General features: G+C 40.9%; 58 protein-coding genes and 1 other RNA gene (2 of these 59 cut by a window edge). 30 read left to right on the plus strand and 29 right to left on the minus strand.

What is annotated here, in order from left to right:
- Together LZZ98_RS02010 and LZZ98_RS02015 are read left to right on the plus strand one after the other, a co-directional pair.
- A protein-coding gene (locus tag LZZ98_RS02010) for a Rieske (2Fe-2S) protein (protein ID WP_171262901.1) crosses the window boundary here: on the plus strand, window positions 1–268 show its 3' portion. It extends 44 nt beyond the left edge of the window; 268 of the gene's 312 nt are visible here — the last part of the coding sequence; its start codon lies off the left edge, out of view; the stop codon is at window positions 266–268.
- Between the two features lie 17 nt (window positions 269–285).
- Window positions 286–903: an OB-fold-containig protein gene (locus LZZ98_RS02015; RefSeq protein ID WP_237786430.1), complete on the plus strand. Its 618-nt coding sequence runs from the start codon at window positions 286–288 to the stop codon at window positions 901–903.
- Between the two features lie 96 nt (window positions 904–999).
- Here the strand turns inward: LZZ98_RS02015 and LZZ98_RS02020 are convergent, their stop codons facing one another.
- Entirely contained in the window at window positions 1,000–1,668 is a 669-nt protein-coding gene (locus tag LZZ98_RS02020) for a YidB family protein (RefSeq protein ID WP_237786431.1), read from the minus strand.
- Between the two features lie 108 nt (window positions 1,669–1,776).
- On the minus strand, window positions 1,777–2,247 hold the full coding sequence (locus LZZ98_RS02025) for a DUF6231 family protein (RefSeq protein WP_237786432.1): 471 nt from the start codon (window positions 2,245–2,247) through the stop codon (window positions 1,777–1,779).
- Window positions 2,248–2,281: 34 nt separating this feature from the next.
- Here LZZ98_RS02025 and LZZ98_RS02030 point away from each other — a divergent pair, with 34 nt between their 5' ends.
- Window positions 2,282–3,154, plus strand: a complete 873-nt coding sequence (locus LZZ98_RS02030) for a DUF2797 domain-containing protein (protein WP_237786433.1) — start codon at window positions 2,282–2,284, stop codon at window positions 3,152–3,154.
- Between the two features lie 57 nt (window positions 3,155–3,211).
- Here LZZ98_RS02030 and LZZ98_RS02035 read toward each other — a convergent pair whose 3' ends face one another.
- From LZZ98_RS02035 to LZZ98_RS02045, 3 genes are all read right to left on the minus strand, one after another.
- A complete protein-coding gene (locus LZZ98_RS02035; protein WP_237786434.1) occupies window positions 3,212–5,080 on the minus strand; it encodes a SurA N-terminal domain-containing protein in 1,869 nt (622 codons plus the stop codon).
- 131 nt (window positions 5,081–5,211) lie between these two features.
- The gene (locus LZZ98_RS02040; protein WP_004651791.1) at window positions 5,212–5,484 is read right to left on the minus strand and encodes an HU family DNA-binding protein; all 273 of its coding nucleotides are present in this window, start codon (window positions 5,482–5,484) and stop codon (window positions 5,212–5,214) included.
- Window positions 5,485–5,642: 158 nt separating this feature from the next.
- On the minus strand, window positions 5,643–6,110 hold the full coding sequence (locus tag LZZ98_RS02045; RefSeq protein WP_237786435.1) for a phasin family protein: 468 nt from the start codon (window positions 6,108–6,110) through the stop codon (window positions 5,643–5,645).
- 188 nt (window positions 6,111–6,298) lie between these two features.
- Between LZZ98_RS02045 and LZZ98_RS02050 the strand changes: the two genes are divergently transcribed.
- From LZZ98_RS02050 to fdx, 8 genes are all read left to right on the plus strand, one after another.
- The gene (locus LZZ98_RS02050; protein ID WP_237786436.1) at window positions 6,299–6,946 is read left to right on the plus strand and encodes a hypothetical protein; all 648 of its coding nucleotides are present in this window, start codon (window positions 6,299–6,301) and stop codon (window positions 6,944–6,946) included.
- 111 nt (window positions 6,947–7,057) lie between these two features.
- On the plus strand, window positions 7,058–7,531 hold the full coding sequence (locus LZZ98_RS02055; RefSeq protein WP_086174260.1) for an Rrf2 family transcriptional regulator: 474 nt from the start codon (window positions 7,058–7,060) through the stop codon (window positions 7,529–7,531).
- Window position 7,532: 1 nt separating this feature from the next.
- Window positions 7,533–8,750, plus strand: coding sequence for an IscS subfamily cysteine desulfurase (locus tag LZZ98_RS02060; RefSeq protein WP_237786437.1), 1,218 nt, complete (start codon window positions 7,533–7,535; stop codon window positions 8,748–8,750).
- 114 nt (window positions 8,751–8,864) lie between these two features.
- Window positions 8,865–9,251, plus strand: a complete 387-nt coding sequence (gene iscU, locus LZZ98_RS02065; RefSeq protein WP_086174262.1) for a Fe-S cluster assembly scaffold IscU — start codon at window positions 8,865–8,867, stop codon at window positions 9,249–9,251.
- 38 nt (window positions 9,252–9,289) lie between these two features.
- Window positions 9,290–9,610, plus strand: coding sequence for an iron-sulfur cluster assembly protein IscA (iscA, locus tag LZZ98_RS02070; protein WP_086196349.1), 321 nt, complete (start codon window positions 9,290–9,292; stop codon window positions 9,608–9,610).
- 107 nt (window positions 9,611–9,717) lie between these two features.
- Window positions 9,718–10,233, plus strand: a complete 516-nt coding sequence (gene hscB, locus LZZ98_RS02075; RefSeq protein ID WP_237786438.1) for a Fe-S protein assembly co-chaperone HscB — start codon at window positions 9,718–9,720, stop codon at window positions 10,231–10,233.
- A gap of 48 nt (window positions 10,234–10,281) precedes the next feature.
- On the plus strand, window positions 10,282–12,144 hold the full coding sequence (gene hscA / locus LZZ98_RS02080; RefSeq protein WP_237786439.1) for a Fe-S protein assembly chaperone HscA: 1,863 nt from the start codon (window positions 10,282–10,284) through the stop codon (window positions 12,142–12,144).
- A gap of 13 nt (window positions 12,145–12,157) precedes the next feature.
- On the plus strand, window positions 12,158–12,496 hold the full coding sequence (fdx, locus tag LZZ98_RS02085) for an ISC system 2Fe-2S type ferredoxin (RefSeq protein ID WP_237786440.1): 339 nt from the start codon (window positions 12,158–12,160) through the stop codon (window positions 12,494–12,496).
- Between the two features lie 71 nt (window positions 12,497–12,567).
- Here fdx and LZZ98_RS02090 read toward each other — a convergent pair whose 3' ends face one another.
- The 5 genes from LZZ98_RS02090 to aspA form a co-directional block, all read right to left on the minus strand.
- Entirely contained in the window at window positions 12,568–14,028 is a 1,461-nt protein-coding gene (locus tag LZZ98_RS02090; RefSeq protein ID WP_237786441.1) for an adenylate/guanylate cyclase domain-containing protein, read from the minus strand.
- 67 nt (window positions 14,029–14,095) lie between these two features.
- Complete coding sequence (locus tag LZZ98_RS02095; RefSeq protein WP_086174268.1) at window positions 14,096–14,530, minus strand: HIT domain-containing protein; 435 nt, start codon at window positions 14,528–14,530, stop codon at window positions 14,096–14,098.
- A gap of 233 nt (window positions 14,531–14,763) precedes the next feature.
- Entirely contained in the window at window positions 14,764–18,222 is a 3,459-nt protein-coding gene (gene mfd, locus LZZ98_RS02100; protein ID WP_237786442.1) for a transcription-repair coupling factor, read from the minus strand.
- Window positions 18,223–18,355: 133 nt separating this feature from the next.
- Window positions 18,356–18,727: a hypothetical protein gene (locus LZZ98_RS02105; protein WP_237786596.1), complete on the minus strand. Its 372-nt coding sequence runs from the start codon at window positions 18,725–18,727 to the stop codon at window positions 18,356–18,358.
- A 136-nt stretch (window positions 18,728–18,863) separates the two neighbouring features.
- Window positions 18,864–20,312: an aspartate ammonia-lyase gene (aspA, locus tag LZZ98_RS02110; RefSeq protein WP_237786443.1), complete on the minus strand. Its 1,449-nt coding sequence runs from the start codon at window positions 20,310–20,312 to the stop codon at window positions 18,864–18,866.
- 460 nt (window positions 20,313–20,772) lie between these two features.
- Between aspA and putP the strand changes: the two genes are divergently transcribed.
- Window positions 20,773–22,311 (plus strand): sodium/proline symporter PutP, encoded by a 1,539-nt coding sequence (gene putP / locus LZZ98_RS02115; protein ID WP_237786444.1) that lies wholly within the window; start codon window positions 20,773–20,775, stop codon window positions 22,309–22,311.
- Window positions 22,312–22,659: 348 nt separating this feature from the next.
- Here the strand turns inward: putP and LZZ98_RS02120 are convergent, their stop codons facing one another.
- Window positions 22,660–23,145 (minus strand): Lrp/AsnC ligand binding domain-containing protein, encoded by a 486-nt coding sequence (locus tag LZZ98_RS02120; RefSeq protein ID WP_092819505.1) that lies wholly within the window; start codon window positions 23,143–23,145, stop codon window positions 22,660–22,662.
- 127 nt (window positions 23,146–23,272) lie between these two features.
- On the opposite strand from LZZ98_RS02120, the gene putA reads away from it, so the two are divergent.
- The 4 genes from putA to LZZ98_RS02140 all read left to right on the plus strand — a co-directional run bounded on the left by putA (window position 23,273) and on the right by LZZ98_RS02140 (window position 30,450).
- Complete coding sequence (putA, locus tag LZZ98_RS02125) at window positions 23,273–27,034, plus strand: trifunctional transcriptional regulator/proline dehydrogenase/L-glutamate gamma-semialdehyde dehydrogenase (RefSeq protein WP_442862682.1); 3,762 nt, start codon at window positions 23,273–23,275, stop codon at window positions 27,032–27,034.
- 313 nt (window positions 27,035–27,347) lie between these two features.
- Window positions 27,348–28,430, plus strand: coding sequence for a tRNA (uridine(54)-C5)-methyltransferase TrmA (gene trmA, locus LZZ98_RS02130; RefSeq protein ID WP_237786446.1), 1,083 nt, complete (start codon window positions 27,348–27,350; stop codon window positions 28,428–28,430).
- A gap of 251 nt (window positions 28,431–28,681) precedes the next feature.
- Complete coding sequence (locus LZZ98_RS02135; protein WP_237786447.1) at window positions 28,682–28,912, plus strand: hypothetical protein; 231 nt, start codon at window positions 28,682–28,684, stop codon at window positions 28,910–28,912.
- Window positions 28,913–29,205: 293 nt separating this feature from the next.
- Entirely contained in the window at window positions 29,206–30,450 is a 1,245-nt protein-coding gene (locus tag LZZ98_RS02140; protein ID WP_237786448.1) for a transporter, read from the plus strand.
- Between the two features lie 33 nt (window positions 30,451–30,483).
- Here the strand turns inward: LZZ98_RS02140 and LZZ98_RS02145 are convergent, their stop codons facing one another.
- A complete protein-coding gene (locus tag LZZ98_RS02145) occupies window positions 30,484–31,257 on the minus strand; it encodes a phosphodiester glycosidase family protein (protein ID WP_237786449.1) in 774 nt (257 codons plus the stop codon).
- Between the two features lie 146 nt (window positions 31,258–31,403).
- On the opposite strand from LZZ98_RS02145, the gene LZZ98_RS02150 reads away from it, so the two are divergent.
- Window positions 31,404–31,940 (plus strand): lecithin retinol acyltransferase family protein, encoded by a 537-nt coding sequence (locus LZZ98_RS02150; RefSeq protein ID WP_237786450.1) that lies wholly within the window; start codon window positions 31,404–31,406, stop codon window positions 31,938–31,940.
- Window positions 31,941–32,031: 91 nt separating this feature from the next.
- Here the strand turns inward: LZZ98_RS02150 and LZZ98_RS02155 are convergent, their stop codons facing one another.
- The 3 genes from LZZ98_RS02155 to LZZ98_RS02165 all read right to left on the minus strand — a co-directional run bounded on the left by LZZ98_RS02155 (window position 32,032) and on the right by LZZ98_RS02165 (window position 35,364).
- Complete coding sequence (locus LZZ98_RS02155; protein ID WP_237786451.1) at window positions 32,032–32,478, minus strand: SRPBCC domain-containing protein; 447 nt, start codon at window positions 32,476–32,478, stop codon at window positions 32,032–32,034.
- A 119-nt stretch (window positions 32,479–32,597) separates the two neighbouring features.
- Window positions 32,598–33,509 (minus strand): bestrophin family protein, encoded by a 912-nt coding sequence (locus LZZ98_RS02160; RefSeq protein ID WP_237786452.1) that lies wholly within the window; start codon window positions 33,507–33,509, stop codon window positions 32,598–32,600.
- A gap of 130 nt (window positions 33,510–33,639) precedes the next feature.
- The gene (locus LZZ98_RS02165) at window positions 33,640–35,364 is read right to left on the minus strand and encodes a glutamine--tRNA ligase/YqeY domain fusion protein (RefSeq protein WP_237786453.1); all 1,725 of its coding nucleotides are present in this window, start codon (window positions 35,362–35,364) and stop codon (window positions 33,640–33,642) included.
- A 166-nt stretch (window positions 35,365–35,530) separates the two neighbouring features.
- On the opposite strand from LZZ98_RS02165, the gene LZZ98_RS02170 reads away from it, so the two are divergent.
- The 3 genes from LZZ98_RS02170 to LZZ98_RS02180 all read left to right on the plus strand — a co-directional run bounded on the left by LZZ98_RS02170 (window position 35,531) and on the right by LZZ98_RS02180 (window position 37,118).
- Window positions 35,531–36,040: a peptidylprolyl isomerase gene (locus LZZ98_RS02170; RefSeq protein WP_067665756.1), complete on the plus strand. Its 510-nt coding sequence runs from the start codon at window positions 35,531–35,533 to the stop codon at window positions 36,038–36,040.
- A gap of 118 nt (window positions 36,041–36,158) precedes the next feature.
- Entirely contained in the window at window positions 36,159–36,878 is a 720-nt protein-coding gene (locus tag LZZ98_RS02175; RefSeq protein ID WP_237786454.1) for a UDP-2,3-diacylglucosamine diphosphatase, read from the plus strand.
- Between the two features lie 66 nt (window positions 36,879–36,944).
- Window positions 36,945–37,118 carry a hypothetical protein gene (locus LZZ98_RS02180; protein ID WP_237786455.1) on the plus strand — a complete coding sequence of 58 codons (174 nt, stop codon included), beginning with the start codon at window positions 36,945–36,947 and terminating at the stop codon, window positions 37,116–37,118.
- Window positions 37,119–37,503: 385 nt separating this feature from the next.
- On the opposite strand, the gene hpaI is transcribed toward LZZ98_RS02180, so the two are convergent.
- The gene (hpaI, locus tag LZZ98_RS02185) at window positions 37,504–38,301 is read right to left on the minus strand and encodes a 4-hydroxy-2-oxoheptanedioate aldolase (RefSeq protein WP_237786456.1); all 798 of its coding nucleotides are present in this window, start codon (window positions 38,299–38,301) and stop codon (window positions 37,504–37,506) included.
- Window positions 38,302–38,552: 251 nt separating this feature from the next.
- On the opposite strand from hpaI, the gene nfsB reads away from it, so the two are divergent.
- Window positions 38,553–39,206 carry an oxygen-insensitive NAD(P)H nitroreductase gene (gene nfsB / locus LZZ98_RS02190; protein ID WP_237786457.1) on the plus strand — a complete coding sequence of 218 codons (654 nt, stop codon included), beginning with the start codon at window positions 38,553–38,555 and terminating at the stop codon, window positions 39,204–39,206.
- 523 nt (window positions 39,207–39,729) lie between these two features.
- Here the strand turns inward: nfsB and LZZ98_RS15555 are convergent.
- The 5 genes from LZZ98_RS15555 to LZZ98_RS02215 all read right to left on the minus strand — a co-directional run bounded on the left by LZZ98_RS15555 (window position 39,730) and on the right by LZZ98_RS02215 (window position 43,637).
- Entirely contained in the window at window positions 39,730–39,882 is a 153-nt protein-coding gene (locus LZZ98_RS15555) for a hypothetical protein (protein ID WP_330848185.1), read from the minus strand.
- A 21-nt stretch (window positions 39,883–39,903) separates the two neighbouring features.
- Complete coding sequence (locus tag LZZ98_RS02200; RefSeq protein WP_237786459.1) at window positions 39,904–40,770, minus strand: DMT family transporter; 867 nt, start codon at window positions 40,768–40,770, stop codon at window positions 39,904–39,906.
- A 95-nt stretch (window positions 40,771–40,865) separates the two neighbouring features.
- Window positions 40,866–41,903, minus strand: coding sequence for a class II fructose-bisphosphate aldolase (gene fba, locus LZZ98_RS02205; RefSeq protein ID WP_237786460.1), 1,038 nt, complete (start codon window positions 41,901–41,903; stop codon window positions 40,866–40,868).
- Between the two features lie 124 nt (window positions 41,904–42,027).
- Window positions 42,028–42,300 (minus strand): hypothetical protein, encoded by a 273-nt coding sequence (locus tag LZZ98_RS02210; RefSeq protein ID WP_237786461.1) that lies wholly within the window; start codon window positions 42,298–42,300, stop codon window positions 42,028–42,030.
- 149 nt (window positions 42,301–42,449) lie between these two features.
- The gene (locus tag LZZ98_RS02215) at window positions 42,450–43,637 is read right to left on the minus strand and encodes a phosphoglycerate kinase (RefSeq protein WP_237786462.1); all 1,188 of its coding nucleotides are present in this window, start codon (window positions 43,635–43,637) and stop codon (window positions 42,450–42,452) included.
- Window positions 43,638–43,778: 141 nt separating this feature from the next.
- Here LZZ98_RS02215 and LZZ98_RS02220 point away from each other — a divergent pair, with 141 nt between their 5' ends.
- The 3 genes from LZZ98_RS02220 to LZZ98_RS02230 all read left to right on the plus strand — a co-directional run bounded on the left by LZZ98_RS02220 (window position 43,779) and on the right by LZZ98_RS02230 (window position 46,174).
- Window positions 43,779–44,162, plus strand: coding sequence for a DUF2237 family protein (locus tag LZZ98_RS02220; protein ID WP_086174290.1), 384 nt, complete (start codon window positions 43,779–43,781; stop codon window positions 44,160–44,162).
- Window positions 44,162–44,755, plus strand: coding sequence for a Maf family protein (locus tag LZZ98_RS02225; protein ID WP_237786463.1), 594 nt, complete (start codon window positions 44,162–44,164; stop codon window positions 44,753–44,755). The genes LZZ98_RS02220 and LZZ98_RS02225 overlap by 1 nt, the downstream gene beginning before the upstream one ends.
- A 249-nt stretch (window positions 44,756–45,004) precedes the next feature.
- Window positions 45,005–46,174 (plus strand): ribosomal protein uL16 3-hydroxylase, encoded by a 1,170-nt coding sequence (locus LZZ98_RS02230; RefSeq protein WP_237786464.1) that lies wholly within the window; start codon window positions 45,005–45,007, stop codon window positions 46,172–46,174.
- 437 nt (window positions 46,175–46,611) lie between these two features.
- Here LZZ98_RS02230 and LZZ98_RS02235 read toward each other — a convergent pair whose 3' ends face one another.
- The 5 genes from LZZ98_RS02235 to LZZ98_RS02255 form a co-directional block, all read right to left on the minus strand.
- Window positions 46,612–48,513, minus strand: coding sequence for a sensor histidine kinase (locus LZZ98_RS02235; RefSeq protein ID WP_237786465.1), 1,902 nt, complete (start codon window positions 48,511–48,513; stop codon window positions 46,612–46,614).
- On the minus strand, window positions 48,510–49,193 hold the full coding sequence (locus tag LZZ98_RS02240) for a LuxR C-terminal-related transcriptional regulator (protein WP_237786466.1): 684 nt from the start codon (window positions 49,191–49,193) through the stop codon (window positions 48,510–48,512). Before LZZ98_RS02240 ends, LZZ98_RS02235 begins: the two co-directional genes overlap by 4 nt.
- A gap of 302 nt (window positions 49,194–49,495) precedes the next feature.
- The gene (locus LZZ98_RS02245) at window positions 49,496–50,275 is read right to left on the minus strand and encodes a glutathione S-transferase N-terminal domain-containing protein (protein WP_237786467.1); all 780 of its coding nucleotides are present in this window, start codon (window positions 50,273–50,275) and stop codon (window positions 49,496–49,498) included.
- Window positions 50,276–50,299: 24 nt separating this feature from the next.
- A complete protein-coding gene (rraA, locus tag LZZ98_RS02250; protein ID WP_237786468.1) occupies window positions 50,300–50,812 on the minus strand; it encodes a ribonuclease E activity regulator RraA in 513 nt (170 codons plus the stop codon).
- A 12-nt stretch (window positions 50,813–50,824) separates the two neighbouring features.
- A complete protein-coding gene (locus LZZ98_RS02255; RefSeq protein WP_237786469.1) occupies window positions 50,825–51,490 on the minus strand; it encodes a nucleoside-diphosphate sugar epimerase in 666 nt (221 codons plus the stop codon).
- 215 nt (window positions 51,491–51,705) lie between these two features.
- On the opposite strand from LZZ98_RS02255, the gene rpsT reads away from it, so the two are divergent.
- Window positions 51,706–51,972 (plus strand): 30S ribosomal protein S20, encoded by a 267-nt coding sequence (gene rpsT / locus LZZ98_RS02260; protein ID WP_067724582.1) that lies wholly within the window; start codon window positions 51,706–51,708, stop codon window positions 51,970–51,972.
- Between the two features lie 142 nt (window positions 51,973–52,114).
- Here rpsT and LZZ98_RS02265 read toward each other — a convergent pair whose 3' ends face one another.
- A complete protein-coding gene (locus LZZ98_RS02265; RefSeq protein ID WP_237786470.1) occupies window positions 52,115–52,858 on the minus strand; it encodes a histidine phosphatase family protein in 744 nt (247 codons plus the stop codon).
- A gap of 58 nt (window positions 52,859–52,916) precedes the next feature.
- Window positions 52,917–53,771, minus strand: a complete 855-nt coding sequence (locus LZZ98_RS02270) for a 3'(2'),5'-bisphosphate nucleotidase CysQ family protein (RefSeq protein ID WP_237786471.1) — start codon at window positions 53,769–53,771, stop codon at window positions 52,917–52,919.
- A 13-nt stretch (window positions 53,772–53,784) separates the two neighbouring features.
- Between LZZ98_RS02270 and LZZ98_RS02275 the strand changes: the two genes are divergently transcribed.
- The 4 genes from LZZ98_RS02275 to LZZ98_RS02290 all read left to right on the plus strand — a co-directional run bounded on the left by LZZ98_RS02275 (window position 53,785) and on the right by LZZ98_RS02290 (window position 56,772).
- Window positions 53,785–54,471, plus strand: coding sequence for an HAD-IA family hydrolase (locus tag LZZ98_RS02275; RefSeq protein ID WP_237786472.1), 687 nt, complete (start codon window positions 53,785–53,787; stop codon window positions 54,469–54,471).
- The gene (locus LZZ98_RS02280; protein ID WP_086174300.1) at window positions 54,464–54,904 is read left to right on the plus strand and encodes an RNA-binding S4 domain-containing protein; all 441 of its coding nucleotides are present in this window, start codon (window positions 54,464–54,466) and stop codon (window positions 54,902–54,904) included. Before LZZ98_RS02275 ends, LZZ98_RS02280 begins: the two co-directional genes overlap by 8 nt.
- A gap of 144 nt (window positions 54,905–55,048) precedes the next feature.
- The gene (gene recA / locus LZZ98_RS02285; protein WP_086174301.1) at window positions 55,049–56,092 is read left to right on the plus strand and encodes a recombinase RecA; all 1,044 of its coding nucleotides are present in this window, start codon (window positions 55,049–55,051) and stop codon (window positions 56,090–56,092) included.
- An 86-nt stretch (window positions 56,093–56,178) separates the two neighbouring features.
- A complete protein-coding gene (locus LZZ98_RS02290) occupies window positions 56,179–56,772 on the plus strand; it encodes a regulatory protein RecX (RefSeq protein ID WP_237786473.1) in 594 nt (197 codons plus the stop codon).
- 322 nt (window positions 56,773–57,094) lie between these two features.
- Here the strand turns inward: LZZ98_RS02290 and ffs are convergent.
- Window positions 57,095–57,191, minus strand: an RNA gene (gene ffs, locus LZZ98_RS02295) — signal recognition particle sRNA small type.
- A 305-nt stretch (window positions 57,192–57,496) separates the two neighbouring features.
- Here ffs and LZZ98_RS02300 point away from each other — a divergent pair.
- On the plus strand, window positions 57,497–57,671 hold the beginning of the coding sequence (locus LZZ98_RS02300) for a YbgF trimerization domain-containing protein (RefSeq protein ID WP_237786474.1). The gene runs 716 nt beyond the window's last position; the window shows 175 of its 891 coding nt (coding positions 1–175); its start codon is at window positions 57,497–57,499; the stop codon falls past the right edge of the window.

The following is a 57,671-nucleotide window of genomic DNA, read 5'->3' on the forward strand; positions in this document are numbered from 1 at the left end:
GCCGAATGGTGATACTATTTTCATTACTCAGCGTGATGGTTCATTTTATGCTTATCAGAATCTCTGCCCGCATTTACAAGTTGAACTGGAATTCCTGGAAAACCAGTTTCTAGACCGTGATCAGGAATATATTGAATGCTCTACCCATGGTGCATTGTTCCTGGTTGAAAGCGGTGAATGTATTTCTGGTCCATGCCAAGGGCAATCACTTGAAAAAGTTGAAATTACCGTGCATTCTGATGGTGGAATTTACCTGAAAGAAGAATAAACCCAATGGAATTTGCCATGCTTGAGTTTCTGCAAGACTATAACTTAATCCCGTTTCATTTAAGTTTATTGGCTTTAATTTTACTCAGCATGGTAGAAACCATTGGCTATTACTTCAATATTCGTCCGACTCAATTTCTAAAAGCACTTTCACCTAAAAAACTGACCGATTCACCGTTTCTCAATGTCAAATTTTCCAAGACACTGATTGTGGTGTTTCTACTGATGAACTTCAGTTTTTCAGGCTATTTTCTGCAACTTTGCGTATTTTCACAGCAGCAAAAATTCCTGCCTGCTTATTACCTGATTATCCCTGCACTGATCATTGCGGTGTTTTTCACTGTATTTATGATTCATTGTCTTGACCAGGTCATCAAGCCAACGCTTACCAAACAACAGGTCAGTCTGCTAGGACGTTTGGCGACCATTTCCAGCGGTAATGCCCGTCCGGGATTTTCCGCACAGGCACGGGTACGGGACAGTTTTGGACAACTACATTATGTACAGGTCGAGCCTGAATTTGGTGAACTGGAATTTCAATCGCAAATTATTTTAATTCGTTTAAAAAAATCGCACTATATTGCTAAAAAAATATCCAAATCAAATACCCTCTTTAGCATGGAAAATCATCAATAACATTTAAGTCGTTAAGATAGTGAGTCATCAAAATTAATTTCAGGTATAAAAAACCAGTCAAGTCAGCAACCCTACTGGTCTTAAAAAAACAAAATCTTAACGTTTAAGAAAGCCAGAAACCAAGTTCATGACTTGTTGAATATCTGCATTGGCTTCCTGTTTATTGGTCTGTTCACCTTGCGGGGTGAGTGAATCAATAATTTGCGGTAGCACTTTTGAAATTGCGCCATAAATATCCTGCGTAGACACCTGAGTTTCCTGCGCGACCTGCTCTACTTCTTGCTCATCAAATAGCCCTTGAACTTGCTGCTGATCTACACTGGCATTTTCACCCGGTCCTGTAGAGACCCAGTCATCCACCTGACTGTTTAGCCCCATACCTTTTAGTTTATCCAATGCCCCTTGTATGCCGCCCTGCTTCTGAATCCAGGCAAGTACCAAGGGAAGCACGGCTATTAATAAGGTTTTGGTATTACTTGATCCGACATTACTGCATTGCTGGGTTTGTTGCTGGTTCTGTTGACCACTTAAATGTCCTAGCACTGCTCCCAGAATTCCACCCAATCCGCCTTGTTGCCGCTGCTGGTTTTGCGTATTTTGTTGGCCTTGTTGATTGTTTTGTTGATTGTGCTGAGCATTATTACCACTCATTTGCCCAAATACCGAACCTAAAATATCACCTAAACCACCTTGCTGAGATTGTTGCTGCTTTCCGCCCAAAGCCTGTTTAGCGAATATTTCAACGATATTGCTCAGATTAGTCATTGCATTATCCTTTTATGAGCTTAATAAAAGAATACGACGCTTTTAAAGCAATCACTAAATATGAATTGTTAAGTTTTGAAATTGTATTTATTTATATAAATCAATAAATTACCAACGAAATTTATTCCAGTTTTCCGGGTTTGCCCAAAACTTGGAATTAAACCAGTCCGGTACATGTTTATAAGTTAAAATATTGAATTGCCACAAAGCAAAATCGCTATCATGTTGGGTTTTGTCAATCAGTTGAGTAAAGCCCAAAGAACGCAATAATTTCTCATCTTGCAATCGGCTAACTACTACAATCCGTTTTGCCATTAAATCACGCAGTTTCACCAACAGTTGCGACTTCTGCACATCAGAAAGTGCGACCAACTCTTGCGAGTCCATCACCACAAAACCCAGGTCATATCGCCGGGCAAAAGGCAGATTTAAAAACTCAGTTACGTTAAAATAGTGCCATTGAATTGATTGATTATTGTTGTATTGATCCAGATTTTGACCAATACATAATGCAGTTTGAATAGGCTGTTCTTTAGATAAATCGTCTAGCATAGAAGTGATGACATTCTGTTCAGCCATAACTGCATCCTTATTATTGAAGAGAGTATTCTGTATGGAACTACAAGGCATTTGCCATAAAATGCATGCAGGTCTTAAGGACCTTAGTGTAACTGATCAACATACACACAAGGCAAATGTTGAATATAAATTTATTCTAGATCGTTCAGAAGTTGACCTGCCATTCAATTTAGGCCAGGAAATCGAGATCGAATGGACAGGCAATATCTATTGCGTATCTTGTGGTAGCAAAACCAACAAATCTTTTTCACAGGGTCACTGCTTTAAATGTTTTAAAACCAAAGCATCTTGTGACATGTGTATTATGAAACCGGAAACCTGTCATTATCACCTCGGTACTTGCCGTGAAGACAGCTTTGCCCATGAGGTGTGCTTCCAGCCGCATATTGTCTATCTGGCCAATTCCAGTGCATTAAAAGTCGGAATTACCCGTATGGGACAAATGCCAACGCGTTGGCTGGATCAGGGGGCAACTCAAGCCTTACCGATTATGAAAGTTGGCTCCCGCCGTCTTTCAGGTCAACTGGAAATTATGTTTGGAACTCAAGTGGCCGATAAGACCGATTGGCGTAAACTGCTCAAAGGCGAAGCTGAACCGCTGAATTTGATTGAGGTGCGTGAACAGCTGATTGAAGAATTTGCACCGAAAATTCAGACCATACGTGATGAATTTAGCCAGAATCTGGAATTTAACGAAACCATTGAAGTGATGGAAGATGAGCTGCCACGTGAGTTTGTTTATCCGGTTGAACAATATCCAGAAAAAATCAAATCGCATAATCTCGACAAAACTCCTACTATTCGCGGCAAGTTACAAGGCATTAAAGGACAGTATCTGATTTTAGATACAGGTGTCATTAATATCCGCAAATATTCAGGCTATGAGCTTAAAATCCGTGCCGAATAACCTTTAATTCAGCCATAAAAAAACCTGCGTTAACGCAGGTTTTTTCTTTACAGCAGATTATTTAATTTTTGCATGTGATTTTAGATATTGCGTGTAATCATCCAGTTCTTGTTGACCGCGAAGTTGCTGGTACAACTTGGACAATTCATTTAACTGCTCATCACTTAAAGCACTGGAAGCCATTTTGTTGACATTCGATACAGCAACCACCACCAACTCATTTGGCAATGCAGCAGTTGTGACCGACCACATGCCTGCTTTCGGTGCTGGAACGCTAAATGCTGCACGTTCAATTTCACGTTTCAAACCTTGTGAACGTGCAAAAACACCTGCACTTTCAAACGCAATTTTACTTTTCGCCGCTACTGTTGCCGCAGGTTGTAATTTAAAGCCATCAAGCGCAGCCTGGATTTTCGCTTTCGCTGCATTTAATGCTTTCTGTTCGATGAGTTTCGCTTTTACACCTGGTGTTGCTTCAGCCAAAGTTTGCACCCCAGCCGCATGATAATTACGCACTTTCACCCAAACGGTATTACCATTTGCCATCTGGATGCTGCTAGATGCATTGCGGTCACCATTTTTCACATCATCATTAAACAGCTTAACTTTAACATTGGCATCGCTCAGTACAGTATGCTGAGTAGCTAAAGTCATACCTTTTACAGACTGAACGCTTACCCCTTTAACTTCTTGGGCCACCACATCCAGTGCATCGCTACCCACCACCATTTCATTCAGGCCATTTACCGCATCAGAGAATGAATTGGCAGCTTTACTCTTTTGCAACTCGGCCAGCAAGCGTGGTTTTTCAGTTTCAAATGAAGGCAACTTCACTGCCGCTGCTTCTGTTTCAATTAAATGATAACCATACTGGGTTTTAACTGGCGCTGAAACCTGTGCTGATTTTAAAGAAGCAACTGTTAAATCAAATGCTTCACCAAACACGCCTTTTGCATAAGCTTCTACCACACCACCCTTAGCTTTAGATTCGGTATCATCCGAATATTGTGCTGCAGCTTGAGCAAAGGACATGCCTGCTTTAATTTTCGCAGCAACATTGGTCGCTAATTTTTTCGCTTCAGCATCTGAACGGGTGTCTGCAGTAATTAAAATATGTTTTACCAGTGGCTTGGCATTTTGCTTTTGCGAATCGACAAAGGCAGCATAAGCTTGTTGCAATTCGGCATCTGTCACTTGCGTATTCGCAGGAGCCACATTGGCAGGCGTTAACACCACATAGTCAACATCTACACTTGCTACTTGTTTAAAGGCTTTTTGATGCTTGTTGTAGTAGGCTGCAATATCTTGTGCTGTTACATTTACATTTTTCTTGTATTCATCCAGCTTAATGCTCGCTAGATGTAAAGTACGCTGTTCAGTCTGCAAGTTGGCAATTTGCTGAATATCAAGCTTGCTCACCAATGCATAGTCCATAAATGTTGAAGTCAACATTTTAAGGGCATGATCTTTACGCAAGTTTGCAATCAAAGCCTGACTGGTCATACCCACTGAACGTAAATAATTTGAGTACAAGGCTTCAGAAAATTTACCGTTTTCCTGAAAGCTCGGTTGTTGAGCAACCATCTGTTCAATTTGTGCATCACTCAAAGAAATACCCAACTCTTCGGCCTGTTGCAATAACAAGGTACGAGCAACCAGGCTATCCATCGCTTTATTTTCAATGAAAGATTGATTCAATAAAGTTTCGTCGCCATTGGCATAAGCCAAGTATTGGTCTTTAAATGTTTTGGTCAGTGATTCTAATTCTTTTTTAGAAATTTCTTGGCCATTAACCAATTTTGCCGTGTCTTCTGACTTTCCACCACTAAAATATCCTTCAATACCTACAAGTGCTAAAGGGGTCAAAAACAAAATGAGCAAAGCTTTGCCCAACCAACCTTTAATAACTTTACGAAAAGATTCCATAAGTATTCCAATATTTTATTTGTGGGGGATTTTACCTGAAAACCTGCTGTGAATGAATGAGTTCAAACTGTAATCGGCATTATTAATAAAAAACGCGCCTTCTAGGGCGCGTTTATCGGCATCAAAAAAGATTAAGCTACAGAATCTTTTAAACCTTTACCTGCTTTAAAGCTTGGTACTTTGCTTGCTTTAATTTCTAAAGCTGCGCCAGTTTGCGGGTTACGACCTGTACGTGCCGCACGCTCTTTAACGTTGAATGTACCAAAACCAACAAGTGTAACAGTATCACCAGATTTAAGTGCTTCAGTAATTGAAGCAATTGTTGCATCTAAGGCTTTACCTGCATCAGTCTTAGACAATCCCCCTTTCTCTGCAATTGCATCGATTAATTCTGATTTATTCATGAAGATTATGTCCTCTTAATATCGTTTATTTAAGGTCTAAGGATTCCATAGCACCTTTATATCAATGCTTTGGGGCAAAACGCAATACTCTGAATATGCTTTTCTGCAAAATATTTGCGAAAAAAATTGTTGAAAAATGCAGAAAAAGCAAAAATGTTTCATTTTTTTACAATTTGCGCTTTTAAAATCTTATTTTCTTCGATCAAAAAATCGACCTTGCTATGTAGTTGTAATATGAGGGTTTCTAGATGTTGAATATCTTTAACCGTCACCAGACCAATTCTGTTTAAAGAATGGTTTACGCTATGATCCAATAATTTTTCTACTTTATCTTTAGTGTCACTCACCGACTCTTTAGCTTTTTCCGAAACCTTTTCTACAGTTTGATCAGCAATTTCTGTGGTTTTGGATTCCAGTTCTTCCCCCACCTTGACTAAAGAGTCAAATAATTTATTCCCTTCTTCTTCCGCACGCGAAAAAGCCCCCAAACCAGCAAGCCATATTTGTTGAGTATATTTACGAAAATCCAAAGCCGATTTACGACCTGAACGTGCTTTATTCTTTGTTTTATCAGCATTTTCATTTTTTTGTTGATCAATCTCTTGATCTTTTGTCGATTTATCCATTCACACCATCTCCTGCTTATTTTCCATACAACTTAAATATAATTACTTAAAAAATACAGCTATAATAGCAAATTAAACACTTGATCGATTTGCTAAACTGTTCTACAAAGCAAGATTAATATATTTGTGATAAGCCCTGAACAGATTTTCGAGCATCGGATGCTCCTTTCAGGTAAGGATTAAGTTTTATGAGTGAATCGCAACAAGGTCAAAATCAACCGCATTTGTTGCTCACAATGACTATGATTGTTTTGGAGACAATCTTTACCTTCATCTTAAAACATGATCGGGTCGTTGGCTTGCAGGCTAAAAAATTTATAGACCAAAAAATTTCCATTAAAATTAATAGCTATTTACCTTATTTTGATTTTTATGTGGTTTTCACGGAACATGGCGTATTGTTTGACACCAAAGCTCCCGAGAAAATGGTCGATCTGGATGTTCGCACTACACTTACAGATTTGATTAAAGTTTTTGTCTTTGCCAATCGCCGCAGTATTAAAAAAATGCGCATTGATGGTGACATCACCCTTAAAGATGAGTTTCGCGATTTAACCCTTCTTTTTAGTTTTCCCAAAGTTTTATCGGACTGGAAGCAATGGCTCAGCGAACCTATTGATGGGCAAGATGTTATTGCCTCCAAAAAGCGCATTGTGCCCCTATTAGAAAAAATTGATCAGCAACGTTCAAAGATCAATACTTTAGAGGTAGAAGTTAAACAATATAAGAATCGCATTCGTCGTATTCAACAAAAACAGAAAAGAATCAATATGGCTTTTAGTATAACTATCGTGCTATTAGTTGCGTTATTAGTGTATAATTGCTGGATTGCATAAATATCTAATTTTCTTATAAAACAAAAAAAATGAAAGCCCAATAAAAAACTTGACTATTTTAGTCAGGATTCATAAAATCAACACATCTAGTCTTAATATGTGTATCGAATCATGCGTCTTACTACTCGCGGTCGTTACGCAGTGACTGCTCTACTTGATTTAGCTTTGCAGCCAACTGAACAAACGATCACGCTTGCTGAAATTGCAGCTCGTCAAAGTATCTCTGTTGCTTATCTTGAGCAGTTATTTGCGAAACTCAAGCGCCACGGCTTAGTTTCTAGTGTTCGTGGTGCCAACGGTGGTTATCACCTGGCTCGTAACGCTGAAGAAATCACAGTATTAGAAATTATTGAAGCTGTAAACGAAACAGTTGATGCGACCCGTTGTGACCATAAAGGTAACTGCCAAAATGGTGCAATGTGCTTGACTCATGATTTATGGCAAGAACTCTCCCACCACATTGCCGATTATCTAGCAAAAATCTCCCTTGCTGATCTAGTAGCACGAGACAACGTACAAACCGTTGCAATCCGCCAAAATACAGCATCTTTTGATTCAGCCTTTTTATCGGTTACAGGTATTTGACATGAAACGTCCGATTTATCTTGATTATGCAGCAACCACTCCTGTAGACCCTCAAGTTGCAGAACGCATGATGGAATGCCTAACGTTTGACGGTACTTTCGGTAATGCTGCATCTCGTTCTCATGCTTACGGTTGGCAGGCTGAAGAAAAAGTAGAATATGCACGTGAACAAGTTGCGAACTTGGTCAAAGCAGATCCACGCGAGATTGTCTGGACTTCAGGTGCAACAGAATCTGATAACCTGGCGCTTAAAGGTGTGGCTCAGTTTTATGCCTCTAAAGGCAAACACATCATTACAAGTAAAATTGAACATAAAGCAATTTTAGATACTTGTCGTGAATTAGAAGCAGAAGGTTTCGAAATTACTTATCTTGAACCCCTTCCTCAAACAGGTTTAATTACCCCTGAGATGGTTCAGGCAGCTATTCGTCCAGATACTATTCTTGTTTCCTTAATGATGGTGAACAACGAAATTGGTACTGTGACTGACGTTGCTGCAATTGGTGAAATTACTCGTGCCAACAAAATTTTCTTCCATGTTGATGCTGCTCAAGCTGCAGGTAAAGTAGAAATTGATCTTTCAACTTTAAAAGTAGATTTAATGAGCTTCTCTGCTCATAAAATTTATGGCCCTAAAGGTATTGGTGCATTATTCGTACGTCGTTCACCACGTGTCCGTCTTAAAGCTCAAATGCATGGTGGCGGTCATGAACGCGGCATGCGCTCTGGTACGCTTGCAACTCACCAAATCGTAGGTATGGGCGAAGCTTTTGAACTTGCAGGCAAAAACCTTGAATCTGAACAAAAACGTATTCGCGTACTCCGTGACAAATTATGGAACGGTTTACAAGGCCTGGAACAAGTATTCCTAAATGGTCACCCTACTCAAAACGTTGCAAACTATCTCAACGTGAGCTTCAACTTTGTTGAAGGTGAATCATTGATGATGGCATTAAAAGATGCTGCGGTATCTTCTGGTTCAGCATGTACCTCTGCAACACTTGAGCCGTCTTATGTACTTCGTGCCTTAGGTCTTTCTGATGAACTTGCACACAGCTCGATCCGTTTCAGCTTCGGTAAATACACCACTGAAGAAGATATCGATCACGTTCTTGAAGTGACTAAAGCTGCTGTTGAGAAATTGCGTGAACTTTCTCCGCTTTGGGATATGTACAAAGAAGGTATCGACCTTTCAACTGTTGAATGGGCTGAACACTAATTCATTGTCTGGAGATAGCTTTAAAATTTAAAGCTATCTCGTTGATAAACGTAATTTCACCCCCATATTAATCTTAAGAATCTTAAGGCTGACCCCGAGGTTTGGAGAAGCATCATGGCTTATAGCGAAAAAGTAATTGATCATTACGAAAACCCTCGTAATGTTGGTGTTTTAGACAAAAATGCTGAAAATGTTGGTACAGGTATGGTCGGTGCACCAGCTTGTGGTGATGTAATGCGTCTTCAGATTCAAGTGAATGATGAAGGTGTAATTGAAGAAGCACGTTTCAAAACTTATGGTTGTGGTTCAGCTATTGCTTCTAGCTCACTTGTAACCGAGTGGTTAAAAGGCAAAACCCTTGATGAAGCACAAGCCATCAAGAACATCGACATTGCGACCGAACTGGCTCTACCTCCAGTAAAAGTACACTGTTCTGTACTTGCTGAAGATGCGATTAAAGCTGCTGTTGAAGACTATCGCAGCAAAAAAACAAAAGCTTAAGTGTTTCAAGTTTTTGATAAAAGATTAACGGAGTTTTCATGATCCATTTAACTGAAAATGCTGCAACTCATATCAGCAATTACCTAAAGAATCGCGGTAAGGGTGAAGGCATTCGCGTTGGGGTGAAAACTTCCGGCTGTTCTGGTTTGGCCTATGTACTCGAATTCGTCGATGAAGTCGATACACATGACCAGATGTTTGAGCAGTTTGGCGTTAAAGTTTTTGTTGACCCGAAAAGCCTGGTTTATCTTGAAGGTATGGAGATGGACTACGTGAAAAACGGTCTCAATGAAGGCTTCGAATTTAACAACCCGAATAAAAAAGGCGAATGTGGCTGTGGTGAATCTTTCACCGTTTAAACACCCAATCCCCTCTCTTTTGGTGATTAAAACAGTGTAAAATGCACTGTTTTAATTGCATTTAAGCAGTCAATTTTTGCATATCTATCGCGCGGATCCAATCTCCCATGAATCATTTTGAGTTGTTCAACCTCCCTGTAGCACTCGATATTGATTTGGCCACTTTAAAAAATGAATTTTTAAAGTTGCAGCAACAATATCATCCAGATAAAGCCGAAGACAAAGATCAGGCGCTGATTAAATCGAGCGAGATCAATCAGGCATTCAAGGCTTTATCCAATGTTGATAGCCGCGCTGCTTATCTCTTGAGTCTGAAAAAACAAGATTATCATCTGGATCAATCAATTGGGGATTTCGAATTTTTACAGTCTGCACTGGAAATTCGTGAACAGCTAGATGAAGCTGCATCGGCTGAGGATCTGGTTTCCTTAAAGCACGAAGTTCAGCAATGGATTGACGGTTTAGTCCGTGAATTTAAAATTGACTATGAAGATGAAGACTGGGGCGAAGCTCGCGATACCGTGCGTAAATTGCGTTTCTTTGTCAAGGTATTGGCTGACATCGACAAAGCTGAAGATCGTTTCCTTGATGATGACAGCTTTGATTTAGATGATGATTTTTAATTCGTTTTGATTTTATTTTTTAATTTTTAGTTCTAAGGATGTAACACAATGGCTCTCTTGCAAATTGCAGAACCCGGTCAATCAAGTGCACCGCATGAACATCGCATCGCAATTGGTATTGACTTAGGTACAACGCATTCATTGGTTGCCACAGTACTTTCAGGTAAAGCCAAAGTACTCAACGACCAACAAGGTCGCGTGTTACTTCCCTCTATTGTGCACTATAGTCATAACAATACCCATTATGGCGATGAAGCCAAATCTTTTATTACTACAGATCCTAAAAACACCATTGTTTCGGTAAAGCGTTTTATGGGTCGCTCGGCTGCCGACATTAAATTCCAGCACCCCTACACACTCGTGGGTGAAGCAAATGAAATGCCCGCTTTTGAAACGGCTCAAGGTCGTAAAACCCCGGTAGAAATTTCAGCTGAAATTTTAAAACAGCTGAAAGACCGTGCAGAAAGCAGCTTAAATAATCCGGTCAATGGTGCTGTCATTACAGTACCGGCTTATTTTGATGAAGCACAACGTCAGGCAACCCGTGATGCGGCTCAACTGGCCGGTTTAAACGTTTTACGTTTGCTCAATGAGCCGACGGCTGCGGCTGTGGCTTATGGTTTAGACCAGGAAACCAATCTGGCACATGATCAAAACTATGTGATTTATGACCTAGGTGGCGGTACTTTCGACGTTTCTATTCTGCGTTTCTCGCAAGGCGTATTTGAGGTTCTGGCTACCGGTGGTCATACCGCACTAGGTGGTGATGACCTAGATCGTTTAATTGTGAAATGGGCTAAAAAACAGCTCAATGTTGAAACTTTAGATGATGCCGAATATGCGCATTTCATTGTTTCAGCACGTAAAGCCAAAGAAGCGCTGTCTGATGCTGAATCGGTTGAACTGAAAATTTTGGATCAAAGCTTAACGCTAGATCGTGCAACCTTTGAAGAGATCATCAAAGTTGCATTAGATAAAACTATCAGTGTCTGCAAACGCGTGATGCGTGATGCCAAACTTGAACTAGACGATATTAAAAATGTCGTTCTAGTCGGTGGTTCAACCCGTTCTTATGCCGTGCAAAAAGCCGTGCGTGATGTATTTAATCAAGAACCGCTTTGCACGATTAATCCAGATGAAGTAGTTGCAATTGGTGCATCCATTACAGCCAATCAACTGATTGGCAACTCCAAAGATGGTTCTTTATTATTGGACGTGACTCCACTATCGCTTGGTCTTGAAACCATGGGTGGATTGGTGGAACGTTTAATTTCACGTAATACTGCCATTCCGGTAGCACGACGTCAGGAATTTACCACGTATCAAGATGGTCAAACTGCCATGCTGATTCACGTGGTACAAGGTGAACGTGATCTGGTAGAGCATTGCCGCAGCTTGGGCCGTTTTGTCTTGCATGGCATTCCACCGATGACTGCTGGTCAGGCACGTATTGAAGTCACCTTCCAGGTGGATGCTGATGGCTTGCTAACTGTTGCTGCCAAAGAAACCACTTCGGGTGTACATGCACAAATTGACATTAAGCCATCCTACGGTTTATCGGATGCCGATACAGAACGCTTACTGATTGATGGTTTCAAATACGCTGAAGAAGATAAAAATCTTCGTCATATGCAAGAAACCAAGGTTGAAGCAAAACGTGAACTTGAAGCACTGGAACAAGCCCTAAAAGTGGATGCCCAACTGTTATCTGCAGATCAGCTGGCACAGTTACAACAAGCCAAAGCTCAGCTTGAAGTTCAACTCGAAACTACAGATGTCAAAGCTATTGAACAGGCTGTAGAACAGCTTAAAATACACAGTGACGCTTTTGCAGCTGCACGCATGAATCAACATATTGATGCAGCATTGAAAGGCACTAAACTTGATGACTGGTCAAACTCGGACAAATAAATAGGAAAAAATTATGCCACGTATTAAAGTTCTTCCACATGCGCAAATTTGCCCTAATGGTGCTGAGTTTGAAGTTGAACAGGATGCCAACCTGTGCGAAAGCCTGCTAAAAAATGGCATCAAGATTGAACATGCATGTGATATGTCTTGTGCATGTACCACTTGTCATGTTGTTGTTCGTAAAGGATTTGACAGTCTGGAAGAAATGACGGATGTCGAAGCAGATTTACTCGATCGCGCCTGGGGCTTGGAGCCGGATTCCCGTCTTTCATGCCAAGTTAAAATTGTCGATGAAGACCTGGAAGTTGAAATTCCCAAATATACAATTAACCATGCTTCTGAAAATAATTAATTGATTTAGAGATGAAAAAACCACGCAATAGCGTGGTTTTTTATATTTAAGCTGAAGCTAAATAAATATTTCTAGTGATACTGCTGGTCTTTCCGATCTTCCACTACATCTTCCAGACTCAGCTTTACAATCCCTTCTGAATTGGTCATTTTTTGCTGTTTTTCAATGCGCTTAATCATTTTTTCCAATACCTGGATCAGCTCTGGATATTCATAATTTTGCACTTCATCCAGATTCAGCAATAAATGAAAGCCTTTATATTCATAATCAAACCAGCGCTGATAATCTGATTTACGCGAAGTATATTTTTCCATGACCTGCCAAGTCTTGACTGGACCTTGAATACCCTTAAGTCTGATTGGTGCTTTAGGCGCACATAAATAATCATTTTTGATTAAATTATAGGTTTCATCTGAAATCAAAATTTCATCTACCGCTGCCGCACTTTGTAATCGTGCTGCCAAATTGGCATCCCGGCCAACAATGGTATAAGCCATACGATGCGCCGCACCATAGTTACCCACGTGACAATATCCGGTACTGATCCCCATACGAATATGCAAGGCCGGATAACCCATTTTAATCCAGCGCTCTCTGAGCAGTTTCATTTGCTGACGCATGTCAATCGCCATGTCCAGACAAGTTTTTGCATCTTGTTCAGCACCTTGCGAGATTGGATCACCAAAGAAAATCAGAATGGCATCACCCATAAACTTGTCGACTGTCGCTTCATACTGCTTGGCAATTTCCGTCATATGACTGAGATAGTCATTCAGCAAGAATGCTAAATCATCAGGAATCAGCGTTTCTGAAAGTTCGGTAAAACCTTGAATATCTGAAAAGAAAATAGTCATTTTTTTTCGTTTATATTCAATTTTGGCTTCCGATTCCCCTTTCATAATCGACTGCCACAACTGCACAGGTGCATAGCGGCTAAGCTGGTTGGCAAACTCCATATAACGATTCATTTGATCATAATAATAGGATTTGCGATTACTGATATGTTGAATCTGGCTGCTTTGGTAAAAACTGCCAACACCGAAAAAAGTAATTAAACAAATAAAGCCAAGTACAGTTAATTCACCGGTGGTTTGTTCAAAATACTCACCAAAACCAAAAATCAGAATATTACACAGATAAAAATTTGCTATTCCGATTAAACTTGCCAATGAGACCACTAAAAAAGAAATCTTGTTAGTGATTGCCGTATATAAAATGACAAACAGTGAAATAAAAGTCAGAACCAGGTTTAAATGAATAGCAGATAAAATAACCGAAATAACAATAACATCAGTAATAAATAAGACACTGCGTTTTATATTGGAATTATAACGATACTGTAACCAGGTCGATAATTTCGGCGTGACCAGAAAAATAACCAACAGAAAAAAAGGAATATAAATCTGGTATTGAGTGTCAGATGCCGTGTAATGATAGACAATCATCAGCAAAGACAACATCATATATCCCATCAAACGATGAAAATATTCAAATTGTCTTGGTTCTTTTCTAATCCAGTCGTCTAATGACACTCAATTCCTCCTGATCCAAGCCTTTACACCATAAATTCCATACTATGGCTTTTTCGATGACCAGAAATTAATCCATGCGCCAATCAAATGGCATGTCACCCTGACCGCGTAATGCAAGCATCAAGGTTTGACGCATATGCGCAAGAACTTCATTGGTATAAGGAACTGCGGGTGTACCCCAAACTGGTTTTGGCCAAGCCACGTCATTTTGGTAGCGAACCACATGATGAAAATGCAATTGCGGAACCATGTTTCCTAGTGCCGCAACATTCATCTTGTCTGCGCGGAATACACGTGCAAGCTGACTGGATAACCAGCTAGATTCACGCAGGAATTGTTCCTGGTCGGCCTGACTTAATTCATATAATTCGCTTACACCAGGTACGCGTGGAATCAAAATGAGCCACGGAAATTGCATATCATTCATTAAACGACATGTTGACAGTGGAAAGTCGCCTACAAAAAAAGTATCTTGAGCAAGTTGTGGATGCAAACTAAACATATCTTTATAAATTATGCAAAATTAGAATGATGGCTAATACTATCACATACAATGGGACGTGAATATTCTATGCAATGGGTTTCATTACAAATAAACCACTATTTGCACTGAACATGCTAACACGTTTGAATTTAATAAATTTCTTTAAAAAATCAAGTGCTTCATGACTAGAATGATTCAAATCCGGGCAATTTTAAAAATGAGTGCATAATATTTATGCACCCTGCAGCAGATCAGCGAATTTCTTTTAATAAATTATCCAGTAAATCGACAATGAACTGGATACGTTTTTGATAATCTTCCAGCATCACCATCACTTTTAAACGCTGTCCGCCATCCATACGGAAAAAAGTCGGATGTTTTTGCATCATCTGAATAATGCTGATGGCCTGTACCGGCGTATCGGGTGAAAATTCAATATGACCACCATGTGAACTGATATCAACTTTGGTAATGCCCAGCTGCTCTGCCTTGAGCCGAATCTGATGTACAGCAAACAACTGTTTCACTGGCTGAGGCGGCACACCAAAACGGTCAATCAACTCCATGCGGATATTATCGAGTTTTTCCTGTGTATCGGTATTACTGATACGCTTATAGAACAGTAAACGCTGATGTACATCTCCCAGATACTCATCTGGAATCAGCGCCGGCATATGCAGATTAATTTCCGCAATTAAGGACAATGGTGCATCGAAATTCGGAGTTTTGCCTTTTTGAATGGCTTTGGTCGCTTTTTCCAGCATTTCCATATACAGGCTATAACCAATCGCCTGCATGGAACCACTTTGCTGCTCGCCTAAAAGCTCACCCGCACCACGAATTTCCAGATCTTCCGTCGCCAGCATGAAACCGGCACCTAAATTCGATGCACGCTGAATCGCATCCAGACGTTTTTCTGCATCCCCTTTTAAGCCTTTAAGTGAAGGCACTAACAGATAAGCATAGGCTTGATGGTGCGAACGTCCCACACGACCACGTAACTGATGTAACTGTGCCAGACCTAATTTGTCGGCACGTTCAATCAAGATGGTATTGGCATTGGGTACATCAATTCCGGTTTCAATAATGGTTGAACAGACCAGAACATTGTATTCCTTGTGATAGAACTGCTGCATCACCTGCTCCAGTTCACGTTCACGCATTTGTCCATGGGCAACCGCTACCCGCGCTTCAGGCACCAGCTCGCGAATATTTTCCGCCGCTCTTTCAATACTGTCGACTTCATTATGCAAGAAATAAACCTGCCCGCCACGCAGCAATTCACGCAGAATTGCTTCTTTAATCGATTCATTGGTCTGTTCCTGCACAAAGGTTTTCACAGCCAAACGGCGTGCTGGCGGGGTTGCGATAATCGACAGATCACGCATCCCGCTAAAAGCCATATTTAAAGTACGCGGGATTGGCGTAGCCGTCAGGGTCAGCATATCGACATCTGCCCGCATAGCTTTAATACGTTCTTTATCACGCACACCAAAACGATGCTCTTCATCGACAATCATCAAGCCTAGGTTTTTAAACTGGATACTTTCCTGCAAAATTTTATGCGTACCAATCACAATATCCACTTTACCTTCAGCCAGGTCTTCAATGGTTTTGCTATGTGATTTACTTGAACCAAAGCGTGAAAGCACTTCAATACGAATCGGCCAGTCGGCAAAACGGTCCCTAAAGGATTCATAGTGCTGCTGTGCCAGCAAGGTCGTCGGAACCAGAACCGCCACCTGCTTGTTGTTTTGTACCGCTAAAAATGCAGCACGCATTGCCACTTCGGTTTTACCGAAGCCCACATCGCCACACACCAGACGATCCATCGGTTTGGCCAGCTGCATATCATGTAGGGTTGCTTCAATCGCATTGGCCTGATCCAGAGTTTCCTCATAGGCAAAACCACTGGAAAACTGCATATATGAGCTTTGTTCCAGCTCAAAATTAAAGCCAGGTTTGGCATGACGGCGTGCCTGAATATGTAACAGTTCAGCGGCAACATCATGAATCTGTTCCAAAGCTTTACGTTTTGCCTTGTTCCAGGCATCGGTACCCAGTTTATGCAAAGGCGCTAAATCCGGATCACCACCACTATAACGGCTGATTAAATGCAGATTGGTGACCGGCACATACACCTTGGCCGCATCAGCATAATCAAGCTGTAAAAACTCATGCTCCTGATCATCAATGCTTAAAGTGACCAAGCCGGCGTAACGCCCCACACCATAATCAATATGCACCACCGGTGCACCGATACTCAGTTCTGTTAAACTGCGAATCAGGAATTCTTCAGATACTTCTTGTTGACGCTTACGGCGGCGCTGTACCACACGATGTTCATAAAGCTGGTTTTCCGAGATGACGGTGAGCTGATTCGGAATGACCAGACCACGATCCAGTGGTGCACTGGTAATGGCTATTGCATGTAAAGAGCTTCTAAATTGCGCGTAGTTTTCAACATTGGGAATGTCCCCCAGCGCTGGACGCAAGGCATCTTTGAGCGTTTCACGACGGCCTGCACTTTCAGCCACCAACAGTACCGGATGATTGGCCGCATCAATATACTTTTTAACCGCTGAAAATGGTTTTTCCTGTTTTGGGTCCACCGGTAAACGCGGAGGAGTTTCCGTGTTGAAATTAATCACACCGGTTTTTTCGACAAATTCTTCAGCTGAGGCGATGATTCTGGCGAACTGATTCAGCTGCTCTAAAACCTGATTCGGCTGCAGGAAAATATCTTCTGGCGGCAAGATAGGATGATCGACATTATGACGGCGATCTTCATAACGGCGAACCACATCCTTCCAAAAACTGGTTAAACCTTCATCCAGATGCTTATCTGTAATGACAATGCCATTCTTGGGTAAGTATGCCATCAGCGTACTTTGCGTATCCATGGCCTGTTTACTAAAGAATAAAGGAAAATAGAACTCTAGACCCGGCGATGCAATGCCTTCTAAAACATCTTGATAGATTGGATTTTTCTTCGGATTTGCCTGAGGAAAACTTTCTGCATAACGATCACGGAACGTTGCGCGTCCTTCTTTAAGGGGAAATTCCTTGGCGGGTAAAACCGAAAACTGTTGCAGCGTTTGAGTGGTTCTTTGCGTTTCAGGATCAAAAAACTTTAAGCTTTCAATTTCATCATCAAACAAATCGATACGAATCGGTGCACTTTGTCCGGACGCATAGATATCCATAATGCTGCCGCGCACAGCGAATTCACCATGATCATATACAGTATCAACCAGATGATAGCCTGCCTGGATTAAACGCAGTTTTTGTTGTTCCAGTTCAAATTTTTGCCCCACTTGAATATCAAAATGTTCACCTAATATCCATGAGGTCGGTGCAACACGCTGTGCCAGAGTCGATGCAGAAAGCAGCAACACGCCCTGCTGTGGCATATTGGATAAAATGGAAAGCCGTTCTGACACGATATCCTGATGTGGAGATAAACGATCGTAGGGCAAAATTTCCCAATCTGGGAAAATGGTCGGTTTTATGCCATAAAATTCCAGTTCACTTTCCAACTGTCCCAAATGCTGATTATTTCTGGCAACAATAATGAATAATTGCTTGCTTTGCGTGGCAATTTTTTTGAACAATAACGCGGCAGATGAGCCTTGTAAATTACCGACCCAGCGTTTTTCGCCTGCTTTTAATTGTGGCAGATTCAGTTGAGAAATTTCTTGTTGGAACATGTATATAGCTTTTGGTCTAAATGACATGAGCTGTATCTTAACATGGGTTTTTTCTTGGTTGAGTTATTTTTATATGCAGCTCATGCTGGCATCCAAATCCTTTTAGATGCCGAATGTACAAGCATCTATCGCATTATTTTTCGCGCAGAAAATTACGATAGTAATCATTCAGCTTTTTGATGATTTGTTTCAACTGCAACAGGTTTTCTTCGTTATTGCCTAATCGGGCTACAAAGCGCTGATTAGCGATTTCCAGATCAATTTTTTCATTAATCAGAATGGCAGTAAAATACAGAACTTTTAAATCGTCAAAGTTATTCAGTTTGCGATTGGAAAAATAGCTCAAACGTTCAGAGAGCTGATTGACGACAATACCATCGACAATATAGCCCTGCTCCGGATCGAACTGGATATTGTTTTCTTGGAGAAACAATTGTTCAGGAGAAGGGTTTGAACTTTTAAACAGTCCTGAACCTGTAAATAGTCCGGCAAGTTTATTTAGCATGGGCATGGTACATAGAAAAAATTCCAACCATTTTAACCCTGAGCTGCACCAGCTTCACCCCTATTTTTCATTAAAGAGTAGCGATTTAACTGCTACTCCTTTAAAGGAATAGATAATAGAAGCTACATCTTCTGTATTAACTCACCTGTGACAATAGTTCATGTGGTGTTGTCACTTCTGAAACCAGATTACTGAAAGCAAAGATTTCATCTAACTGCTCTTGAGTTAGCAATGCCTGCTCTAAAACCACCTGTTGAATGGTTTTATTTTCCACAATACATTGCTTGCCAATTTCATCGCATTTGGCATGCCCCAGAATTGGATCGAGTAAAGTCACAATGCCCACGCTACGCATCACGGCGTCATAGCAGGCCTGCTTATTGGCTTGGATGCCTTTTATACATTTAGTATCCAGACTTGAAATGGCTCGGGTCAGTAATTCAATCGATTCATTAATTGCAACAGCAATCACCGGTTCCATGACATTAAGCTGTAATTGACCTGCTTCAGCAGCCATGGTCACGGTTAAATCATTGCCAATCACTTTATAGGCGATCTGATTCACCACTTCAGGAATCACCGGATTGATTTTGGCTGGCATAATGGATGAGCCAGCTTGCAATTCAGGTAACCGAATTTCCGCCAAACCGGTACGCGGCCCCGAGCTTAGTAAACGTAAGTCATTACATATTTTTGAAAGTTTAACCGCCAGACGTTTCAGCGCACTGGATAAAATAATAAATACACCGCAATCGCTGGTGGCTTCAACATAGTCTTCCGCCCCCATTAAATTCAGCCCGGTAATTTTATTTAAAGATTGAATCGCTTCATGCGCATAACCTTGAGGGGTATTTACCCCGGTACCAATGGCTGTAGCGCCTAAATTCACTTCAAGTAAAAGCTCACGGGTACGCTGAATTAAACGGATATCTTCTTTTAACAAAGTTGCAAAAGCACGAAACTCTTGCCCCAACGTCATCGGAACTGCATCTTGTAATTGGGTACGTCCCATTTTTAAAACAAACTGAAACTCAACAACCTTGATATGCAGCGTATCAATCAATTTTTGCATCTGAAGCAATAAATCATCCAGACTATAATAGGTCGCCAAGCGTAACGCGGTTGGATATACGTCATTGGTGGATTGGGATTTATTGACATGATCATTGGGATGAATATGTTCATATTGCCCCTTATGAAAACCTAAATGCTCTAAGGCAATATTGGCCAATACCTCATTGGTATTCATATTAATAGACGTTCCAGCTCCGCCCTGATAAACATCTAATGGAAAAGCCTCACTCCATTTTTCCGGAAATTCGATGAGTTCATTACATGCCAGCTGAATCACCTGACTGACTTGTTCCGAAATTTTGCTAAATTTTAAATTGGTTTGTGCCGAAGCTTTTTTAACCTGCGCCAAAGCCCGAATAAAATGCGGCTGGCTTCCAACTTTCTGATTAGAGATTTGAAAATTCTCTAAAGCCCGTAAAGTATGAATGCCGTAATAACATGCTGCTGGAACTTCCTTTGCTCCCAACAAATCACGTTCTATTCTTGTATTATCGCTTTGAACTGTAGACACTTTAAATATACTCACATGTATGCACTAGAATTGTGCAATTGAAAAAATATTAAAGCTTTGCTCAATTTTGAATATTGTAAAAAGATATTTATTTGGCAAGGCTCTATAACGAATTGCAGCAGCTTTGTAGCTAGTGTAAGCACTTGTAACTACCTTTTCCGCTTCCAATTTTTCTCATCAAAAAATGAAACTCAAAAATCTTTAAGACTGATTTTTAATTCACAATAAGCCTTTATGCTGACCCGATGAATGACATTAAGCACCATATTTATAATGAATTGATTTTACTATATTTTTCAATTTATATCTGAAAATACATTCCGCTACACAACACGTCATTAAATCCCTTAGAAATGTTACAGAAGGTAATTTCAATTTTATGTTTGAATCAGCGCCTTACTGAATCTGTATAAAAATTCATCTTGGACAGATGTATTTCTAAGCACACAAGGATGGGCAAATGAGTCAACTGAACCCGACATTAATCACATTTATTTTATATATCATTGCCATGGTCGGTATTGGGCTGTATGCCTATAAAGCCACCAGCGACTTTTCAGATTATATTCTCAGTGGGCGTAGTCTAGGCAGTGTGGTCACTGCCCTTTCCGCAGGAGCTTCCGATATGAGCGGCTGGCTGCTGATGGGCTTGCCTGGAGCGATTTATCTTTCGGGCTTATCTGAAGCCTGGATTGCCATTGGGCTGATTATTGGCGCATGGCTGAATTGGCTGCTGGTTGCAGGTCGCTTAAGGGTGCATACCGAAGTTCAGAATAATGCTTTAACCTTGCCGGATTATTTCACCAGTCGTTTTGCCGATCGCAAACGTGTACTACGAATTATTTCGGCTTTGGTTATTCTGGTGTTTTTCTCGATTTATTGTGCGTCCGGTATGGTGGCAGGTGCTCGATTATTCGAAAGTATTTTTGGCATGTCTTATACTACTGCCCTTTGGATCAGTGCCATTGCAACAATTAGTTATGTCTGTATCGGTGGCTTTCTGGCGATTAGCTGGACAGATACTTTCCAGGCAGGACTGATGATTTTTGCGCTGCTGCTTACACCCATTATGGCTTATCTGGCACTGGGTGATCATAGCCAGCAGTTTGCAAGCATGATTGAAACGGCTCGTCCGCATGCCAGCAATATGCTTTCAGGTTTAAGTACAGTCGCCATCCTATCTTCCCTTGCATGGGGCTTAGGCTATTTTGGTCAGCCACATATTCTGGTGCGTTTTATGGCGGCCGATTCTGTAAAGACCATTCCTGCTGCACGTCGTATTGGCATGAGCTGGATGATTTTGTGTTTAGGCGGTGCCATGGGTGCAGGTTATATCGGTATCGCCTACTTTCAGCAACATCCTGAATTATCTGCTGTAGTTTCGCAAAATCCTGAAACTATATTTATGGAACTGACCAAAATTTTGTTTAATCCCTGGATTGCAGGCGTGATTTTGGCGGCAATTTTGGCTGCGGTAATGAGTACCCTGAGCTGTCAGCTTTTGGTCTGCTCAAGCACCCTGACGGAAGATTTGTATAAAGCGTTCTTGCGCAAAAATGCTTCGCAAAAGGAATTGGTTTGGGTTGGACGCTTGATGGTACTGGCGATTGCAGTACTTGCCATTATTCTGGCAAGCAACCCGAACAGTAAAGTGCTCGGTCTGGTGGCTTATGCATGGGCAGGATTTGGTGCTGCATTTGGCCCACTCATTATCCTGTCTTTATTCTGGAAACGCATGACCTTAAACGGCGCAATCACGGGCATTATTGTCGGTGCTGTGACGGTTATTTTATGGAAGAACACTATGGCCAGTACGGGACTGTATGAAATTATTCCCGGTTTCATTCTGTCCTTTGTGGGGATTGTGGTAGTGAGCTTATTAGAAAAAGCGCCTTCACCAGAAGTCATTCAGCGTTTTAAGCAGGCAGATGAATTGTACAAGAAAGAAATGGCAGAGTTGCAAAATGGAATACCGGCTCAACCTGAAAATTCACTATAAATTTCGGATGAGTTGTATCAAAATTTGAATGCGATATAAGGGGCTTATGCCCCACTGCTGTCCTATAGTTAAAGTCCATCTATTAGATTCGCGAGTGTGGCAGGGATGCCACACATTCCCCATCATGACAGGATGTCGTGTATGGGGAATAAAGACTTTTGCCTACTTTTGGTCTGTCAAAAGTAGGATTTAGCCTACACAAAGCCATTTAAACCTTTAAAGAAAAGACAAGGCTGTGAAAAATATAAATATCAGATATTTAAAGATAACAAATCATCATGCTGGTTCAGTATTAACATCAAATTTAAATTATGGGACAGCAGTAGCTTATGCCCTTTGTCTTATTTTTTATCCTTTGGTTTTCAGATAAATTTTGGAACTTTCCTTAATCACTTCCATCACCGGATAGCTTCGTGTTTCCTTAATTCCGGGAAGCTGCCACAGCACCTGCCCTGAAATTTTCCGAAATTCTTCCATATTGGCACAGCGGATTTTCACCACAAAGTCGAATCCGCCACTGATCATGTGACATTCCACAATTTCAGGATATTGCATGATCGCATCAGAAAATTCTTCCAAAACATTGGGTGTGGTTTTGTCCAGTAAAATCTCGACAAAAACCACAAAACTGGCATTCAGCATGTCAGGATTCAGCTTGGCTTCATAGCCCAGAATAAACCCATCTTTAGCCAGTTTCTGCACCCTGGCCAAGGCCGCCGTCGGGGACAAATTCACCGCTTCGGCCAGTTTGATATTCGAAATCCGGCCATCATTTTGCAGAATATCTAAAATTTTGATATCTGTTCGGTCCAGGGTAAAAATCGGGCTGCGCATCAGCATTATTCTCTAAAATAAACCAAAATTATAGTGAGTTATTCGGCATTCTTTCTGTAATCATAAATTATATAAAGCATTTTACTCAACAAAAATTTGGCAGTCACAGGATGTTGGCATGAATATGATGGACACTGAAACCCGCTTTGACCAGGCAAAACCTCACTTTGGATATATTACCGAATTCAAAGAAAAAAATGATTATGAAGTTGAGGTAAATACTGCCTGGCGCCGTGCTGAACCTGACTGTGTTGAACATTTGCTCGAACATAGCCAGATTTCTGAACAGCTGAACCAGCGCATTTATGATCTGGCATTCGACCTTGCTCATACTCTGCGCGAACGTAAAAGCTCAAATGGTAAAGCCGGGATCGTACAGGGATTATTGCAGGAGTTTTCACTTTCCTCTCAGGAAGGCATTGCCCTGATGTGTCTGGCGGAAGCCTTGCTGCGAATTCCGGACAGTGCCACTCGTGACTTGCTGATTCGTGACAAAATCAATCAGGGTAACTGGAAAGAGCATGTGGGGCAAAGCAGCCTGATGTTTGTCAATGCCGCAGCCTGGGGTCTCATGCTGACCGGCAAACTGATGGAAACGCCTAAACAAAAAAGTTTATCTGGCATCCTGACCTGTCTTTTGGCACGTAGTGGCCGCGGGATTATCCGCAAGGCTGTGGATGTCGCCATGCGCATGATGGGCGAGCAGTTTGTTACCGGTGAAACCATTCAGGAAGCCCTAGAACATGCAGAACCTTTAGAAGATAAAGGTTTCCGCTATTCCTATGACATGCTCGGTGAAGCCGCGCTGACCGAACATGATGCTGAACGTTATTTTCAGGATTATAGCAATGCCATCCATGCCATTGGTCAGGCTTCCAAAGACAAAGATGTTTATGATGGCCCAGGCATTTCCATCAAGCTTTCCGCCTTGCATCCACGTTATCAGCGCGCACAGATAGACCGTGTGCATGAAGAACTCTATCCAAAAGTACTGCAATTGGCGGAACTGGCGAAGCGCTACAATATTGGCCTCAATATTGATGCAGAAGAATCTGAGCGTCTGGAAATTTCCCTAGAATTATTAGAGCGTCTGTGTTTTGAGCCTAGTCTTGCTGACTGGAAAGGCATCGGTTTTGTGATTCAGGCCTATCAAAAACGCTGTTTCTACGTGGTCGACTATGTGGTGGATCTGGCCAAGCGCAGTCACAAACGCTTGATGATCCGTCTGGTCAAAGGGGCTTACTGGGATAGTGAAATCAAGATGGCCCAAATTGAGGGCATGACAGACTATCCGGTATTTACCCGTAAAGTGCATACCGATCTTTCCTATATTGCCTGTGCGAAAAAACTGTTGGCTGCGCCAGAGCAGATTTACCCGCAGTTTGCGACGCATAATGCCCAGACTTTGGCAACCATTTACCATCTGGCCAATCCGGACCAATATTACAACGGTCAATATGAATTCCAATGCCTGCATGGCATGGGCGAACCGCTGTATGAACAGGTGGTGGGCAATAAAACGGATAACAAACTGGGGGTGCCGTGCCGTATCTATGCCCCTGTAGGCAATCATGAAACCTTACTGGCTTATCTGGTGCGACGCTTACTGGAAAATGGCGCCAATACCTCTTTCGTCAATCGCATTGCCGATAAAAGCCTAAAAATTGAAGATCTGATTGAAAATCCGCATGCAGAAATTTTGAAAAATGCAGCCAAAGAATCACAGGTGGGTCAGAAGCACCCTGCTATTCCCCTGGCCCCTGATTTATACGGCGATAACCGTCCAAACTCGGCGGGTCTGGATTTAGCCAATGATCATGACCTGACCGACCTTAACCAGACTGCACAGAACCTGAGTCAGCATCAATGGCAGGCAAAAGCCTTGGGGAAAAACCTCGATCTTGAAAATGGCTCAACTGATACAAGCCCACAGTCACTCCTTATTGTGAATCCTGCCGATCATCTAGATATCGTGGGTCATGTACAAGAAGCAAGCGCTGATCAGGTCAATCAGGCCCTGGATCATGCCGTGAATGCACAAGCTGAATGGAGCAATACACCGAAAGACACGCGTGCTGCTTGCTTACAGCGTGCAGCAGATATCATGCAATCGCGTTTGCAGGAATTGATGATTTTACTCTGTCGTGAAAGTGGTAAAACCTATGCCAACGCCATTGCCGAAGTACGCGAAGCAATCGACTTCCTGCGTTATTACGCCGCGCAAATGATCGATCTGGATGATGACACCGTAATTCACCCCCTGGGCACCGTGTTATGCATCAGTCCGTGGAATTTCCCTTTGGCGATTTTCACCGGGCAAATTTCAGCGGCACTGGTGGCTGGAAATACCGTGATTGCCAAGCCTGCCGAGCAAACCCCTCTGATTGCCGCACAAGCGGTTCAGATTTTGTGGGAAGCCGGCATTCCTCAAGATGTACTGCAACTTCTTCCGGGTCAAGGTGAAACCGTCGGTGCACAGTTAAGTTCAGATACGCGTATTCAAGGCATCATGTTTACCGGTTCCACCGAGGTTGCCAAAATTTTGCAAAAGACCCTGGCTCAACGACTCAGTACTTCAGGTCAGCCTATTCCTTTAATTGCGGAAACAGGCGGTCAAAATGCCATGATTGTCGACTCATCGGCATTAACCGAACAGGTAATTCTGGATGTGGTCAGCTCGGCTTATGATAGTGCCGGTCAGCGCTGTTCAGCACTGCGTGTGCTTTGTGTGCAGGAAGACAATGCCGATAGTGTCATTCAGATGCTGAAAGGCGCGATGCAGCAACTGCGCGTAGGCAATCCGTTCCTGTTAAAGACTGATATCGGCCCTGTGATTGATGTGGAAGCACAAAGCAATATCCAAAAACATATTGACCAGATGCGCAGCAAAGGTCATTCCGTCCATCAATTAATGCTGAATGCAACACAGGATCCATCTTTAACCAAAGGCACTTTTATTCTACCGACTCTGATTGAATTACCGAATCTTGATGATTTGCAGCGAGAAGTATTTGGTCCGGTTCTACATGTGATCCGCTATAAATACGGTCAATTAGAAAACTTACTTGAACAGATCAATGCCAAAGGTTATGGCCTGACCATGGGACTGCATACCCGTATTGATGAAACCATTCAAACCGTGATTGCCCATGCAGAAGTCGGCAACCTATATATAAATCGTAATATTGTGGGTGCGGTGGTCGGTGTTCAGCCTTTTGGCGGTGAAGGCTTGTCCGGTACAGGTCCTAAAGCTGGCGGCCCGATTTACCTGTATCGTTTAATGCAGCACTGCTCTGCTAAAAAACTGGCTCAACCATTTGCAACTCAGACACAAGCTACACAGCCAGCGCATCAGCCTTTATATGAAGTGTTTTATCAATGGGCAGAAAAAACCTTCCCGCAATATCAATTGCAACCGTGCCCTGTCTTCTGTGCTGGCCATCATTATGAATTGCAAGGGCCGACCGGTGAAAGTAATCAATATGTGGTGTTGGCAAGAAAACGCGTATTGTCTTTAGCGGATCAGGAACAGGATCAGATTCAGCAATGGGCTGCAATTTTTGCGGTCAGCAGTCAGCCTGTGGTGCTGGCTGAAAATACTTTTGTGCTCAAATATCTTTCTAAAATGCCGAAAGAAATTGCGCAGCGTTTTGCCGTGATCCAGAACATCGAAACAGATGATTTTGATGCCGTGCTGCATCATGGAAGCAAAGCCCAATTGCAACGCTTACAGACTCAAATTGCTGACCTTTCAGGTGCGATTATCGGCATCACCCATTTAAAACCGCTTGATCACGATATTCCTTTAGAGCGCTTAGTAATTGAACGCGCGATCAGTATCAATACCGCAGCCGCAGGAGGTAATGCCAGCCTGATGACCTTAAATTAAAAGCTCAACTTCAACTTAAATTTAAATAGCTTTATCGCTGGACAACTATCCAGCTGTCGTTTCCTCTTTGCCAAGTCAACTTCTCCCTGGTCTGGTTGACTTGGTTTCTTTTTATATTTAATCCCCAAATTCAGGGACGCTTTATTGAATTGATGGGGCAAGCTTTAAATGGCTATAAATAAGTAATCTGAAGATCGACCTGAAATTTCAGTACAAACAATATTTCTGCCGCTGAATGGGCAATAAGTTTAGTCATCTGATTCAAACTTTGTTACCATCCCTGTTTTCAATGTGTTTGTGATTTTTACTGCATATGACTTCAGCTTATCAGTTACAACTTGATGCCAAGATTGCACGTATTTCTGCTCAATTTGCCGAATTTACCCCCCCTTCATTAGAAGTATTTCAGTCTCCTGAACAAAATTTCCGTATGCGCGCAGAATTCCGTATTTGGCATACTGAAGATGACATGTTCTATGCGATGTTTGAACGTAGTGAAGACAACCAGAAACAGGTGATTCGCATTGACGAATTCCCGATTGCAGATAAAAGTATTAATCAATTGATGCCGATTTTACTGCAAGAACTCAAAAGCAATCCGGTATTGTCTAAACGATTATTTGAAGTTCATTTTCTGGCGACTTTAAAAGGCGAAATGCTGGTGTCAATGATTTATCGTTGCCCGCTGGATGCCGAATGGGAAACATTGGCCAAACAACTGGCTGAAAAACTGAATATCAAATTGATTGGTCGTAGCCGCGGTCAAAAACTGGTATTAAGTGATGAGTTTGTGGTTGAAGAATTGCAAGTATTCGATCGTACTTATCAATATAAGCAAATCGAAAGCAGCTTTACCCAGCCGAATGCACAAGTCTGCCAGAAGATGCTGGAATGGGCATGCAATGCAGCTGAACAGTCCGATAAAGACTTGCTCGAATTGTACTGTGGTAATGGTAACTTCACCCTGCCGCTTTCAACCAAGTTTAATCGCGTACTGGCTACTGAACTGGCTAAATCATCGGTCTATGCAGCGCAGTGGAATATTGAACAAAACCAGATTGACAATATTCAGGTTGCTCGTCTGTCCGCTGAAGAATTTACCGAGGCCTATAATGGTGAACGTGAATTCCGCCGCTTGCAGGAAGCAGAAATCGACATCACCAGTTATGACTTTGATACGGTATTTGTCGATCCGCCACGTGCAGGTATTGATGATGAAACTTTGAAACTGATTCAACGCTTTGAACGTATCATTTATATTTCCTGTAATCCTGATACCTTGCACGACAACCTGAAAACCTTGTCAACGACACATAAAATCACCAGATTTGCGATGTTTGACCAGTTCCCCTACACTCATCATGTCGAATCGGGTGTACTCTTGGAAAAGATTTAAACAATTTATTTCATTGTAAAGTCTGGATGTGTTTTTACCTCAATGAAGCTCAACTGAGCTTCATTTTTATTTCATTGAAAATGAATCATTTATAAATAATTCTGAATAGTAAATCTCATAATATCGTTAAAGTGTTCAATTACTATCGGAAAATTGAAGGTTCAATTGCTCCTTTTATGGCTTTGGTAGACTTGTATTCCTCAAAAAACTGGATATATTTCGATCTATGTTAGGTTGTGTATGAAGGCTCTATGAGTTTTTGGCAAAAGCTGTTTTCTGCTAATCAACAGCAAAACGAACACAAGAATCAAATCACTTGTGTCGAAAATGATTGCTCTTGTAAATCGAATGAACAATTGATCCAGGCTTTAGCTCAAGCGACAGATGAAAAAGTCATCATTGGAATTAGAAAGGTTTTAGCTTCACGAGGTTATAGCCGTAAAGAGTTAAATGAATTACAGCATCTACCACTTCAATATTAGAGTCTAAACCCTCTAAATAAAGGCATTTAGTTAACTAAATGCCTTTTTTATTTGTCCATAAAAAACAGTTTATTTCCAGATATTTCTAGATTTTAATACTTCGAAACATAGTTTTCGCAATTCATCCAGAATTTGCTATTCCGCACATTTTAAAAGTGCTCTACTAAACGTATAAACACAAATAGATAAGTAAGTAAGTAAGTAAGTAAGTAAGTAAGTAAGTAAGTAAGTAAGAATAAAAGATAAAAAACAACAAAAGTAAAAAATAACAATAAGCCTAAAAAGGAAAATATATGCAATCGTATTATCCTAGACTGGCAATATTATGCAGCCTAATCTCCAGCCATAGTCTGGCGGCAGCCATGGACCAATCAGGACAGTCTGTGCTGCCTTTTCTTGAGACCGGCCATTATTTTGAAGCAACAATTACTGCTGCCGATCCTGAAGTGTCGGGTCATATCCTCGGTTCGCACCCAGACCTGGTTAATTCTGATAGTGAAGATTATACAATCGATAATATTGCCCAGAATTTCCAGTATCATAGTGCCGCACTGAAACTGCAATTCATTCCAAATTTTTCTTTTGGTATTCTTTATGATCAGCCATTTGGCTCGGATTTACACTATCCATTAAAAGACAATGGCAGTTTTTCCGATACCGCATTGAGCCAGCAAGGCACCCAAGTCAACATTGACAGCCAGAATCTAAGTCTGATTTTAGGCTACCAACCTTTCAAAAATATAAATCTATATGTGGGTCCTGCCTATCAAACCGTAAAAGGTCATGTTGCACTACGTGGACTGGTATATGCTGAATTTAATGGTTATAACGCCAAATTTAAACAAGACGCTGCGCTCGGCTGGAAAGCCGGTTTTGCCTATCAGGTTCCCGAACTAGCCTTAAAAGCCGCATTGACCTATCACTCTAGAATTAATCACAAAATCAATGTGGAAGAAAACGTTTTGGGCACTCCATTACTTCTGATAGATAATGCTAAAACCAAAATTTCTACCCCACAATCGGTCAATCTGGATTTTCAGACCGGTATCATGAGCGGCACTTTACTGTACTCGACCATTCGATGGGTCAACTGGAAAGATTTTGTGATTCGTCCTACCCAGTTCGGCGCATTGTCAGAACTTGCCACCACTGCCATTAGTAACGGCACTTATACTGAAGGCTTTAATCTGGATGATTATCAAAAGAACCAATGGAGTGCAACCTTAGGCATTGCAAGGCAACTGACCACAAAATGGTCCGGCGCATTTGATCTAGGTTGGGATTCAGGCACAGGTAATCCCGCATCAATTTTAAATCCCACCAAAGGTTACTGGAGTATCGGCTTGGGGCTACAGTTTAATCCTGAAGCAAACTATTTTATTTCAGGCGGCGTCAAATACTATTGGCTCGGTGATGCAACTGCGCAGGATGGTACTTATTATCTCCCGCTTCCTGGTGTGTCTGAAGCATCACAAGTGGGGCAATTTAATAATAACCATGCGATAGGCTATGGTTTAAAAATTGGATACAAGTTTTAGTTGGTGGAGGTTTTTAATGGTGGCAACTTTAATTCATTGAGTCGCACAGTTCTTTTGCTCGATATAGGCAACCATCGGTCCCAGATTAAAGCGTGAGTCGAAGTGCTTTAATTGTGGAATATAGGCACTTGAGATTGAGCCGTCCAGATACAGGGCTTTTTGCACTTTAAGCTGTTGTTTAAAAAATTGCGCTAATTGATAAAAACTGACTGCATTTCGACTGATCACGAAATATAAGCTTTGATCCTTCATCCCGACCGCATTTCGGATTTTAAATGAATCTGAATCTTTTAAAAAATTAGGATTAATCTGCCCATCAATCACCAGCATGGGTCCAGATTGCGTCGCGTATTCGGCATTAAAATTAAGCTTTTGATAATTTTGCGTTGTGGCAATCAGGCTTTGTTTAGAATTCCAGGCCAATACACCATTGGGTTGCAGATGAAAATTGCCATAACCTTGTTTTAGCGTGTTCAGTTTTTGCTGTTGCTGAGCTGCTTCAATATATAAGCCTACCGCAGAATAGTCAGCATGATACATCCCGGCATTCATGGCAAAGAGCAGCTTTTCACATGCTTTCAGTTGTTTTGCCACGGCCTTGAATTTACCTAGCGGTTGATGGGTTTGGTTATCATTTAAATACAGGCGCAGGTTTTGTGGCTGATCTATTTTTACAATATCAACGTTTACGGTATCACTCTGCCAGCGATGGGTATAAAGGTCTGCATAGGTGATACTGGTCAAACCGAGTAAGGTAATAACTGCACATTTTATTAACAATATTTTCTTCATGCTGGTATGGCTCATGAGGTATGCTGAATCCTGACATTTTTAATGCGCTGTAGTGTCTATATAAAAGCTAGTCAACTTAGTGAAATAGTCGATTCTTTTATAAAGGAGCAGTAAACTAAGTCACTAAAATATATTTGTAACTTTATTGGTTAAACGTCTACATGCAACAGCAGAAAATACGATTTCCTTTAGGGGCGCATCTTATCGTTAAACATTTTGGATATTCTCATCACGGCATTTATGCAGGTCGTGGCAGGGTTATTCATTATTCAGGTTTTGCCCATTTATTCAAGAAACGTCCCATTGAGATCACCTCACTGGAAAAGTTCAGCTTTGGTAAAACCATCATCGTCCAGCACTATAGCAATCCCAAATTTAGAGGTCGCAAGGTAGTACGGCGTATGCGTTCGCGCATGAAAGAAAACCAGTATCATCTGATTATTAACAATTGCGAACATTTATGTACCTGGGCAATTACCGGCATCGAAAGTAGTCCACAGGTCATTCACATGATGAACCGCTTAACCACCATTGGTTATGTCAGTTCTCTCATGAGCTTTATGAACAGCATGTTACTGACCCTCACCACCACGTGTTTTGCTTTAGTGCTCTACATCAAGAAAAAGTTACGGGATAAAGCGAAAAAACGAATTCCACATTATTTATTGTTAAAACAACAAAATCCCAGAAAGCAATAATAGATTTGCTTTCACGCTCAATCTGCACAATTTAATTTTTATTTTCGCCCCTTTGAAAAATTACGAATATTTGCAAATTTTTAGCTCTCATTTAAACAAAAGGCGGGAACTTATCATTCACCAGATTTAACTGTGCCCCATATTCCAGATACGCTTTACAGCCATCCAGCACAGTGGTGAACCCTGCTGTTTGCTCAATCGCGAAAGCAACTAAGGCGGAACCGTCCAAAGAAATATCATAATTGCGAATGCGCAGATAAGTTTCTTGTTCAGTTATTTTCTCAAAAATAAAGTCTACCGTGCTTTTGGGTTCTCCCCAGATAATCTGAATCAGTTCATTATTAATCAACTGTTCTATATACACACTGGTGGTTATTTCATACTTTTCCCAATACCAGTCTACCGTTCTGTTTTCAATCAAGTGGCCTGTAGATGAAGTAAACCAAAACTTGCTGGTGATTTCAGGCTCAATAAAGGCATGAAACACCTCTGCAACCGGTTTTCGAATTAACATTTGGGTTTCTATGACTACGCTCATTGAAATCTTCCTTTTTATTCTTCTTCTCAGTGATAGCACACATCTGAAATTAATGGCTATCACTGAATTGTTAAAGACTTGAACGGCGCCGTGTAGAGGCAAAAATTATTTTTCTAAACTTAACTTAAATTACCTTTATAGCTTGAAAGTACTGGTGGAATTTCAGCCCCTAATGAACTTAACATTTCCCGTTCAATATTTCGCACAATCGAATTGAGTGGTAAATCATTTTCCTGAAGTCCAAATGGTTCTTCCAACTCTGCGCTGAGCGCATCCAAACCTAAAAATAAATAGGCAATTAATGCCACAATTACAGGTGTCCAAATACCGAAACTCGCTTCAATACTGAACGGCAAAATTAAACAGAATGAATAAACTGCCCGATGTAATAAGACTGAATAAGAAAATGGCAATGGCGTAGTCATAATACGATCACAGCCTGCATGAATATCGCCCATGGCAACCGTATGTCGAGTCAAGGTACTATAGATAATGTCGCTGATTTGACCTTGTTTATAAAACAGTACCAAATCTTTTTGTATGATCTCAAGTAAATACTGCGGCGCATTGATATGTTCAGTACATTGCTGCCATTGCATATCGTTTAAATTGACATAATTTCGGAAATGTTGAATATCTTGCGCTTGATGACGTAATCGGTCGCGTAGTAGATAGCAAAATAACATAACACGATACATCAAAATCTGACGTTGAGAATCTTCCAGCACATGACTATCACGAATAATATGCCTCGTATTGGCAATCAGTGCGCCCCAAAGCTTGCGCCCTTCCCACCAGCGGTCATAACAAGCCGTATTCCTAAAACTTAAGAAGATCGAAAGAATCACACCGAAGATGGTAAAGCCAATGGCAGGAACTTCTGGCATAGTCAGGAAATGGGCTGCACTTAAATAAACCAACAGTGCCGATAAACTGACTACAACTGCTAGAGCTGGCATCACTTTGGGTAAAATTGTGCCATGCCATGCAAATAACAGCATAAAGCTATTATTTTTATCTCGAATAATCACAAATTTCCCCTCATGAAACCTAGTCGCTTCAATGTTTATAAAATAGCTGTCATGAAAAAGCCCAACCGAAATTGAGCTTGATCTAAATATTTTTGACTCAACAGTGAATCATCCTAGAGCATAAACAATGTTATTTTCCAGGCTTAAAGCTGTCTTTTAAATCCAGAATACGGTTAAACACCGGTTTCGCTGCTGTGTGATCATATTGGTCTGCCACGAAATAACCTTCACGTTCAAACTGGAAGCGGTCTTCAGGCTTCGCTTCAGCTAAAGCCGGTTCAATCACCGCTTGAACCACTTTGAGTGATTCAGGATTTAAGTTGGCAACGAAGTCATCGCCCACTTCCGGATCAGATTCGGTGAATAGGCGGTCGTAGATACGCACTTCTGCAGGCACACCTTGAGTTGCAGATACCCAATGCACCACGCCTTTTACTTTACGACCTTCAGGATTTTTACCTAAAGTTTCCGGGTCAATTGAACATTTCAGTTCAACCACTTCACCGTTAGCATCCTTAATCACTTCATCGCACTTGATCACGTAAGCATGACGTAAACGTACTTCACCTTCAGGAATTAAACGTTTAAAGCCTTTCGGTGGCACTTCCTCAAAATCTTTACGGTCGATGTAAATTTCAGACGTCAATGGAATGATACGATCACCCATATCAACGTTCGGATGACGTGCATGACTCAGGTTCATTGCTTCAGGCAGGTTCGTCAAAGTCACTTTCAGTGGATTTAACACCGCCATACCACGTGCAGCGGTATTTTCCAAAGACTGACGGATACAGTATTCCAGCATTGCAACATCAACAATACTGCCATCAACTTTAGAGACACCCACACGCTTACAGAAATCGCGCAAACCTTCAGGTGTGAAACCACGACGGCGCATACCGACTACTGTTGGCATACGTGGATCATCCCAGCCATTCACAAAACCACCTTCTACAAGCTTACGCAGCTTACGTTTAGAGGTAATGGTGTAGTCCACATTTAAACGGCTCGATTCGTACTGGTGCGGAACTGCTGGTGATTTCACCTTCTCCACAATCCAGTCATAGAACGGACGGTGATCCTGGAATTCCAAAGTACATAAAGAGTGAGTCACACCTTCAATGGCATCTGACAATGGATGAGCATAGTCATACATTGGGTACATTTTCCATTTATCACCAGTCTGGTGATGTTCTGAATGCAGTACGCGATACATAATCGGGTCACGCATATGCACATTTGGAGAAGCCATATCAATCTTGGCACGCAGTACAGCCTGACCTTCACCCAGCTCGCCATTACGCATTTGTTCAAAACGCGCCAGGTTTTCTTCTACAGTCGCCTCACGGAAGGGAGAGTTTTTACCCGGTTCTACAAATGAACCACGGTTTAACTTGATTTCTTCAGGGGTTTGCAAATCGACATAAGCATCACCTTGTTCAATCAGTTGTACTGCCCAGGTGTACAGTTGATCGAAATAACTTGATGCATAGCGCGGTTCACCATTCCAGTTAAAACCGAGCCATTTTACGTCGTTGGCAATACCGTCTACATATTCTTGTTCTTCTGCATCCGGGTTGGTATCGTCAAAACGCAGGTTACATACGCCATCAAATTCTTGCGCAATACCAAAGTTCAAACAAATCGCTTTCACGTGACCAATGTGTAAATAACCATTCGGTTCCGGTGGGAAGCGTGTAATCACTTGCTGTGTACGGCCTGCTGCCAAATCGTCAGTAATCACTTGGCGTACAAAGTCTAAGCCCGGCTGTTGTTCTTGCTGCGCAGCATCGACAGATTGAGTACTTGTTGTCGGGTTATTTGGCAGGGATGAAACAACATCATTCGGCTTCATAGTTGATAAATCACTTCTATAAGATAAAATAGGATAATTAAAACGCTTTTCTCTATTTTTAACAAAGAAAATAACGTTTTTGCTTGCCTTGTAGTTTACAGTTTGCTTATGCTTCTCTCAACCAAAAACCCATGGCTTTTTTAGTCCATGATCAGGAGATTATAGAATGAGTTTTCCTCAAGTCGAATTAAACACCAATAAAGGACGCATTGTTCTAGAACTTAACTCAGAAAAAGCACCTAAAACTGTTGCAAACTTCTTGGAATACGTTCGTGATGGTTTTTATGATGGCGTAATTTTCCACCGTGTTATTGACGGTTTCATGATCCAAGGCGGTGGCATGGATGAAAACTTCAAAGAAAAAGCAACACGTGACGCGATTGAAAATGAAGCGGATAACGGCTTAACCAACGATTTGGGTACTATTGCAATGGCACGTACTCAAGCGCCTCATTCTGCATCTGCTCAGTTCTTCATTAACGTGGGTAATAATGCATTCCTGAACCACTCTGGCAAAAATGCTCAAGGCTGGGGCTATGCAGTATTTGGTAAAGTGACTGAAGGTCTTGATGTAGTTAACGAAATTAAAGGCGTTCGTACCGGTAATCGTGGCTACCACGCTGACGTTCCATTAGAAAACGTTGTAATCGAATCTGCAAAAATCATTTCTGAATAATTTTTAAATCCTCCCCCATCCCTCCTTTATTAAAGGAGGGAGCTAGACTCCCTTGAAACGGAAAGTCTCCTCCCTTTAAAAAAGGGAGGTCGGGAGGGATTATCAAAAAGGAAAATTAGTGACCTATCTGTTTATCTCTGATTTACATTTGTCACCTGAACACCCTCGACTCGTTCGGGGGTTTTTGGATTTATTAGACAGTTATAAAGATAGAAATACCCAGCTCTATATTTTGGGTGACTGGTTTAATGCCTGGATTGGCGATGACTACACCGCGCCTTGGCTGGATGAAATCGTGCATGCCCTGCAAAAATTCAATCGTGCTGGCAATCATGTTTATTTTCAGGCCGGCAACCGTGATTTCGTGCTAGGTAATAAATTCCTAAAACAGTTCAATGGCACACTACTCACTGAACCGGCAATTTTAAAAATATCCCAAACTACATACCGTTTAGAACATGGTGACCTGCTCTGCACCGATGATGTGTCATATCAAAAGTTCCGTAAAATCATTCGCAATCCATTGCTTTTAGGTTTTTTAAAACGCTTGCCTTTAAGCTTTCGGCAAAAACTGGCCAATGGTTTCCGTAAAAAAAGCGCAGAAACCAAGCAAGTGAAGTCTTATGACATCATGGATGTGAATCAGTTTGCTGTGAAAGTTGCTTTAGAACATGTTGATGTATTGATTCATGGACATACCCATCGTGCTGCCATTCATGAACTACGCGATAAAAAAAGAATTGTTCTGGGCGACTGGCGTGCACATGAAGCACGGATTCTGGAAATTAATCCTGAGCAAGATAATCAAAAATTAGAATTAAAGATTTGGAGTTATTAGAATAAAAACTGAAAACAATAAATTCGAAAACTTGATAAAGTCATTTGTAATATATTATCTTTATTTATGAATGATAAAGTTCAAGAAAAGGCATTAAATCCAAATGAGCAAGCAGTAGCTTGGCTTGAGACAATTAAATTTATTATTAACACTGGAAAAATTAACGCTAATAAAAAAATATTCAGAATTAAACCCACTTTATCAAAACATCTTTTACAGAATCCAAATAGTTTATATTAAATGAAAGAAGCCCAATAAATATTGGGCTTCTTTCATAAATCATTTTAGAAACTAAAACTTGTTCGTAAAGCCAAAATTGAAAATAGATTTTAGTCGATATTAGATTCATGAGTGTGGCATGGATGCCACACATTTCCCATCCCTTGCGCTGCATTTTAAAGCAGTGCTTAAAACTGGCTCAGGAAGTCGTGTATGGGAAATAAAAGGTTTTTCTTGCGGACTCAAAATATATTTTGAGATCCTCATTTTGACCTTTCAAAAGTAGAGAGATTGCCTACGAAAAGGCAAAAAAATTAAATCAATCAAATGAGGCCGTGCTGATTTAAAAAAATCAAATATTAAACATTTTTTGATTTATGAAAGAGATCTATTGGACTTTTATTAGTTAATAACCACCTTCAGATTTAACCACTTCAGTTCCATCTTTATATTTCGCTAAAAGCTCGCGTAGAGAATTTATCAATACACTGGTATCTACACCCACCGCAACAAACTCGGTACCCAAATCAAGATACTGTTGTGTAGCTTCATGTTGGGTAGATAAAATACCCGCTGCTTTACCTGAAGCACGAATACGTTGAATTGCATCTATTACGGCTTTTTGTACTTCCGGATGGTTAGGATTACCCTGATAGCCCATGGTGGCAGATAAATCTACTGCACCAATAAATACCCCATCAATGCCTTCTACTTTGAGAATCTCGTCCAGATTTTCCAGACCTGTTACCGATTCAATCTGAATCAGCAGACAAATATTTTCATGGGCCTTTGCATAATAGTCAGGAATGCTGTTCCAGCGTGTTGCGCGTGCCAGTGCCGCGCCCACACCACGAATACCTTCTGGTGGATAGCGTACCGCCTTGACCATCAGTTCAGCTTGTTCAACGGTTTCCACCATGGGAATCAATAAAGTTTGCGCCCCAATATCCAAAAGTTGTTTAATCAGCTGCACACTGCCAATAGGTGGACGAACCACAGCTTGTGATGGATACGCTGCGATACTTTGCAATTGAGAGAGTGTCGTTCTTAAATCACTCGGTGCATGTTCACCGTCAATGAGTAACCAGTCATAGCCGGCATTAGCCGCAATTTCAGTGCCGTAAGCATCTGCCAGACCGACCCATAAGCCAATCTGCTGTTGGGTTTTTAGTCTTCTTTTAAAATGGTTTGTATCATCTATCATTTGCTTACTCCACCCAATAACTACATGCTGATTTGATTAAACGTCATTTGGCAAAAAGTACCAATATTGATTTCGTATTTTGTCATTGTATATAGCTATTAATGATTCATTTTATTAAGTTTTTTACTCTAAATTACAATAAATATTCATACTCTATACGCCAAAATATAAGTTATCTAAAAATTCTTCCAAGCTATTTCAGCCATGAATCAGGTAAAATCATAAAAAATTTAATAGTGGAAATGTCACTCATGGATTTGTTAAACGTTTCAAAAACACGTTACACCACCAAAGCATACGATGCTTCAAAAAAAATTCCGCAGCAACAATTTGAACGTTTACTGGAAATCCTGCGTCTCACGCCATCCTCCATCAATATTCAACCCTGGCATTTTTTTATTGCCGATCATCAAGTTGCCAAAGAGCGCATTGCCAAGGCTTTAGTGGGTAAATATGCCTACAATGCACCTAAAGTCTTAGATTCCTCTCACACCATTCTGTTCTGTACCAAAGCAGATATCAGTGAACAGCATTTAGATACCCTGCTCACCCACGATGATGTCAGCGGCCGTTTTAAAGATGAAAAAGCCAAACAAGGACAAAAAGACAGCCGTAGCGGTTATGTGGATTATTACCGTAATGAAAAAGGTGATATTCAACGCTGGGCAGAAAATCAGACCTTTATTGCACTAGGCCAATTATTGCTGGCAGCCGGTATTGAAGGTGTAGATGCCACTCCCATTGGTGGCTTTGATGAACAAATCATCCGTCAAGAATTGGAATTAGATGAAAAAGGTTTAATTCCATCAGTCATTATGACGTTGGGTTATCGCAGTGAAAGTGATTTCAATGCTCAGCTACCCAAATCACGTCTGAGTCGTGAAGAAATTTTTACCAAGCTTTGATTAAAAAAAATTACAATAAAAGGGGCTAAAATGCCCCTTTTATGTCATTCCGGGACTTATTTTTGCAACAATATTGCGGTATATTTGCCCAAAAATAATAAACGGTAATTCCCGATCATGCCTCCAGCTATTAAAATGCCGATAAAATTTGAATGCAAATCTTGTAAAACGGTTTACATGCACAAATACAGCCCAGATACTATTTTGACTTCATATCCCACATGCCCTCATTGTCAGCAGCCTGGTCAACTTCAGGGCACAATTGAAATGCAAGATGTATTCAAGCATCCTATCGCTATGGCTCATTACTATTTGCAAGATACCTTACAACGGTTTCAACGCTCATAATTAAGTCAATGCCCTTATTTTATAAGCCTTAACAACCTGCAAATACAGCGTATTTAGATGCGCTGTATTTTTAATTTATTTCTTTTGCACTGACTATTTTATGGTCTGCTTTTTGCTACATACCCACCTATAACGATTAAAATTTTTAAGAGGTTCAGCATGTCTTTGTTTATACTTATGCCAATGAAATTTGAATGCCATCACTGCCGGCAATGTTATATTCACCTCTATCAACAAGAAGATCACCACTATCCTGCCTGCCCTGCTTGCCATAACAATGGTTTGCTGATGGGTATAGCGGAGCCGAAAGATTTTTTTCAGCACCCACTCATTTTTCTATCCGGTTATCTTAAACAGACATGGCATAAGCTAAGCAAATAACACTCGCCAAACCCAAAGCCAGCCCGAATGCAGTTGCGGGTTTTACTTTTTCTTTAAACAGCATTACACCACTGAAAGCCCCCAATAGCACCACCAGAATATTCATGCCTGCAAACACAATTGCAGGTGTGTCTTTTAATAAAATATGCGCATGAACATAAAGGGCAATATTGGCAAAGTTCAACATTCCCAGCCCCATTCCAGCCAGTATATTTTTTTTACTGCCAGCTGTTTTTGTGGTTAGGAGGATATAACTCAAAGACAAGATAAAGGCACAGATAAACATTAAATTCAGTGCCACGGCAAACTGCACACCCAACCCAGTGGTGTATTTCAATAACACATCAATCAAGGCATATCCACACCAGACCAAGGCCAAATAAAACATGCCTTGCCTGGTGGCAACGGATTGACCCGACTGTGCCTGATGATGTGAAAATAGAATACTCAACACTGCTGCAATACCTAAACCGATACCGACCATTTTCAGGGTATTAAACTGTTCCTGAAAAATAAAAAATGCTGCCAACAGCGACAAGACTACAGATAAACGCTGGGCGATTTCAGTTTTTACAATACCGGCATATTGCAAGGATTTCGCCAGACACAAGAAAATACTCGGCAGTAACACACCCAGCGCTACAATCAGCCACCACGGCGTATCTATAACTGAGATATGCTGTAAATCCGGCTTAAACCACAGATAACACAACAGACTCGCAGAAGCATAATTCCAGACAATCATCTGCAAGGCATCAAAACCTTTGGCTTTGCATAGTTTTAAAAGAATAGAGATGACGACACTACAGCACGCTGCAGCCAATATAAGTTCCATCTTTTGGATATTTTCCTTATTTATAATGGATCAAGAATTAGATACAAAAAAGCCCACAATCACTGTGGGCTTTTGATTATAGATAATCTTGAAGATTATTTATAACGATTCACCATTTTCTCTAAAGAAATTGGACGAATCTTGTCTGCATGACCTGCTGTACCAAATGCCGTATAACGATCTACACAAATTTGTTTCATTGCAACAATAGTTTCTGCAAAGAATTTACGTGGATCGAATTCGCTTGGTTTTTCAGCCATCATACGGCGCATTGCACCCGTTGATGCCAAACGTAAGTCAGTGTCGATATTGATTTTACGTACACCGTGTTTGATTGCTTCAACCAGTTGCTCAACAGGTACACCATAAGTTTCTTTGATGTCGCCGCCGAATTCGTTGATTACAGCCAACCATTCTTGTGGCACAGAGCTTGAACCGTGCATGACAAGGTGGGTATTTGGTAATGCCGCATGAATTTCTTTAATACGGTCAATTGCCAGGATGTCGCCTGTAGGTGGACGCGTGAATTTGTACGCACCGTGTGAAGTACCTACGGCAATCGCCAAGGCATCTACATCGGTATCGGCAACAAAGCTACGTGCTTCTTCAACTGAAGTAAGTAGTTGAGAATGGTCAAGAACGCCTTCTGCGCCTACACCATCTTCTTCACCAGCCATACCGGTTTCAAGGCTACCCAGGCAACCAATTTCACCTTCAACTGAAACGCCACAAGCGTGAGCCATTTGAACTGTACGACGAGTTACGTCTACATTGTATTCATAACTTGTAGGCGTTTTACCATCTGCACCCAATGAACCATCCATCATTACAGATGAAAAGCCTAACTGGATAGAGCGTTGGCATACATCAGGGTCAGTACCATGATCTTGATGCATAACCACTGGAATATGTGGCCACTCTTCAATTGCTGCCAAAATTAAATGACGTAAGAACGGAGCCCCTGCATATTTACGAGCACCGGCTGATGCCTGAACGATTACAGGTGAATTGGTTTCGTCTGCGGCCAACATAATTGCACGCATTTGTTCTAAGTTGTTTACGTTGAACGCTGGTACGCCGTAGTTGTGTTCTGCAGCGTGATCCAAGAGCTGGCGCATCGAGATTAGAGCCATAATATCCTCCCAGGTGATGCGCCATATTCTACATGCTGAATCATTTCAATTCAGCAACAAAACACACTATTTCAAAAAAAAAGTCCCTGCTTATGCAGGGACTTTTAAATAAAAAACCACAAACTTATTGTGCAGTTGCTGTAGAAGCAGCTTCCTCGCTAGCGGCAGTCGCTTCATCTGCTGGTGCATTTGCCACTTCAGCAGGTACATCGGTATTTTTTTCATCCAGGACAGGCTTATCCAAGGCATCAATTGCTTTTTGCTGTTCTGGTGTGGTTTGTTCATCCGCTGCTGCAGAAGCGGCAGTTTCCGTTTTAGGGGCTTCATCTTTCTTGGCACAGGCTGTCAAAGCCAACGGTAAAATCACAAGTGCTGCAAGTGTTAATTTCAGGTTCATCACATTTTCCTACCACAGGAGATTTAATGATGAGGATTTTATTGCAGATATATTGCATTTTTATGACTAAAAAATGACTACCTAAAATGAAAAAGGAATGAAAAAAGGCTGACCGAAGTCAACCTTTTGATTGCAGCTAGACGGCTTAATTAAGCACGTTCTAAAAGTACAGCAACCGCTGGAAGCGTTTTGCCTTCAACAAATTCAAGGAATGCACCGCCACCTGTTGAGATATAACCAATCTTGTCTGCAACTTCGTATTTGTCGATTGCCGCTAAAGTATCGCCACCACCTGCAATAGAGAAACCATTAGATTCTGCAATTGCTAAAGAGAGTGCTTTCGTGCCTTCACCGAACTGATCCACTTCAAACACGCCTACCGGACCATTCCAAAGAATAGTTTTTGAAGTTTTGATAATTTCAGCAAATGCTTTGGCAGTTTCTGGACCAACATCAAGGATCATGTCGTTGTCAGCAACATCTTCAACTTTTTTCACAACAGCTTTTGCAGCAGCCAATGAACCCAAGAAATCATCAAAGTTGATTTCAGTTGCATCCGCAACCACAACATCAGTTGGAAGGGGTACAGATACTTTTGCCGCAATGGCTTTGGCGGTGTCGATTAAATCATTTTCGCATAATGATTTACCTACATTGAAACCTGCCGCAGCCAGAAAGGTATTAGCAATACCGCCACCGACGATGATTTGATCGCAAATATCTGAAAGTGAAGTGAGTACGTCAAGTTTAGTTGACACTTTAGAACCTGCAACAATGGCAACCATTGGTTTTTCAGGTGTTTTAAGTGCACGGCCTAAAGCATCCAGTTCTGCTGCAAGTAAAGGACCAGCTGCTGCCACTTTTGCGAAACGTGCCACGCCTTCAGTTGACGCTTCTGCACGGTGTGCAGTACCGAATGCATCCATTACAAATACATCGCAAAGCGCAGCATATTTTTGTGCAAGTTCAGGGTTGTTTTTCTTTTCACCAGCATTGAAACGGCAGTTTTCAAGAAGTACCACTTGACCCGCTGTAACTTCAACACCATCCAGATAGTCAGTGAAAAGTTTTACTTCCTGACCCAAAGCTTCAGTTAAATAAGCTGCAACTGGTGCTAAAGACTGTTCAGGTTTTGGCTCACCTTCAACCGGACGACCAAGGTGTGAATAAACCATTACTGCAGCACCTTTTTCCAAGGCCGCTTTAATGGTAGGTAGTGCTGCGCGTAAACGTGCATCACTGGTAATTACACCGTTTTTAACAGGAACGTTTAAATCTTCACGAATTAGTACACGCTTACCTGCCAAATCCAGGTCAGTCATACGCTGAAAGTTCATGTATAGCTCACTTTATAGATATAAAAAACGCCCCGATTTTAAATGATTATGTAGAAAAAGGTTAGCTTCTTTTGCATAAAAGCTGTCGAAAGACAAAGTTTTGATTATCATAGTCAAAAGCCACATAATGATTTAGAGCTTATGTCTATACACCCAGATCCAAATATCAATCGTTTAAATGTTTTAGGCGAACCTCTGGCAAGCTGTTGCTACTCTCCTATTACCGGTTATTTTCGTAACGGCTTTTGTCATACGGCGACTACAGATCTAGGTCAGCATACGATGTGTGCACAAATGACCGCTGAGTTTCTTAATTTTTCGCAAAAAATAGGGAATGATCTGATCACACCTTTGCCAGAAGTTGATTTTCCCGGTTTGGAACCGGGGGATTTCTGGTGCATTTGTGTGACCCGTTGGGTTGAAGCGTATCAGGCTGGTATCGCTCCCCCTATTAAAATACAAGCTTGCCATCAAGCTGTGCTCTCTTACGTCCCGCTTGATGTGCTTATGGAATATGCAGTGTAATGAGTACTCCCCAAATTATTTTGGCTTCAAGCAGTCAAACCCGTAAAGACCTGATGAATCGTCTGCGTATCGACTATCAGAGCATGGTACCGGATATTGATGAATCGCCTCGTGGTGAAGATCATGCCGACCATTTGGCACAGCGACTGGCTTTTGAAAAAGCTAAAAGGATTGCAGAAAAATATCCCGAAGCGATCGTGATTGGCTCAGATCAGGTGGCTTGGCGTGAAGGTGCTCCGGATATTTTTATTGGCAAACCGTTAACCGTGGAAAAAGCGGTAAAACAATTGCAGGCCAATTCGGACAAAATCGTTTATTTCAGTACTGCATTAAGCGTACAGCAGCAGTCAACCGGTTTTGAAAAAACCTTGGTAGAACATTATAAAGTCAAATTCCGTAAACTTGGCCTGGCTGAAATCGAGCGTTATATTGAAGTCGATCAACCTTTAATGTGCGCAGGCAGTTTCAAGTGTGAAAGTCTGGGAATTAGCCTGTTTGAACAGATGACTGGTCAAGATCAAACCACCTTGATGGGTATGCCGATGATTCAGCTGTGTCATATTCTGCGTCAGTTGAATGTGCTGGTGCCTTAAAATCACCCTATTTGGGGAATTCAATATTCCCCACATTTGCAATAGCATTACTCGCTGAATGCCACTTCTTTACAATATAGACAAGTATCAGACCAATAAATTCAATTTAAAATCTATATGGGTTAAATAAAAGATAATGTGACTTAAATGATAAACACCTAAGATAATAAGATCAGAAAATCAACTTCAGCTTGCACCTCAGACTGACTCACGCGAAAATACACCCAAATTTTCCAAGCAGTCTTAGCAATGTCCCAACCTTTAGATATATTAGGCGGAATCACCGCTGAACAATTCCTTGCCGAATACTGGCAAAAAAAACCATTACTGGTACGTAATGCGCTCCCTGAAATTGCAAATTTTTTAGAACCTGATGACGTGATGGAACTGGCACTAGACGAAAATGTCAGCGCGCGTTTAATCAAGCAAAAGGACAAAGATCCAAATCAATGGTCTGTCAAATCTTCGCCTTTAATCAAAGCTGATTTCCAGAAGATGCCTAAGCTTTGGACATTACTGGTACAGGCTGTGGATCATTATTCATTTGATCTGGCAGAACTATGGAAGAAGTTTCCTTTTATTCCCCAGTGGCGTCGCGATGACATCATGGTGTCTTATGCTCCTAAAGGTGGCTCTGTAGGTAAGCACTTCGACTTTTATGACGTGTTTTTGGTACAAGGTTATGGTCATCGCCGCTGGCAATTGGGACAAATGTGCGACGCAGATACTGACTTCGTAGCAGGACAGCCGTTAAAACTGCTCCCTGAAATGGAGGTTCATTTTGACGAGGTGCTTGCTCCGGGTGATTTGCTGTACGTACCACCAGGTTTGTCCCACTACGGCGTAGCTGAAGATGACTGCCTGACCTTCTCTTTCGGTTTCCGCATGCCGAATGTAGCGGAAATGATGGATCGAGTTAGTGACAAATTTGCAGACGATCAGCTGCTTAAAAATCCGTTGAAAGATATTCTGCGTGACAAGATCAGCCCGATTGGTCAAATCACCCAAAATGAGCTGGAGTATTTAAAAACCGAACTTTTGGCACAATTGCAAAATCCGACTGTGCTTGAAGATGCCCTGATGAGCCTGATGTCTGAGCCAAAATATCCGGAAAATATTCCAGAGGCAGAAGCGATTGGTAGCGGTGATTTGGAAGAAGCTTTGGAGCAGGGTTATTCACTCATGCTCGAGCCGGCATCACGTCTGCTTTATACTGAAGATGAAAACGAGTTGCTGTTTTGGGCAAATGGTGAAGGCATTTGTATTTCTGAAGTTTTTGCCCCAATTTTAAAACAGTTGGCTGATGGCGGTTCAGTATTACTGGATGAAAATCTTTATGATCCAGATATTTTCGAAGATATTGTCAATTTGTTAAATGAATCAATTTTGATGTTATTGCCTGCAGCAGATGAAGAATAAATAAAACTCTAAAAGGGGGAAATAATGATTTCCCCTTTTTTTATATTTTTAGAATTTTCACATTTATTTTTTCGACAGGTCAAAAGCAAAATAACTCACAAATTTTAATTTATTGCCTATTTTATAATGAGACGTTGCCAAGTAGATATGTGAACTGATCTGTACCATTTCATTATGATAACGCCTGCCCCACAGTGGATTATTGCCTAAGTTATGATTGATGATTAAAACTGGCTGATCACTAAAAAGTGATTTTCCGATTTAGGCACTGACTATTTTGAAAGAGCTGATCTAAATCTTGTACCCTCATGCTTTTTAAGTCTTCTAATTGCTGAATAGCATGATTCATGAGAATTAATCTTCTGTGAGCACTATAATTAATTTTTATAAAAAATAATTGAACACATCTTGATATCTTATATCCATATCACTGACGATCAATCAATAGTTAACTTCGGTAATTTCAGTTGCACAATCGCCTGAATGATGGTGCAGCCTGGCTCAGAAGATAAGTTAAAATCGGCACCCATGCGCTGCAAACGCATATTCATACTGCGCATGCCAATACTTAATCCTTGTTGCGCCACACATTCAGCATCAAAACCAATACCGTCATCTTCTATATTTAAAATAAACTGATTTTCTGTAATATAAACCATCGATATTTTTACATGCTTGGCCTGACTATGTTTAATAATATTAGTCAGACTCTCTTCTAATACCCGTATTAAGGTGAGGCACTGTAAAGCATTAGGCACTGCCTGCCATTCAGGCGGAAAAATCCACTTAGAATGAATATCCAGCTCATCCATAAGCTGACTAAAACGATGCCTCACTGGTGCCACCCACAATATAGGACTAACTGGAATTTTATTATCTGCAGAAGAACCACTATCGATAATTTGTCTGAGGTCATCTCTTAATAATTTAAGCATCGATAAAAATTGCTTATTCGAAATATTATGGGCGCTTTGATCCACTAAAATCATCGAGCGAACTAAAGATGCGCCTAACCCATCATGTAAATCATGCGATAAATGAATTCTTTCCTGTAATTTGACATTTTCAAGCTCGAGTTGATGCTTTTCATTTAAACTGGAACTTAAATCTTCACTCACTTGCTGAATTTTTACTTCAAGCTGTGCATTAAATGCTTCTACTTTTTTAATATTATTTGACAATCGTGTTCCCAATATCATCACCAGAAAAAAGGTAATAATTGGTGCAGTATAGGGAGATAAAGGTCCGTCATCCGTTCCCGTATATGTTGATAATAAGAAAAGGTCAAATAAGGTAAAAAATAGAATACCCATCAGGCAAATGGATAAAAAGATATAATCTATTCTTCTCGATCGAATGGCGTGATAACTGATATAGAAAGAAGTGAGAAAAAATAAACTGACATATATCAAAAATATCAGCGCAAAAATCAGATAAATCTGAGCTTCGGGGGTAATAAAAATACCCACGTTTGTAAGCCCAGTCACAAAATAAACAACAGGCTCGACTTTAGCCAAATGCTTTTGAATAAACCTTAATAAATAAATACAAAAACTAATGATATAAAGCACAAAGAAAACTAAATTAAATTGAGCTGCCATTAAACTTGTCGGAAAAGGAAATGTTTCTGTAGTTAAAACATTTGAAATAAACATCACCCACAACATCGAACTTAAGGCAAACCATCCAAATGCAGTTTCTTTAGGTCTTAATAACCAGATCACCAAGCAGATCACACCAAAGGTGACTGATAAAACGATATTTACTTGAAATAAAGTTCTGCGCTCCCATATTTTTTTTTGATACACATCATAAATCGTTTGCACATCATTAAAAAAAATTCTTCCTAATCCAGCAGATTGAAAAGCATTGCCTCTCACATAAATCAAAATTTCATTATTCTCAGGTTTTAACCCAGCTAATGGTAAAATCCAGTAACGTGGTACATTCCAGCTTTTTGACAGCGGTTCCTTTAGATTTTTATTCTTCCAGAGTAAATCGCCATTTAAATAAACAGCACCGGCAGAATTAATATAATCAATTAAAAAAGCAACTGGTTCTGTAAGTTTGGCCTTATTTTGGCAGGACCAGCTCCATTGAATTTTGTACCAGGCTGCTCCATCATAATTTTTCCAGCGCTTCTGCCACTGATCGGGCAAATCTACAGTTTGCCATCCCTGCTGCGGTAAAATAGTGACTGAACTGGTCTTAACAGTACGAATAGAATGAATATGCGCTGCGCATTGTGCATTAATACTTTGCGTTATTTCAGCAGAACTGATTTGACTCAGCAGGCTTAGAACAAGAATAAAAAAGCAATGCACAATAAACTGCTTCATAAAATCCCTAAGGATCGTGCGGCACTGACGGCTTTGGTTCTTTTGGTGACCGATAATTTTCGGTAAATATGTTTAATATGGCTTTCAACCGTATATTTAGAAACAAAGAGTTGTTCAGCAATTTCCCGATTACTCATCCCTTGTGCAACCAGATTCAAAATTTCGGTTTCCCGATTGGTTAACAGCTCCATTTCTGCATCTATGAGTTTCTGATCATGGCTGGCCGGTATGACCGCAGCCGATATCTGTTTTAAAATTTCTTGTGCAATAAAAGGGTCAATCGGTGCCCCACCACGTAAAATGCTGCGAATAGATAACTTGACTTCTGCATCATCACGTTCTTTCAGGACATAACCTGTCGCACCAGCCTTGATTGCTGAAAATAAACTTTCCTGCGTACTCCATGCAGAAATCACCAAAATCAGGGCATTGTTATCCAGTATACGTAGTTTTTCAATCAGCTCTATACCATTGCCGTCGGGCAGTCCAAGATCAACCAGGGCCAAAGAAATTGGTTGCTGTTCTATTTCTACAAAAGCCTGCTGCAAATTCTTGGCAAAAATGAGCATATCTTTGCGATAACCCAATTCTGTCAATATATTTTTTAATCGTTCTTGAATAAGATCTTCATCTTCAACAATTAAAACTGGTACTGGTAAAATTGTTTCTAATTCTGACACAAGCCACCCCCTGTTATAACCGCTTAGTATAGCGAGAAAAACGAGCTTAACGATATCCCTTAAACTTGGTAATTCAATGACTTTTATACTAATAATACATCAATCTTATTTGCTATTCTGCTGTCAATCAGCCTCAATGAACACCATAAAATAAACCCTCTAGAGTTCAATCGATAATTAATCCAGCATTGATCAATTCAATACTCTGAATATCATGCAGTCTATGGGATGCTTTGCTTTCAGCTTGATTTCATCCCATATACAAAAAAACCGCTGCTTTAGCGGTTTTTTTGTATATGGGGTTACTGACCATATTGCTGCTTTAAGTATTTGACAATATCGGCTGACTCGAACATTTTTACTCCGGTATTGGTATCAATCAGATACGGCACCTGAATATCACGCCCCATCACTGCCACGATTTTTTCACGCTTGCCTCCGGGAAGAGCTTCATATTTTCCAGGCTTAAAACGTAACACTGCTGGTCCCATATCCTGCCAGCGCTCTTTGGCCACGTTATGGTAAACATAGGGCAATTCCAGTTCGCTTAATACTCCACGCACAATACGGGTAAAAGGACTGGCTTCAAAACCCCATAATTCCAGCAGTTGTGCAGGTGCTGCACGGTCTTTGATTTTCGGATTAATCCAGACGCCACGTGCACCATTCACGATGGTACCGGCTAAAGCTACGACAGGTATTTTAGGATAATGTGCAAATTTTTTTGGCGTTGTTCCTGTTTTACCATAATGCTTGAATAAATAATCAATGATGGCTTGCGACTCGTATATTTCAGTACCGGTATTTTCATCAATAAAAAATGGAAATCGTCTCTTTCCGCCTTTTTCTTTGACTATTTTTCGATACTTTTGTCCGCCTTTAGGACAAGGATAGACTTCATAATCCAAATTCAACAAGGTCAGTACTTCGCGTACACGGCGGCAAAATGGCGAACCTTCAAATTCATAAAGTTTGAGTGATTTTTCAGGCTGCTTTGGAAAGGCTGTACCACTGACGCCTCGTCCTCCGGCCGTCAAGGACGAAGCCAGGGCCTGGATCACTTTAATTTGATGATTCACCATATTTTTATCCTTGTATCATCGTCGTTATAAATCGACTAATTTTTCATTGGTAATCACAATGCCGTTGTTATCTGCATAGATATAATCGCCAGAATTGATGTTTACACCACCAAAATACAAAGTTAAATCAACCTCGCCTATGCCTTTGCGATTACTTTTTTGTGGAATTGCAGCCAATGCATGTACACCCAAATCCAGTTCGGCAATTGCATCGACATCACGCACGCAACCATAAATCACCACCCCATTCCAGTGATTTTTAACCGCAGACTCGGCAATCATATCGCCCATCAAGGCACAGCGCATGGATGCCCCGCCATCCACCACCAGCACTTTACCGGTACCGTCGGTTGCAAGAAGCTCTTTTACCCGGGAATTATCTTCAAAGCATTTCACTGTCACTACCTGACCGCCAAAACTTTTGCGTGCGCCATAGCTTTTAAAAAATTTACCATCCATTGATGGTGTCACGACCTGAATCTGTTTTTCTGGATTGTCATCAAGTAAGTCACAGGTTACGAATGCTGGATTAGACACTTTATAGTTCCCTCATTTGGAATTTTGTATGCGTAAATTATCATAAATTTCAAACTTTTCAGTTTGAGTTTGCGCTGCCTCGACCATAGTATGAGCCACCTGCTCTGCTGTCACTGGCTTATATTTGAATGTATTGGGAACCAAATGCGAGAATTTCCGGTACAGCTTTTGGCTCAGATCTTCCAAAGTTCGTTGTTCTATCCGTTCACCCAACAACAATGAAGGCCGCACGATAGAAACGCTTTGCAGGTTTAAGCTCTGGATATGACTTTCCAGCTCGCCTTTTACCCGATTGTAAAAAATTTTGGATTGTGCATTGGCGCCCATGGCACTGATCAACAAGTAATGTGTCAGGGTCGATTCAAATAAGTCGGCAAAATGCGCATTGATTTCATAATCGATATTATAAAAATTTTCTTTTGAGCCTGCTTTCTTTAAGGTGGTGCCTAAGCAACTAAAAGCATGGCTATATTCGTTTACATCTTCATCGTTGAGTAAAAGAAAATCCTCTAAAATAAATTGTTGTACTTTTTTTAAGCTTTTAAGCTGCTGATCTTCATGTCTCACCACTGCTGTGATTTTTTCACAGCTTTCAATGAGGCTGAGCCGCTTCAGGAGTTCACGTCCCACCAAACCTGTTGCTCCAATCACAATTGCACTTTTAATTGATTTAGTCATTTTTTAAGCAATCTCTATAGGTTATTTCTAATGTAACGGTTTCTTTATACTTTTTATGCATCTAAAATGTTGTCAAATCAAGTCAAGACTTGACTTAACGCCATAGTTTAATCACAATATGGCACTTGTTTACGGGCTGGTGATAATTCTTCTGATGAAGGTTTTCAGTTGCAATTTCAGCCCGCCCAGACCAATCTAATTCAAGGAGTGCACGAGTGGCAAACTCTGCTCAAGCTAAAAAACGTGCTCGTCAAAACGTTAAAGCACGTAAACACAACGCTAGCTTACGTTCAATGGTTCGTACTTATATCAAACGTACAGTAGCTGCTATCGCAGCTGGCGACTATGCAGTTGCTACAGAAGCTTATAAAGCAACTGTACCTGTAATCGACCGTATGGCTGATAAAGGCATCATCCATAAAAACAAAGCAGCTCGTCATAAGAGCCGTTTAAATGCACAAGTTAAAGCTTTAGCTAACTAAGTTGTTGCATTGAAAAAAGCCCATTACGGGCTTTTTTTTGTGCCTATATGAAAATGAATGGATTTAAGATTCGTCAATTCTAAAAATATAAAATAGTTAAAAATTCTTGCTACAAACTGAATTTTTTAAAGCCCATAATTCTTTATTTTATTTTTTCCAAGTTATGAAACTCCCGAATCGACAGCTCATTCACTTCACCACGCCAGATCCATTTCAGTTTAGACTCCAGAAACTCATCCCCTTCAAACCAGACAAATAAACCTTCCATCATTTTTGGCCAGTCTTCCCGGCTAATCGTATTCCGGCCGGAAATAACCGCAATAATGGCAGCCAAAATGGTATCGTGGCTGACCGCCAAGCTTAAACCGAAATGATCTTGTGGATGGGTATTATAAATCAGTTCCAGTACATCAACCACACCAGAAATAGGATGTTTCATTCCGGGTAAAGAATTATTAACAAAACTGTTAATAAAACCCAGAGCACCCTGTTTTCGAAAATATGGACCTGCCTGTTTGATATCAAGCACAAAACTTCCCGGCTCAACCAACAAACCTTGCTCGACAATTTCAATATGATGGGTATTTTGTGCCAGTATACTTGCATCAGCACCCTGGATCATTAAAGCGGCCGTATCGACACAGCGCTGTATAGGACTGGAAATGCAGTGTTGGATACTACGATCAGTATTATTAATTAAATAGCTTCCCCACGTCTGGGCCAACTCCCGACCCTGTTCTGTTAACTGTAAATCATAGCCAGCCAAGCCCTGTCCTGTAACCACCTCACGAATAGAATGACGGGTAAATAAAGTCACAGGGGTTTTGACATCAGGCAACAAATCAATCGCCTTCAGCATACTTGTAGGGAGCAGTTCTAACGCCATGATGCAGCCAAAAAATTTGAATCTGGTTGAATACACTATAGCATGTTAAAGCATCCACTCAATCGATGTTCGCCATAAGTCCTAGAGTCTGGAATGCTAAATTCTTCATCTCGATATTACGAAAAGCAATAAAGCCGCCATTGAGCAGACTATCGCGCTGATTATATAAAAAATGTCTGCCCTTAAAATCGACCAACCCACCACCGATGCGCTCAATCAGGCATTGTCCTGCACTGGTATCCCATTCACTGGTCGGATGGAAACGTGGGTAAATATCCACTTTCCCCTCCAGCATCATGCAAAACTTATAAGCACTACCCGCCTTAAACTCTACCACCTCAACCTGCTGTTTTAAAATATCCAGATATTCGGCATATTTGGGCTTGTTTTGACTGCTTTGACTTAAACCCACCTGAACAGTTTTAGACTGCTCATCGTCTAGATATTGCAACCAGTGCCGAGTCTGAATTTCAAATTTTAAAGGTAAGCCTTGTTTGGGACAAAAATATATGGTTTGTTCAGCCGGTATGGCCAATAGCGCAAAGGTAGTATACGCACCTTCTACCAAACTTAAATTAATTGTAAATTCAGGGCGTTTATGCAGAAATTCTTTGGTGCCATCCAGGGGGTCAAGCAACCAGAAATTTTGCCATTGCTTGCGTTGGCTATTGTCACCTTCTTCCGACAATAAAGGAATCAGCGGAAAAGTCTGCTTTAATGCCTTGGTGATAAATTCATTGACCCGATAATCTGCCTGAGTCACTGGAGAATTGTCCTGCTTATGTTCTACATCGAAGACTTTACCCTCACAATAGGCCTGATATTCTGCTCGCAAAATTTCACATGCCTGTGTCACAATGGGAACTAACTGTAAAATCAAAGCATCTTGCGGTGCTGTCGTTGCTCTAAACATAGATTACCTTCATATGCCGAATTATTCAGAAAAACCCACCATCATTTTTGATATGGATGGCACGCTTCTTGATCTTGCTTATGATGATTTCATCTGGAATCATCAACTTCCCATTCGTTATGCTGCCCAGCATAACTGCACACTCGAACAAAGCACCCAAGCGCTATTTCAATTTTATCAGCAACACAATCATACCTTAAACTGGTATTCCACCCGTTTTTGGAGTGCCAAGGTAGGTGTAGACACCCTTGCGCTACAACATGAGTTTAAACATAAAGTCGCTTTACGTGCAGGGTGTGTAGAATTACTGCAATATCTTAAAGCCCAGGACTATTCCTGCTGGATTGCAACCAATGCCGATTGTGAAGGTTTAAAATTCAAACTCGAACAGACCCAAATCGCGCATTATTTCGATGTTATTATCAGCAGTGAACACATCGGTTATGCCAAAGAAAATATCGAATTCTGGCAAAAACTGCATGCCCTGCATCCCTTTTCAATCGATCAGGCCTATTTTATTGATGATACGGAAAAAGTACTGAAAGGGGCAGAAAAATTTGGCATTCGCAATTTAATTACCCTTGCCCAGCCCTCATCTAAAGGAGAGGTCAGGACAGAAAGTCCTTATCCGATTTTACAAGATTTAACTGACTTGATAGCCATGTTAAAACAAGCTGAGGATTTGAAAATATATGCCTAATTCTTCTCAACAGCAGCATGTTGAAAGTATGCGTATCGATAAATGGTTATGGGCAGCACGTTTTTTTAAAACGCGCTCCATCTGCAAAGCTGCAATTGAAGGCGGTAAAGTCCATCATAACGGTGAACGGGTCAAGGTTTCCAAAGAAGTACGTATCGGAATGGAACTGACCATTCAACAAGGTTTTGAGCGGAAAACCATTGTGATAAAGGCCTTGTCAGGAAATCGCGGAGCTGCCCCGATAGCCCAACTCCTGTATGAAGAAACAGAAGTCAGTATTGCAAAACGAGAGTTGCTTGCAACCCAAAGAAAGTTGCATAATCTAGCCCGACCCGAACATCGACCGAGTAAAAAAGATCGACGGCAAATCAGTAAATTTAAACAAGATAATGATCAGCAATTTGACCAAGACTGGTCTTATAGTCATGATTAATTTAAGCGTCATATTCTGTCGTACTCGACCGAATTGATATAGAACATAAAGAATGAATCTGTCACTATACTTGGGTGGAACACGTTTTAAAGTAACTCATCCACTTAAGTTAATATTTTTGTGACATCGTTTTGAGGTTGTGAGATGGATGATAATAAAAGCAAGGCGCTGAATGCTGCCCTAAGCCAAATTGAAAAACAATTTGGTAAAAACACAGTGATGCGTCTTGGCGATAACACTGTACTGGCAGTTGAAGCCGTATCTACAGGTTCTTTAACCCTGGACATCGCGCTCGGTATTGGTGGTCTACCTAAAGGCCGTATCATTGAAATTTACGGTCCTGAATCTTCAGGTAAAACTACAATGACCTTGCAAGCGATTGCAGAATGTCAAAAAGCTGGGGGTACTTGTGCCTTCATTGATGCCGAACACGCGCTTGATCCTCAGTATGCCCGAAAATTGGGTGTAGACTTGGACAACCTGTTGGTCTCTCAGCCGGACAATGGCGAACAGGCACTTGAAATTGCAGACATGCTGGTACGTTCTGGTGCAATTGACATGATCGTTGTCGATTCCGTGGCTGCACTAACGCCTCGCGCAGAAATTGAAGGCGAAATGGGCGACTCGCACATGGGCTTACAAGCACGTTTGATGAGTCAGGCACTACGTAAAATTACCGGTAATGCAAAACGCTCGAACTGTATGGTGATCTTCATTAACCAGATTCGTATGAAGATTGGTGTAATGTTCGGTAGCCCTGAAACCACAACTGGTGGTAACGCACTTAAATTCTACGCTTCTGTACGTCTGGATATCCGTCGTATTGGTCAAGTGAAAGAAGGTGACGAAATTGTCGGTTCTGAAACACGGGTGAAAGTCGTGAAGAATAAAATGGCGCCTCCGTTCAAAGAAGCGTTATTCCAGATTTTGTATGGTAAAGGTGTGAACCAACTAGGCGAACTGGTTGATCTTGCAGTAGCTCAAGAACTGGTACAAAAAGCCGGTGCCTGGTATTCATATCAAGGCAATAAAATTGGCCAGGGTAAAAACAACGTTATCCGCCATTTAGAGGAAAATCCTCAAATTGCACAGGAACTTGACCGCCTAATTCGCGAAAAGCTGTTAACCCCAGTGACCAAGCCAATTGAAGAAAAAGATGAAGAAGAGCCAGACTTTCTAGATGCTTAATAAGCATGATGTTAAAGTCGAATTTTTCGAGTTAAACTGTAAAACGCCCTACGGGGCGTTTTTATTTGATGTGATAGATACACAATATGAGTAATCCAAAATTTCCCAAAATGCTTGACTATGAAGCACTCAAGCAACAATTTGATGAATCCCCTGCTGAATCTTCTATCTGCTCACATCCATCCAATCCAGATGCTCTACATTTTGAAACTGATCCACAGCCTAAAGCTCAAGGCTTAACCGGCACCCGGTTACGCTCATATGCTTTTGCCGTACTCACACGCAAAGAATATTCCAAGGCCGATCTGGTCGAAAAGCTGGCATTATATGCGATGGATCGTGATGAAGTGATAAAACTGGTAGATGAACTGGCAACCGAGAACTATCAAAGTGACCAGCGTGTAGCCGAAATGCTGCTGTCCAGCCAGAAACGCAAAGGTAAAGGTCCAAACCGGATTAAGCTTGCATTGAAAAACAAGAAAATTGATACAGAACTGATTCAGGAAGAATTAAAGGAAACTGACTGGAATGAGCAAGCTTATCAGCTCAAAGTGAAAAAATTCGGCAAAACTGTAGAACGAGATCCTAAACTGAAGGCCAAACAAATACGCTTCTTACAGTATCGAGGATTTGACCTTGATGCGATATTCAAAGCCATTAGTCGTCGTGAAGATGATTAGAATTTTTAGATGTGAACCGATTTAGAAAGTATCACTATTCATTTTAATGATTATATTTATATTCGAAATTTTTCCGCAGAAAAGTCTTGATCTGATCATATTGATCCAGATATTCATAAAGCTTTATATATTTGTGCTGACTCGATTCCGTCATAATGTGCAAATGACTGAAACCGTTCACCATCCGCTCATAAAAAACCATTAATTTCTGAATATTCAATTCCGAAATGCTGCGAGTAATTTTAAAATAACGAGATATTGAGGAAATAATAGGAAGTGTGATGTTTATTATTTTTTTATTATTTTTAAAAACTGGTGGCAACCCTACCAGCAAGCCTTCGGCACATCATATTTCCACTACCGTTGCTACCTTCCGGTCCTGGCGGGGTTCGTGGAGTACAATTGCGAAGTAACCGGCAGGGCTACCATTGCAAGAACAGAGTATAGAGATTTTTATTTAACTTGCAAGCGTTCAAATCACTTTTCTAGCCACAGCAATTTCATTTGATTATTTAAAAAACAATATGCAGTGTAAACGGCATTTTTACCTGCTTTTTACCAGCACAATCAATTACTTTAAAACTACGACAAGATTGTAAATGCATATTGCATTTCATGGGCTGGACGTTTTTAATGTCGTCATGTCTTTTAAATGGTCACACTCTAAAATCTTGGGTTTATCTTGGGTTTAGAAAGTACCGAAAAATACAAAATGGATGTTTTTATGATGCTCAAACAGCATGCTTTATGTGTACTCACCTTATTGGGTTCCGCTTCACTTTATGCCAATGTCCCGATTGAATCACGTGATTTAAGTCAAAATAGCAGTATTGAATCTAGTGCTAACAATGTCGCCATTAATTTAGGTGCAGCTGTTACCAATGTGCCAACCAATCTGA

The organism is Acinetobacter sp. SM34, assembly GCF_022012365.1.
Lineage (GTDB): Bacteria > Pseudomonadota > Gammaproteobacteria > Pseudomonadales > Moraxellaceae > Acinetobacter.

Coding starts and splice junctions, on each gene's coding strand:
- LZZ98_RS02140 (WP_237786448.1), top strand. CDS start 29,206: ATGCAATCGTATTATCCTAGACTGGCAATATTATGCAGCCTAATCTCC.
- LZZ98_RS02060 (WP_237786437.1), top strand. CDS start 7,533: ATGAAACGTCCGATTTATCTTGATTATGCAGCAACCACTCCTGTAGAC.
- LZZ98_RS02255 (WP_237786469.1), bottom strand. CDS start 51,490: ATGACTAAATCAATTAAAAGTGCAATTGTGATTGGAGCAACAGGTTTG.
- fba (WP_237786460.1), bottom strand. CDS start 41,903: ATGGCTCTAATCTCGATGCGCCAGCTCTTGGATCACGCTGCAGAACAC.
- LZZ98_RS02105 (WP_237786596.1), bottom strand. CDS start 18,727: ATGCTAAATAAACTTGCCGGACTATTTACAGGTTCAGGACTGTTTAAA.
- hpaI (WP_237786456.1), bottom strand. CDS start 38,301: ATGATAGATGATACAAACCATTTTAAAAGAAGACTAAAAACCCAACAG.
- hscA (WP_237786439.1), top strand. CDS start 10,282: ATGGCTCTCTTGCAAATTGCAGAACCCGGTCAATCAAGTGCACCGCAT.
- LZZ98_RS02280 (WP_086174300.1), top strand. CDS start 54,464: ATGCCTAATTCTTCTCAACAGCAGCATGTTGAAAGTATGCGTATCGAT.
- LZZ98_RS02055 (WP_086174260.1), top strand. CDS start 7,058: ATGCGTCTTACTACTCGCGGTCGTTACGCAGTGACTGCTCTACTTGAT.
- LZZ98_RS02150 (WP_237786450.1), top strand. CDS start 31,404: ATGCAACAGCAGAAAATACGATTTCCTTTAGGGGCGCATCTTATCGTT.
- LZZ98_RS02045 (WP_237786435.1), bottom strand. CDS start 6,110: ATGGATAAATCGACAAAAGATCAAGAGATTGATCAACAAAAAAATGAA.
- LZZ98_RS02165 (WP_237786453.1), bottom strand. CDS start 35,364: ATGAAGCCGAATGATGTTGTTTCATCCCTGCCAAATAACCCGACAACA.
- LZZ98_RS02220 (WP_086174290.1), top strand. CDS start 43,779: ATGTCTATACACCCAGATCCAAATATCAATCGTTTAAATGTTTTAGGC.
- hscB (WP_237786438.1), top strand. CDS start 9,718: ATGAATCATTTTGAGTTGTTCAACCTCCCTGTAGCACTCGATATTGAT.
- iscA (WP_086196349.1), top strand. CDS start 9,290: ATGATCCATTTAACTGAAAATGCTGCAACTCATATCAGCAATTACCTA.
- LZZ98_RS02145 (WP_237786449.1), bottom strand. CDS start 31,257: ATGAGCCATACCAGCATGAAGAAAATATTGTTAATAAAATGTGCAGTT.
- LZZ98_RS02120 (WP_092819505.1), bottom strand. CDS start 23,145: ATGCGCAGCCCGATTTTTACCCTGGACCGAACAGATATCAAAATTTTA.
- fdx (WP_237786440.1), top strand. CDS start 12,158: ATGCCACGTATTAAAGTTCTTCCACATGCGCAAATTTGCCCTAATGGT.
- LZZ98_RS02040 (WP_004651791.1), bottom strand. CDS start 5,484: ATGAATAAATCAGAATTAATCGATGCAATTGCAGAGAAAGGGGGATTG.
- LZZ98_RS02210 (WP_237786461.1), bottom strand. CDS start 42,300: ATGAACCTGAAATTAACACTTGCAGCACTTGTGATTTTACCGTTGGCT.
- LZZ98_RS02245 (WP_237786467.1), bottom strand. CDS start 50,275: ATGGTGAATCATCAAATTAAAGTGATCCAGGCCCTGGCTTCGTCCTTG.
- LZZ98_RS02030 (WP_237786433.1), top strand. CDS start 2,282: ATGGAACTACAAGGCATTTGCCATAAAATGCATGCAGGTCTTAAGGAC.
- LZZ98_RS02265 (WP_237786470.1), bottom strand. CDS start 52,858: ATGGCGTTAGAACTGCTCCCTACAAGTATGCTGAAGGCGATTGATTTG.
- mfd (WP_237786442.1), bottom strand. CDS start 18,222: ATGTTCCAACAAGAAATTTCTCAACTGAATCTGCCACAATTAAAAGCA.
- LZZ98_RS02135 (WP_237786447.1), top strand. CDS start 28,682: ATGAGTTTTTGGCAAAAGCTGTTTTCTGCTAATCAACAGCAAAACGAA.
- recA (WP_086174301.1), top strand. CDS start 55,049: ATGGATGATAATAAAAGCAAGGCGCTGAATGCTGCCCTAAGCCAAATT.
- LZZ98_RS02155 (WP_237786451.1), bottom strand. CDS start 32,478: ATGAGCGTAGTCATAGAAACCCAAATGTTAATTCGAAAACCGGTTGCA.
- LZZ98_RS02270 (WP_237786471.1), bottom strand. CDS start 53,771: ATGTTTAGAGCAACGACAGCACCGCAAGATGCTTTGATTTTACAGTTA.
- trmA (WP_237786446.1), top strand. CDS start 27,348: ATGACTTCAGCTTATCAGTTACAACTTGATGCCAAGATTGCACGTATT.
- putA (WP_442862682.1), top strand. CDS start 23,273: ATGGACACTGAAACCCGCTTTGACCAGGCAAAACCTCACTTTGGATAT.
- LZZ98_RS02200 (WP_237786459.1), bottom strand. CDS start 40,770: ATGGAACTTATATTGGCTGCAGCGTGCTGTAGTGTCGTCATCTCTATT.
- LZZ98_RS02290 (WP_237786473.1), top strand. CDS start 56,179: ATGAGTAATCCAAAATTTCCCAAAATGCTTGACTATGAAGCACTCAAG.
- LZZ98_RS02235 (WP_237786465.1), bottom strand. CDS start 48,513: ATGAAGCAGTTTATTGTGCATTGCTTTTTTATTCTTGTTCTAAGCCTG.
- LZZ98_RS02230 (WP_237786464.1), top strand. CDS start 45,005: ATGTCCCAACCTTTAGATATATTAGGCGGAATCACCGCTGAACAATTC.
- putP (WP_237786444.1), top strand. CDS start 20,773: ATGAGTCAACTGAACCCGACATTAATCACATTTATTTTATATATCATT.
- LZZ98_RS02035 (WP_237786434.1), bottom strand. CDS start 5,080: ATGGAATCTTTTCGTAAAGTTATTAAAGGTTGGTTGGGCAAAGCTTTG.
- LZZ98_RS02170 (WP_067665756.1), top strand. CDS start 35,531: ATGAGTTTTCCTCAAGTCGAATTAAACACCAATAAAGGACGCATTGTT.
- LZZ98_RS02275 (WP_237786472.1), top strand. CDS start 53,785: ATGCCGAATTATTCAGAAAAACCCACCATCATTTTTGATATGGATGGC.
- LZZ98_RS02015 (WP_237786430.1), top strand. CDS start 286: ATGCTTGAGTTTCTGCAAGACTATAACTTAATCCCGTTTCATTTAAGT.
- LZZ98_RS02020 (WP_237786431.1), bottom strand. CDS start 1,668: ATGACTAATCTGAGCAATATCGTTGAAATATTCGCTAAACAGGCTTTG.
- LZZ98_RS02225 (WP_237786463.1), top strand. CDS start 44,162: ATGAGTACTCCCCAAATTATTTTGGCTTCAAGCAGTCAAACCCGTAAA.
- LZZ98_RS02025 (WP_237786432.1), bottom strand. CDS start 2,247: ATGGCTGAACAGAATGTCATCACTTCTATGCTAGACGATTTATCTAAA.
- LZZ98_RS02050 (WP_237786436.1), top strand. CDS start 6,299: ATGAGTGAATCGCAACAAGGTCAAAATCAACCGCATTTGTTGCTCACA.
- LZZ98_RS02095 (WP_086174268.1), bottom strand. CDS start 14,530: ATGTTTAGTTTGCATCCACAACTTGCTCAAGATACTTTTTTTGTAGGC.
- nfsB (WP_237786457.1), top strand. CDS start 38,553: ATGGATTTGTTAAACGTTTCAAAAACACGTTACACCACCAAAGCATAC.
- LZZ98_RS02215 (WP_237786462.1), bottom strand. CDS start 43,637: ATGAACTTTCAGCGTATGACTGACCTGGATTTGGCAGGTAAGCGTGTA.
- iscU (WP_086174262.1), top strand. CDS start 8,865: ATGGCTTATAGCGAAAAAGTAATTGATCATTACGAAAACCCTCGTAAT.
- LZZ98_RS02180 (WP_237786455.1), top strand. CDS start 36,945: ATGAATGATAAAGTTCAAGAAAAGGCATTAAATCCAAATGAGCAAGCA.